The 57,671-nt window shown below is 46.0% G+C and carries 48 protein-coding genes and 2 tRNA genes (2 of these 50 only partly in view); 7 read left to right on the top strand and 43 right to left on the bottom strand.

Features of this window, described 5'->3' with window-relative positions; all coding sequences use genetic code 11:
- From ptsP to MKY99_RS09090, 18 genes are all read right to left on the bottom strand, one after another.
- Positions 1-479 carry the 5' end (the start) of a phosphoenolpyruvate--protein phosphotransferase gene (gene ptsP, locus MKY99_RS09175; protein WP_339270020.1) on the bottom strand. The gene continues 1,258 nt to the left of window position 1, outside the view, so 479 of the gene's 1,737 nt are visible here — the first part of the coding sequence; its start codon is at positions 477-479; its stop codon lies off the left edge, out of view.
- 33 nt (positions 480-512) lie between these two features.
- Complete coding sequence (locus tag MKY99_RS09170) at positions 513-770, bottom strand: HPr family phosphocarrier protein (RefSeq protein WP_060624506.1); 258 nt, start codon at positions 768-770, stop codon at positions 513-515.
- 18 nt (positions 771-788) lie between these two features.
- The gene (locus tag MKY99_RS09165; protein WP_339270017.1) at positions 789-2,006 is read right to left on the bottom strand and encodes a phosphopentomutase; all 1,218 of its coding nucleotides are present in this window, start codon (positions 2,004-2,006) and stop codon (positions 789-791) included.
- Complete coding sequence (locus MKY99_RS09160) at positions 2,006-3,175, bottom strand: YhfX family PLP-dependent enzyme (RefSeq protein ID WP_339270015.1); 1,170 nt, start codon at positions 3,173-3,175, stop codon at positions 2,006-2,008. Before MKY99_RS09160 ends, MKY99_RS09165 begins: the two co-directional genes overlap by 1 nt.
- Before the next feature lie 41 nt (positions 3,176-3,216).
- Entirely contained in the window at positions 3,217-4,122 is a 906-nt protein-coding gene (locus tag MKY99_RS09155) for a phosphotriesterase-related protein (RefSeq protein WP_339270013.1), read from the bottom strand.
- A gap of 18 nt (positions 4,123-4,140) precedes the next feature.
- On the bottom strand, positions 4,141-5,439 hold the full coding sequence (locus MKY99_RS09150) for a YhfT family protein (RefSeq protein ID WP_339271565.1): 1,299 nt from the start codon (positions 5,437-5,439) through the stop codon (positions 4,141-4,143).
- 82 nt (positions 5,440-5,521) lie between these two features.
- Positions 5,522-5,887 (bottom strand): DUF2620 family protein, encoded by a 366-nt coding sequence (locus tag MKY99_RS09145; protein WP_339270011.1) that lies wholly within the window; start codon positions 5,885-5,887, stop codon positions 5,522-5,524.
- A complete protein-coding gene (locus MKY99_RS09140; RefSeq protein WP_339270009.1) occupies positions 5,887-6,246 on the bottom strand; it encodes a PRD domain-containing protein in 360 nt (119 codons plus the stop codon). The genes MKY99_RS09145 and MKY99_RS09140 overlap by 1 nt, the downstream gene beginning before the upstream one ends.
- Positions 6,247-6,276: 30 nt before the next feature.
- Positions 6,277-7,200 (bottom strand): GntR family transcriptional regulator YhfZ, encoded by a 924-nt coding sequence (yhfZ, locus tag MKY99_RS09135; RefSeq protein ID WP_339270007.1) that lies wholly within the window; start codon positions 7,198-7,200, stop codon positions 6,277-6,279.
- A gap of 169 nt (positions 7,201-7,369) precedes the next feature.
- Entirely contained in the window at positions 7,370-8,200 is an 831-nt protein-coding gene (locus MKY99_RS09130; RefSeq protein ID WP_339270005.1) for a carbohydrate ABC transporter permease, read from the bottom strand.
- The gene (locus MKY99_RS09125; RefSeq protein ID WP_339270003.1) at positions 8,200-9,084 is read right to left on the bottom strand and encodes a sugar ABC transporter permease; all 885 of its coding nucleotides are present in this window, start codon (positions 9,082-9,084) and stop codon (positions 8,200-8,202) included. The genes MKY99_RS09130 and MKY99_RS09125 overlap by 1 nt, the downstream gene beginning before the upstream one ends.
- Before the next feature lie 33 nt (positions 9,085-9,117).
- Entirely contained in the window at positions 9,118-10,470 is a 1,353-nt protein-coding gene (locus MKY99_RS09120; protein ID WP_339270001.1) for an extracellular solute-binding protein, read from the bottom strand.
- A gap of 416 nt (positions 10,471-10,886) precedes the next feature.
- A complete protein-coding gene (locus MKY99_RS09115; RefSeq protein ID WP_339269999.1) occupies positions 10,887-12,797 on the bottom strand; it encodes a beta-N-acetylhexosaminidase in 1,911 nt (636 codons plus the stop codon).
- Positions 12,798-12,859: 62 nt separating this feature from the next.
- On the bottom strand, positions 12,860-13,720 hold the full coding sequence (locus tag MKY99_RS09110) for a carbohydrate ABC transporter permease (protein WP_042193549.1): 861 nt from the start codon (positions 13,718-13,720) through the stop codon (positions 12,860-12,862).
- Between the two features lie 56 nt (positions 13,721-13,776).
- The gene (locus MKY99_RS09105) at positions 13,777-14,649 is read right to left on the bottom strand and encodes a sugar ABC transporter permease (RefSeq protein WP_042186574.1); all 873 of its coding nucleotides are present in this window, start codon (positions 14,647-14,649) and stop codon (positions 13,777-13,779) included.
- Positions 14,650-14,681: 32 nt separating this feature from the next.
- Positions 14,682-16,013 (bottom strand): extracellular solute-binding protein, encoded by a 1,332-nt coding sequence (locus MKY99_RS09100; protein ID WP_076283303.1) that lies wholly within the window; start codon positions 16,011-16,013, stop codon positions 14,682-14,684.
- 105 nt (positions 16,014-16,118) lie between these two features.
- A complete protein-coding gene (locus tag MKY99_RS09095) occupies positions 16,119-17,663 on the bottom strand; it encodes a helix-turn-helix domain-containing protein (RefSeq protein ID WP_339269996.1) in 1,545 nt (514 codons plus the stop codon).
- Positions 17,664-17,699: 36 nt separating this feature from the next.
- Complete coding sequence (locus tag MKY99_RS09090; RefSeq protein ID WP_339269994.1) at positions 17,700-19,481, bottom strand: sensor histidine kinase; 1,782 nt, start codon at positions 19,479-19,481, stop codon at positions 17,700-17,702.
- A 314-nt stretch (positions 19,482-19,795) separates the two neighbouring features.
- Between MKY99_RS09090 and MKY99_RS09085 the strand changes: the two genes are divergently transcribed.
- Positions 19,796-20,254 (top strand): hypothetical protein, encoded by a 459-nt coding sequence (locus MKY99_RS09085; protein ID WP_339269992.1) that lies wholly within the window; start codon positions 19,796-19,798, stop codon positions 20,252-20,254.
- Between the two features lie 32 nt (positions 20,255-20,286).
- On the opposite strand, the gene MKY99_RS09080 is transcribed toward MKY99_RS09085, so the two are convergent.
- Together MKY99_RS09080 and MKY99_RS09075 are read right to left on the bottom strand one after the other, a co-directional pair.
- Entirely contained in the window at positions 20,287-24,402 is a 4,116-nt protein-coding gene (locus MKY99_RS09080) for a DUF4855 domain-containing protein (RefSeq protein WP_339269991.1), read from the bottom strand.
- 47 nt (positions 24,403-24,449) lie between these two features.
- On the bottom strand, positions 24,450-28,760 hold the full coding sequence (locus MKY99_RS09075) for a discoidin domain-containing protein (RefSeq protein WP_339269989.1): 4,311 nt from the start codon (positions 28,758-28,760) through the stop codon (positions 24,450-24,452).
- A 535-nt stretch (positions 28,761-29,295) separates the two neighbouring features.
- On the opposite strand from MKY99_RS09075, the gene MKY99_RS09070 reads away from it, so the two are divergent.
- Positions 29,296-30,126 carry a hypothetical protein gene (locus tag MKY99_RS09070; protein ID WP_339269987.1) on the top strand — a complete coding sequence of 277 codons (831 nt, stop codon included), beginning with the start codon at positions 29,296-29,298 and terminating at the stop codon, positions 30,124-30,126.
- Between the two features lie 184 nt (positions 30,127-30,310).
- A complete protein-coding gene (locus MKY99_RS09065; RefSeq protein ID WP_231573411.1) occupies positions 30,311-30,532 on the top strand; it encodes a hypothetical protein in 222 nt (73 codons plus the stop codon).
- A 516-nt stretch (positions 30,533-31,048) separates the two neighbouring features.
- Here the strand turns inward: MKY99_RS09065 and MKY99_RS09060 are convergent.
- The 3 genes from MKY99_RS09060 to nrdR form a co-directional block, all read right to left on the bottom strand.
- Positions 31,049-31,121, bottom strand: a tRNA-Lys gene (locus MKY99_RS09060).
- 10 nt (positions 31,122-31,131) lie between these two features.
- Positions 31,132-31,207: transfer RNA gene (locus MKY99_RS09055), tRNA-Ala, on the bottom strand.
- Between the two features lie 159 nt (positions 31,208-31,366).
- On the bottom strand, positions 31,367-31,843 hold the full coding sequence (gene nrdR / locus MKY99_RS09050; RefSeq protein ID WP_042126015.1) for a transcriptional regulator NrdR: 477 nt from the start codon (positions 31,841-31,843) through the stop codon (positions 31,367-31,369).
- A gap of 164 nt (positions 31,844-32,007) precedes the next feature.
- Between nrdR and MKY99_RS09045 the strand changes: the two genes are divergently transcribed.
- A complete protein-coding gene (locus tag MKY99_RS09045; RefSeq protein ID WP_042126012.1) occupies positions 32,008-32,226 on the top strand; it encodes an alpha/beta-type small acid-soluble spore protein in 219 nt (72 codons plus the stop codon).
- Between the two features lie 79 nt (positions 32,227-32,305).
- Here MKY99_RS09045 and MKY99_RS09040 read toward each other — a convergent pair whose 3' ends face one another.
- From MKY99_RS09040 to MKY99_RS08990, 11 genes are all read right to left on the bottom strand, one after another.
- Entirely contained in the window at positions 32,306-32,869 is a 564-nt protein-coding gene (locus MKY99_RS09040; protein WP_042186562.1) for a lytic transglycosylase domain-containing protein, read from the bottom strand.
- A complete protein-coding gene (coaE, locus tag MKY99_RS09035; protein ID WP_339269985.1) occupies positions 32,866-33,462 on the bottom strand; it encodes a dephospho-CoA kinase in 597 nt (198 codons plus the stop codon). The genes MKY99_RS09040 and coaE overlap by 4 nt, the downstream gene beginning before the upstream one ends.
- 9 nt (positions 33,463-33,471) lie before the next feature.
- Positions 33,472-34,218: an MntP/YtaF family protein gene (locus MKY99_RS09030; RefSeq protein ID WP_076283314.1), complete on the bottom strand. Its 747-nt coding sequence runs from the start codon at positions 34,216-34,218 to the stop codon at positions 33,472-33,474.
- Positions 34,219-34,345: 127 nt separating this feature from the next.
- On the bottom strand, positions 34,346-35,182 hold the full coding sequence (mutM, locus tag MKY99_RS09025) for a DNA-formamidopyrimidine glycosylase (protein WP_339269983.1): 837 nt from the start codon (positions 35,180-35,182) through the stop codon (positions 34,346-34,348).
- 52 nt (positions 35,183-35,234) lie between these two features.
- Positions 35,235-37,904 carry a DNA polymerase I gene (gene polA, locus MKY99_RS09020; RefSeq protein WP_339269981.1) on the bottom strand — a complete coding sequence of 890 codons (2,670 nt, stop codon included), beginning with the start codon at positions 37,902-37,904 and terminating at the stop codon, positions 35,235-35,237.
- Between the two features lie 309 nt (positions 37,905-38,213).
- Positions 38,214-38,873 (bottom strand): phosphate signaling complex protein PhoU, encoded by a 660-nt coding sequence (gene phoU, locus MKY99_RS09015; RefSeq protein ID WP_042186547.1) that lies wholly within the window; start codon positions 38,871-38,873, stop codon positions 38,214-38,216.
- A gap of 73 nt (positions 38,874-38,946) precedes the next feature.
- Positions 38,947-39,702 carry a phosphate ABC transporter ATP-binding protein PstB gene (gene pstB / locus MKY99_RS09010; protein ID WP_042186541.1) on the bottom strand — a complete coding sequence of 252 codons (756 nt, stop codon included), beginning with the start codon at positions 39,700-39,702 and terminating at the stop codon, positions 38,947-38,949.
- Positions 39,703-39,901: 199 nt separating this feature from the next.
- A complete protein-coding gene (locus MKY99_RS09005; RefSeq protein WP_042125998.1) occupies positions 39,902-40,630 on the bottom strand; it encodes a response regulator transcription factor in 729 nt (242 codons plus the stop codon).
- Positions 40,631-40,739: 109 nt separating this feature from the next.
- A complete protein-coding gene (locus tag MKY99_RS09000) occupies positions 40,740-42,536 on the bottom strand; it encodes an ATP-binding protein (RefSeq protein WP_339269979.1) in 1,797 nt (598 codons plus the stop codon).
- A 180-nt stretch (positions 42,537-42,716) separates the two neighbouring features.
- Positions 42,717-43,103, bottom strand: coding sequence for a VOC family protein (locus MKY99_RS08995; RefSeq protein ID WP_339269977.1), 387 nt, complete (start codon positions 43,101-43,103; stop codon positions 42,717-42,719).
- A gap of 195 nt (positions 43,104-43,298) precedes the next feature.
- Positions 43,299-44,861 (bottom strand): fumarate hydratase, encoded by a 1,563-nt coding sequence (locus MKY99_RS08990; RefSeq protein WP_042193545.1) that lies wholly within the window; start codon positions 44,859-44,861, stop codon positions 43,299-43,301.
- Between the two features lie 102 nt (positions 44,862-44,963).
- Between MKY99_RS08990 and yfbR the strand changes: the two genes are divergently transcribed.
- The gene (yfbR, locus tag MKY99_RS08985; RefSeq protein WP_143764010.1) at positions 44,964-45,569 is read left to right on the top strand and encodes a 5'-deoxynucleotidase; all 606 of its coding nucleotides are present in this window, start codon (positions 44,964-44,966) and stop codon (positions 45,567-45,569) included.
- Between the two features lie 88 nt (positions 45,570-45,657).
- Here yfbR and MKY99_RS08980 read toward each other — a convergent pair whose 3' ends face one another.
- The 6 genes from MKY99_RS08980 to MKY99_RS08955 all read right to left on the bottom strand — a co-directional run bounded on the left by MKY99_RS08980 (position 45,658) and on the right by MKY99_RS08955 (position 53,397).
- Entirely contained in the window at positions 45,658-46,527 is an 870-nt protein-coding gene (locus MKY99_RS08980; protein ID WP_339269975.1) for an SDR family oxidoreductase, read from the bottom strand.
- Between the two features lie 230 nt (positions 46,528-46,757).
- Entirely contained in the window at positions 46,758-48,941 is a 2,184-nt protein-coding gene (locus MKY99_RS08975; RefSeq protein WP_339269973.1) for an S-layer homology domain-containing protein, read from the bottom strand.
- Between the two features lie 190 nt (positions 48,942-49,131).
- Positions 49,132-49,560, bottom strand: coding sequence for a hypothetical protein (locus MKY99_RS08970; protein ID WP_042125989.1), 429 nt, complete (start codon positions 49,558-49,560; stop codon positions 49,132-49,134).
- Positions 49,561-49,733: 173 nt separating this feature from the next.
- Positions 49,734-50,675: a malate dehydrogenase gene (gene mdh / locus MKY99_RS08965; protein WP_042186530.1), complete on the bottom strand. Its 942-nt coding sequence runs from the start codon at positions 50,673-50,675 to the stop codon at positions 49,734-49,736.
- A 62-nt stretch (positions 50,676-50,737) separates the two neighbouring features.
- A complete protein-coding gene (icd, locus tag MKY99_RS08960) occupies positions 50,738-52,033 on the bottom strand; it encodes an NADP-dependent isocitrate dehydrogenase (protein ID WP_042125986.1) in 1,296 nt (431 codons plus the stop codon).
- 251 nt (positions 52,034-52,284) lie between these two features.
- Positions 52,285-53,397, bottom strand: coding sequence for a citrate/2-methylcitrate synthase (locus MKY99_RS08955; RefSeq protein WP_339269970.1), 1,113 nt, complete (start codon positions 53,395-53,397; stop codon positions 52,285-52,287).
- Between the two features lie 395 nt (positions 53,398-53,792).
- Between MKY99_RS08955 and ytvI the strand changes: the two genes are divergently transcribed.
- Positions 53,793-54,908, top strand: a complete 1,116-nt coding sequence (ytvI, locus tag MKY99_RS08950; RefSeq protein WP_339269968.1) for a sporulation integral membrane protein YtvI — start codon at positions 53,793-53,795, stop codon at positions 54,906-54,908.
- Positions 54,909-54,998: 90 nt separating this feature from the next.
- Here ytvI and MKY99_RS08945 read toward each other — a convergent pair whose 3' ends face one another.
- Genes MKY99_RS08945 through MKY99_RS08935 form a run of 3 tightly spaced genes read right to left on the bottom strand, consistent with a single transcriptional unit; the run spans position 54,999 to position 57,140 of the window.
- A complete protein-coding gene (locus tag MKY99_RS08945) occupies positions 54,999-55,397 on the bottom strand; it encodes an FxsA family protein (protein ID WP_042186523.1) in 399 nt (132 codons plus the stop codon).
- Positions 55,394-55,921 carry a thioesterase family protein gene (locus MKY99_RS08940; protein ID WP_042186522.1) on the bottom strand — a complete coding sequence of 176 codons (528 nt, stop codon included), beginning with the start codon at positions 55,919-55,921 and terminating at the stop codon, positions 55,394-55,396. The genes MKY99_RS08945 and MKY99_RS08940 overlap by 4 nt, the downstream gene beginning before the upstream one ends.
- 37 nt (positions 55,922-55,958) lie before the next feature.
- Positions 55,959-57,140 (bottom strand): MFS transporter, encoded by a 1,182-nt coding sequence (locus MKY99_RS08935; protein ID WP_339269966.1) that lies wholly within the window; start codon positions 57,138-57,140, stop codon positions 55,959-55,961.
- Positions 57,141-57,273: 133 nt separating this feature from the next.
- Between MKY99_RS08935 and MKY99_RS08930 the strand changes: the two genes are divergently transcribed.
- Positions 57,274-57,671, top strand: partial view of a G1 family glutamic endopeptidase gene (locus tag MKY99_RS08930; protein ID WP_339269964.1) — the 5' portion only. It continues 274 nt past the right edge of the window; only the first 398 of its 672 coding nucleotides appear in the window; its start codon is at positions 57,274-57,276; its stop codon lies beyond the right edge, outside the window.

The following is a 57,671-nucleotide window of genomic DNA, read 5'->3' as shown; positions in this document are numbered from 1 at the left end:
ATAATCACAGGCTCGGGAAATTCAGTTTGAACCCTCTCTTCTTCCCCCCCTAAATAAGAACCGATTCTTGCACTTACATCCCGCAAATCAGAGCAGCGTTCTTTTAAAACTTCATTGTCCATTGCTTCAAACAGTGTAATTAATTCTTCGGTCACTTCATGTAGCATTGCCTCTGCATTGCTTGCTTCATCTTGAATCCGTTGCGTAACCTCTCCCACAAATTCAGGATCACGTAAAAGAGAGAGATGTGTTGCGAAAATGGCGGCTTGTTCTACTTTGTTGTCAGCAACAGCGTCACTTTTTAATAACTCAATATCCTTAATCGACTGCTCTACCTTTGCTTCGAATCTTCCGACTTCAGCAAGAATTTCGTGTGCTTCCAGCCCTCTCCTGCTTGTATCATATAGAGCGCTAGGCAGCACGTACGTCGTTCCCAACGCATAGCCACTCGAAGCTGCAATTCCTACCCACTCGTTCATTGGCTATCCCCTTAATGTGACCCATAATCACTACTAATCAATACTAGATTGTATAATTTCTCCTACGGCAGCCAGAGCTTCAAGCTCATCCTCACCATCCGTAATGACTGTCACCGTATCTCCCATCTTCGCGCCAAGCTTCAATAGACTAACCATGCTTTTAGCATTAGCCGTCTTCGCATCCTTCTGAAGGGTAATACGACAGGTGAAGGTTATTGCCTTATCCATAATTGCGTTTGCAGGTCTCGCATGAATTCCCGCAGGATTAATAATCGTGAACTCTTTTTCCATGATATCTCCCACTCCTTACTAATTAACAACCTTGAATTTTGATAGAAATGACTGCCCGTTCTCAGGTATCTCGACATTAAAATAATCTGCAACCGTAGCACCAATGTCAGACAATGTTTGCATATGTCCGAGATTACACTCCTGCATAGGCTCATGATATACAAGTACAGGAACCTTTTCCCTTGTATGATGGCTATGCCCAATTGTTGGATCATTGCCATGATCAGCCGTTAAGATGAGTACATCATCCGCTTCCAGTTGATCGATGAGCTTACCTATGTAAAGATCGGATACCTGTAAGCGATCGGCATAAAGCAGTGTATTTTGAGCATGTCCGGCTAGATCTGTCTCCTGAATATTCAAGCAAATAAAGCCGTGACGAATTCGCTTTACTTCAAGTAGCAAAAGCTCAAATAATTGCTCCGTTTCAACTCCCGGTAGATTCCTTCCATTTCGATTTTCAACAATATCTCCCACTTTTCCAATTAAAGAGACCTCAATGCCATTTTTTCCGAGAATGCTTGGCACTTGAACCGCTGCATCAACACCGTATCCCAGATGAGTAACACGATAACCGGAATTGTATAACCCTGATTTCGGAGTGTCGATCCCAACATAAACACCGTCCATTTTGGCGCTCTGGGCTTGTAGCAGCTGGTCAAAGCTAACCTGTTCACCACCCAAAGCAATCACCCGTGACACCTTAACAACACTTCGTACAACCTGACCAATGTTAACAATTTCATCGAATGAAATCACATCTAAACAGCCTGACACATTGAAGACTTGACCGAGATCTGTCTCGAGATTGTCCCCTACTATAACAGATTCATTTATTGCCAGTACTCTCGTGTCATCACCTACATAGTTAGCCGAATACCCCGCTTCAATCAATGCCTGAAAGACCTGATCAATCACTTCACGAAATGGCTGAAGAAGAGGCGGCTTTGGTCTTGTTCCCATAATTTCCTGATGACCTGCGAACGAGTCTGCACCAATATGCGTTAAATTAGCTGTTCCATATGTCGATTCTTTACTAAACCTGTTAACGCCAAGCTCTTCACCTAGCGCATTCATTAAGCCAAGCTTGCACATGTTCATTAGCGATAAATCAGATACGGTCTGCAAAATATGCTTACAGGTATTCGAGCCTACATCCTGTGGCCTAACTTCATGGACGTCATCCATTGCCCCGACCCCAAAGCTGTCCAGTACAACAACGACAAATCTGCCCATTAGTCAGCCCCCTTGATCGGCTTTCCTAAACTATCATACAGGCCGACTAGTCTTGGACGATTCTTAGATAAACCCTCAACGATAGCAACTACACTTCGGGTAACAAAAATTTGTGTACGGAAAGCCATAATGACGGAATGTCCCACGGGATATAATCCATCCAGCTCAAAATGATAATCAATAGAATCAAGTGATGGTGAATGTACTTTACTAGTATGCAGGTTGCCTGATGAATCTGCGATAATTGCTTCTTTTAAAAGCGTCCGTTGATAGTAACCGCCACCATAACAATAACTCATTTGATCCAGTGTATGGGAGATTTCACTTACGTACACGATCGCAGGTCGTTCAACCAAATCGGCAACCGCATGCATCGGTGTCGTACCCAGTAAACCATGCCCAGGCTCACCATGCGTTCCTCCAGAAGCTTTTATTAGCTTAATACTGTGTGAACAGGTGGCCGAAGGCATATTCATTTGCTCGATCTTCAAGCCATACCGTTCTTCCAAAAGCTGTTTGGCTGCGTGCATGGTCTGCACATTTGTCGTCGGAGCGAAATCTTCGAGATTGGCGTCATATAGAAAACAGGGAAATGAAGTTAAACCGCTTACCCGGATATGGCTCAATCCCAATAATTGCTCCATACAGATCGGCAAGTCTTCTAAACGAATACCGCCATATTGTCCTTGATATAAGACGTCTTGATGATCGATTACCCGCAGAAGTACATTTTGAGTGTATCCTAATTTTCGGCAAGCTTGGTTAATTTCTTTCGCTTTTTCCACCGTGTAGACGGTCATCCATGACGGCTTCATGCGTACAACCTGATCAATCATTCGGGATGGGGTTTGCACCAAATGCCCAACATGACCTAATTTAATGCCAAAATCATTCAGTGTCTCAGCTTCCCGGAAATCAACAGCAACGGCTCCCTCGAATCCGAGGTTCATTAACTCCTGCGAGACAATTGGATTTCTGCCAAGCTGCTTTGTCATAAAAAATAGCTTAATTTGCTGCTCATCTGCTTCTTTTAGCATAGCACTTGCATTGCTTGATACTGCATCCAAATCTATCACATATGTATCTGGCATAATTTGCCCAGATTGATGCAGTTCAATCGCATAATGAACCAATGCGGCATTTCTCTCTATAGTTTTTTCTAGGAACATAGTGAACTCCTTAATTCTCTGACTTCAACCCTCACGATCTACTAAAAATTCAAAAAATTGCGTGGATTAACCTTAAGCATTTTCTCAAGCACGGTATCCGTTACACCATGCTGTTTTAACTTCGGAATAAAGCTCTCATACAAATGGTTATATCCATGTCCACCATGCTGGCGCAAATGCGATTTGCGCGTAATATCACACGAAAGCATCAAACGATCCTCGAAGCCATACTCTAATAGCTGAACTAAATTCAACGCACGATCTTCATCCGTACGATAATTGTTTTTGCCGATCGTATCGAATTGAATAAAAGCACCACTCCGTAGGAGCTCTCTTTGTTCATTAATATCTAAGTTTAAATCTTGATGACCAAACGATACCTTGCTAAGATCAGCTCCGTACTTCTCAAACAAGGCTAATTGCTGCCTACCCATCGTACCGATCTCACAATGTGTGCTAATCGGTGCGCCTGTGGCCTGATGTGCGATAATCGCTGCATGGAATACAGCTTCTTCCGCTACAGTTATTTCGTTTAAGCTGCTGCCGATTTCAGCAATCAACCCAGCCTTAATTGACGTTTCATCCATCCCCACTTCAAGCTCACGAATGAAGATCTCAGAAAGACTCTCCGCGCTACTCTCAAATACGAAAGAAGGGTAAAAGCACTCTTTATAGAACCCGGTAGAAGCAATAATTGAGATTCCTGTTCGCTCCGAGATTTCAAGCATGCCTAGTGGATTACGGCCCATGCCGATATTAGATACTTCAACAATTAGATCACAGCCTGATGCTTGCAAGCCCTCAATCTCTTCTGTTACATCGCTACTATGCAGCTTAGAGTCCGCATCATTACGAACATGCGTTAAATCAAACACAAGATGCTCATGAATCATCGTGCTGTTAATCCCCATAACATCTATAAGTCCATTAACAGTATGCAGCTTCAATTCTATTTCCCCCTCGATCTATAACAAATGGGTAAAGTAAAGTATATTTAGTGCTAATCCGACTACAATTGCGGCAACAGGCCCAAAAGCAAGTCGCATCACTGGGCGTCCCAGTCCTTCATTAGCAGCATATAGCAGAATATATAACATTAAGCCTAATCCTGCCGTGCTAGACTCCATTTGAAATACAGCCAAAGAACCACCAATCAAGAGTCCAATTTCAATCATCGTATTCATTGCTGAACGGAAATAATCAGACGTTTCACGTATCATCGGATACCGCTGGAGGCACGTCGATATCTTACTTATGGCTGCGATTTCCAGACAAACCACTACAGCCCCTAATAAACCAGCAACCACAGGATTAGGAGATAGGTATCCTATTGGCAAAACAAACATAAGTCCCATGACCCCGTAAACACCCGTTGCTAATGCTGTTGTTACAATTAGTGGCATGAAGCTCAGCAAACGTATGATATCTATAACTGCGGCGCTTTGAAGCCAACCTCCACGGGTTGTTGCTTCGCCAGCGCTCCAAGCATTTTGTAAATAAGGTATAGCTGCATCCGATCCTGTGAATAGGCCAAGATTAGTCGCAATTGCCACACAACCTCCAATAGCCATAAACAAAGGAAGACCTTTAACAATCCGTTTCAAATGAATACGCTGTTCTAACTCTTCTTCTTGCTCATCAACATCCAGATCTCGTCGCTGGGTCCAGGCTTTATGTAATACAAATCCCACTAGAAGAAGTATTGAAACAATCGTTGTCATGGCTACTTGAATGAAGATTCCGCTATCGGTATATAATGCTAGCGATTGGCGAGTGACTAGTACAATAACAGCACTGGATAATGCCCTTTTCCAACCGAATTGATTCATAATCGCAACCAAAGGAAAAACGGCAACGGCAACCAAGAATCCCACATTTAGCTGACTGAGCGGATCAATTATATCGATGGGCAGCATGGTCGCAAGTGACAGAACACCTGCAAGCCCAAACAATGCAGTAGCTCCCCAAGCAGCACCTAACACTAGTGCGATCCACCAACGGGTTGCAAGGATGCCCAAAATATCAGTTGGTAGAAATAACAGCCACGGGTTCAACATCTGAAATGAGAAGGCAAATGAAATTCCGACGGAAACAATGAAACCAAAGCTTAATCCACTAGCAATAGAGGCTAGCTCACGCCGATTCATCCGGGCTTCGATGACTTCAGGCAGAATAGGACGGATACCGTCATGAAATACAGCCTTTCCTAAATGAGCAGCAAGCGCCGTCAGAGCCGTTAAGCACATCACAACAATAAACTGCATGATAGTCAAAGGTTGTATGAGATGTAAGCTGTTCCAGTCGATCTTCCCCATCCCCTTTGTAAAAATTAGTATGCTTGCTAGATTACTGATGTTTCTTAAGCAAGCTTTCGACGATAAAGGTAACAGCCGTTTCAATACTTTCTTCAGCGATTCCAAAGGCAATTGTACCGCTGTTGACAAGTGCTTCGATCTTGAGTGGATCAGGTTTGCCCCCACTCTTAGCAACCGTAGCGCACTTGCTATAACCAAGAAGTCCAATTACGATGGATAGAGCAGCGCCTCCACCTGAATTACATGCTCCGATATAATAATCAGCTTGACCAGTCTTCACTCTTTTGGCAGCATCCATATCCGTGGTTATCAATGCTTCTACGCGTTCTCCACCTGCTTCTAAAACACTTTTCTTAATCCGATCCTTCTGCAATCCTGCTATAACAATGCGTATCATTAAACTTCCTCCTCATCCGTCAGTGAGAGTAGATAAGAGGCAACAAATGCTGCCTCAACATCTAAATTAGAGTTATGAATATTAAAGGGAGCCAAGAGTTCTAATGAAAATTCATAGACCTCAGGTTTAGCTAGGGCTTGCTGTACTAATGCTGTCGAACATGTCTGTACAGCTTCATTCGTCTTTATCCGCTGAATAGCTTTCATGAGGTGAGAGGTAAAAGACCCCGCATTCTCCTCTTCAAGCTTAAGCTCCAGAAACTCTTCTACCTTCTTTAATACATTTGGAGTCTGCTCAAAGGTATCACGATCCACTTGTTCAGATTCAAATAATAGCTCTATTCGATCATTAAGTGACATGTCATCTGTCTCCCCATCCATTAGTTAATATTAGTAGCTAGGATCAATTTCAATGTTCACTACCTTGCGCTGGTAGTCGAGTACAATATCCGATTGGATCAATTCTTTTAAAATATTATTGATCCCTTTGTTATTCTTGGCAGTCAATATAACGGCCTCAGAAGTCTCGATGAATGCTGCATTATTCGATATGCTTTGGTAGGAAATCTGTAATTCCTTTTCCTTAATTTCATCCAGGTTCCATACACCAGCGTCTATTTTATTGGATTGAATACTTTGAACGATTTGGTTATATGGCATCTCTAGCAGCTTCACTTGCTTTCCTTCGCACAATGCCTTCGTAATATAAGATTGGTCAATCGATTTTGGATCGAGCCCAATGGTCATTCCATCCTCGATGATTTGCTTCGTGCTGTCTGCGAACAAGATGACATGCTCAGACAAATACGTTTTTGGCCCAAAATATAGTCCTATTTCTAGCTCCAATCCCTCAGCAATAGCCTGATTGGCAGCAAGCCGGGAAACGACGACAAAATCATATGCGCCTTTAAGCAGCATTTGAATCCGTACACTCGCTCCCCGAACATACGCCATGTTTAAATCCCCACTATGCTTTTCGGCTGATTTATATAGACCTGTTGCAAAGCCTTCGTATAATTTGGAATATGGAAGCGGCATAGCTCCCATCACAAAATCAATTCCCGTGAACATCCAAACAAGCTTATAATCGATCTCTTTTACAAAGGTACCTACATGCCCTCTACTCTCGAGCGTAACTGCACCTTCTGTTTTCAATACAGAAAGTGCATTCTGGATCGTTCCCCGAGCATAGCCAAGCTCCTTCTCATACTCCGATACCGTTTCAATCCGATCGCCCTTTTTCTTAGTCATAAACACCCTAGCTAGATGCATAATGACCACTCCGCTTTTTTGGTACAATTTATCTTTCATCATTTTTACCTCGCTCCAATTCGATCACTAGAAGTTCATATTCAAAAGTACAAAATTTTGTATTTTGGTTGATGGATCAATTATACAAGAGCTCAAGGAATGATGTAAAGACTACGTCCATACGGAGATTCGATAGAGCCAATGCTTATGCTTTTTAATAAATGTTACTAAATTAACCCTTCACGCTTCCTGCAGTTACGCCTTCGATAATACTCTTTTGGAAGAAGGAGTACATCAGAATGACCGGGAAGATGCTTATTGCAATCGATGCTGTCAGTGCGCCGTAGTTCATGTTGAACTTATCTGCAAAGGCAACTACTGCAACAGGCATCGTACGTAGCTCCTGACTGGACAAGAATAAGCTCGCCATAATGTATTCATTCCAGTTGTTAATGAAATTGAGAATAAATACAGTTACTAATGTTGGCATTGTAAGTGGAATAATGACTCGCAGCAAGATACCATAGGTGGTCAGGCCATCCATTACACCCGCTTCCTCTAGCTCCAGAGGGATCGACTTCAAAAATGCACTCACAACAAACACGGTAAGCGGTATACCGAATGCAGCATAAGGGATAATTAGCGCAAAATAAGTATTATAGAGTCCAAGCTCCTGAATCATGGTATACAACGGTATAAGTAATGAAGCAGGTGGGATTAACAAGGATAACAATAGTAATCCATATACAATCCGGTTTAAGCTTTTGAACTTCATTCTAGTTAGCGCATAGGCAATGGCTGTTGACAGGAGGATCGTAGTAACTGTCGCAATTAACCCAATAAACATACTGTTCATAAAATTGTGTATGACTAGCGAGTTGGATAATACACTAGCATAATTAGTAAGGTTCCAGCTCGGCGGTAGTCCCCATGGATCATTAAACATTTCGGTATTATTTTTCATAGATGAGACAACTACAAACCATAAAGGATACAGTACCGAAAGAACATAAGCCATGAGTATTACATGAGGGAGAATGCGGCGTTTAGGCTTATTGTTCATTAGTATGCATCCTCCTTCGACCGATTGTTAAAGAAATGAAGTCCTAGTGTCACTAGCGCTGTAAATAGGGTAATTACGATTGCTATTGCGTTTGCGTAACCAAAATCATTCATACTGTAAGCTTGTTTGTACATATAGGTCGCCATCAATTCGGTACTACCGAACGGACCACCTTTGGTCATAATAAGTACAATATCAAGTGCTTTCATGGCTCCCGTAACAGATAGTAATAGCGTTACACCGATGACTGGTCGAATTAAAGGGATCGTTAGTAATCTTGCTTTGGTCCATCCCGTAGCACCGTCAATTTCCCCAGCTTCCAGAACTTCTTTGGAGATTGCAAATATGGCTGCTAGGATTAGAACGATATAAAACCCAGTCCATTGCCACCCATTCGTTACAAGCACGGCAAATATCGCGTATGCCTCATCTCCAAGCCATATTTTCACCCATGAATCCAGTCCTATTGTGCGAAGTACTTGGTTCAATAAGCCTGCTTCCGGCGCATAAATAAACTTCCAGATGATGGAGACCGAAGCTGTTGATAAAATACTTGGCAAGAACACAGTCAGCTTGTAAAAACCTAGAAACCGCTTGACCCCACTTACTATAATAGAAATGAAAATGATTAGTGGGACTTGAATGAACACTGAGAAGCCCACAAAGTAAGCGTTATTCTTAAAGGCAACCCAGAACTTCTCATCCGCTAACGCTTTTGCAAAATTCCCAAATCCAGTGTACACAGGATCATTGATACCATTCCAGTCCGTAAAGGAATAACGCAAGGAATTAAATAACGGTATCAGATAAAAAGTAATGTACAACAATAGCGCCGGCACTACGAATATAAAGTAAGCTGTATAATTCTTATAGATTTTGCTCATGTCATATCTCCTGTAGTAGGCTTTATACTAAAATCACTTACCTTCTGCATTCGCGCTTTCTTGCGCTTTTTGCATACGCTCTGCTGCTGCTTCAGGTTTGATTTTTCCACCTAACAATTCTTGAACAATCGTTTCTAATTCTACCTTTACACTCGTTTGTACAAATGCGTCAAAAGCTGGGTAAGCGCCTTTGGCTGAACCTTGTTGTTTACCAATCATCGTAATCAATTCACTAGCACCTTTTACCTCCGTAATCCCTTTCATTGCAGGAATTTGGTTGGTTTCCCCGAGGATGCGCGCTTGATTGTCTAACGTATAGAAGTTCTTAATAAATGCTTTTACCGCTTGCAATTCGTTGTCTTTCAGATCCGCAGAGAATCCATAACCATTCGACCAGCCACCATTGATATATCCATCACCTGCACCACCTACATCAGGGAAACGGAAGAATCCTGTGGAGTCTTTAACCACCGATGTGTCTCCAATTATCGCATTTACAGCCCAGCTACCATCAAAGAGCATTGCCGCTTTACCAGTATAGAAAGTAGCTTGACCTTCAGCAAAAGCCAATCCAAGCACGTTCGGATCAATATATTTTTTATCAACTAAATCAGCAACTCGTTTGAACGTTTCAACTACTGCAGGATCCGTCCATTTCGTAGCTCCAGATGCAAAACCTTCTTGAAGACTAGGCCCACCAAGTGCAATCATCAGATTGTTCACAAGCATGTTCGCCACCCAACCATCACCACCACCAGCACCCATTGCAAGCGGAGTAATTCCTTTGGCTTTCAGCTTTTCCATTGCAACAAGTAGATCATCCCAAGTCGTTGGTACTTCTACACCTGCATCTGCAAACAGCTTATTATTATAAAAGAAACCTTCGATGTAGCCGGATTCAGGCAAGCCATAGATTTTCCCATCCACTGTGAATTCACGAAGATCGAAAAAGCTATCCTGAATTCCCACCTCAGCCATGATGTCATTAAGCGCTAATAAACGACCTGCTTTTGAGTAGTTCTGAGTATCAGCACCACCGAACAAACTGAAAATCGGGGGTTGAGTTCCGCTTGCCATCTCTGCCTTCAGCTTTACATTTCGGTTCACCGTATCTTCAACGCCATCAAGTGTGAACTTCAATCCTGGAACTTCTTCTTCTGTCTTTTGTACAACTTCCTCAAGCAGCTTCAAGGTTGGTAGCGCAGTTTCACGAATGTGAATATGACGAAGTACCATCTTGAATGGGTCTGATGAAGCGGGCTTACTTACTTCAGTAGTTGAAGAAGCGGCAGGGCTTGTTTTCTCCGTCGTCTCTGCATTTTTCTCCGAACAACCCGCTAGCGCCACCAGTGCTGTAATAGCCAATAACAATGATTGCTTTTTCATTTTTTCACAACTCCCCATTAATCGAATATGTAGCTATGATTTTAATAATTTCATTGTGCGCTCCACAGATTCGTACTAGGTAGCGCTTACAATATTGCCCCCTTTTCTCTCGACCTCAAAATACATTAATTTGTATATTGGGCCATAAATTTTCCCCCAACTTACTTGTTAATCAACTAACTTACTGCAATCCAATGTGTTGCTTTACAACTTTTTGAATATATTTTTTTTTGTATTTTGACTCAAGGAAATAATACCATTCTTTTTTCTAATTGTAAATCGCAGATTTCAATGAATTTAATAACAATTGATTTCAATCTCCTTGAGAATACTAATGTTAAGATCAAATCTAAAAATAATAGGACAGCCTCAATCAGCTGTCCTCTATCTATCTTCTTATTCTATAATTCTTCAACCTAGAATGGATTGATCACATGGAAAAAGACGTTAGGCGACGCCATGCGGTAATAATAGCTGCACCAGCCTGCACCTTTGTCGGTGAAACGGTTCGTCGTGCTATACAGCAATCGTTCCTGCTCCAGCTCCTCGATCCGTTCGAGCTTTCCGTCCGCATATTCTAACAGCCTCATGCTCGCTGTATCCAGCCGGCTTACAACGCCGCCGTAACGAATATCGAGCACCTCCCAGCCGAACGGTTTGAACATCGATAGCCATTGCTTCCGGTGTGCGGCGCGAAGATTTTGCACACCCAGCGAGATTTCGGGCAAAACATCCTCAGCAATCCGCCTAAGCAATGCCTTGTCGCCACTGTCATAAGCCCTCTTCAGCTCAAGTCCGATTTCGCTCTTCAGCTTCAGTACTGCACAAAGCTTTTGCGGCACCTCGAACAAGTAATCTAGCTCTGCCTCAGCTTTTCTGCGGCTAGCAATTTCGCCTTCCGCCCATGCATAATGAGCCGCCATATCTAACCCATCAATCTGTTTGTCGAACAGCCCCAGCAGTACATCCTGATACAACAGAAACTTAGATGGATTGCTCTGCTTCTGATTATTGGGTGCAGCTCCCGGTGTCTCGTCTAAATACTTCAGCCCCATGTAAGCATCCGCTTCGATGCCGGTGCAGAACCGAACGCGCTCGGCCAGCGTCTCGTCAGTCGGCGTGGACGTTGAATAGGCATGTTCCGCATAAAACTGCAAGCCGAGCAAAGCGATGTATGGATTGCTCTCCATTCCGTCGTCCCCCCACATCGTCGCATAAACTTCGCGGATGCCTTCCTTCTTGCATACCGTCAGCGCTGCATCCGTCGCCGGCAAGGATAGCCCGTAATTGACACCGAACGTATTGAACACCCATACCGCACCCGCAAAAATAAGATTATTACCGAGCGGCCGGTGTTTGGCGATCAATGTTTCGTAGTCCTTCTCCTCGACATGGTTATAGTCCCAGTAAACCATATCTATGTCCTTAGGAATGCGGCTCGACATGTCCTCTGATATTTGCGTCTCATGGCCATAATAATCTTCACCGTTAGCTGAAGCCAGCTTCAGGAACATATCGCTCCACATCATCGGTTTCAACCCTAAGCGTCGAGTTACTGCGAGCACCCGCTCCAGATGGCCTGTCATGATATCAAAACGGTTCATATGTCCATTGCGATCCAAAAATTTACCGCGTCCAAGCTCTTCCGCTTCATCCATGCCGATGTGGATTTTCCGGCTGCGGAACGGCGCGCTAATGCTGACAATCATATTTTCTACCAGACGATCGGTCTTCTCCGCTCCAACTAGCAACGCGCCTTTTGTATCTTTATATTCCTTTACCGGCTCCCATTTCAAAAACTCCTCCAAATGAGCCAGTGTCTGAATGCTCGGGAACGCTTCAATGCCGAATTGATCGGCGTAATCGTCGATTTCCTTCAACTCCGCCGCCGAGTAACGGCCGCGCATATAGCCGAAATAAGGCTCACCTTCTATCTCGTAAGTGTCTTCCAAATAGAGCATGACGCTATTCAAGCCCATCAGCGCCATTTTGCGCAGCATAAACTTGAAGCTTTCAACGGTCAGCACTCCATTGCGCGATAAATCAAACATCGGACCGATTGCATCGAATTGTTGTTGCTCTGTAATTTGAAATTGCTCTCCGCCACTAAGCTTCTGTATCAACAGTCCCAAGCCGCGGAAGAACTGATGTTTAGCACTATAACGAATATAAGCCCTTTTACCATCATAACCCACTTCCAGTTCTCCTGAAGACGGTTCTACCAAAACAGGAATTCCATCCTCCGACCATTCTGACTTAAGTTCGGCAAGCAGCAACTGAAGTCCTGATTGAAGCTCGCTCAATTCTCCTATAAAATGTAACTTCACTATCAATCCCTCCACAAAAATGAAATATATATAAAATTACACCAAAAACTCGATCAAGGGTGTTAACCTTTGACCGAGCCTGCTACCATGCCTTTCATAATTTGCTCTTGGAAGATCAAAAAGATGAGAATGGTTGGTATTGCAGCAATAAACATCGCACCCATCGTTAAGCTGTAGTCCGTTCCGAATCCATCGGAGAAGAGCGACAAGCTGAGGGGCAGCGTCTTCAGCGCTTGAGAATTAATAAAGACGAGCGCGAAGGAGAAATCATTCCAAAACCTCAAAAATGCAAGAATTGTAATCGTAGCGACGATCGGCAGGGACAATGGGAAAATGATGCGTCCGAAGATTCCCCACCAGCCGTTGCCGTCGATCATCGCCGCTTCCTCTACTTCTCTCGGAATGGATACGATGTAGGACATTCCAAGGAAGATCGCAATTGGTAATTCAAATGCCGTATACGGTAGGATGAGCGACCAGTACGTATTCAGCATCCCGAGCTTGTTCATGAAAATAAACAATGGAACGAGTGTGCTATGAATTGGAATGAGCATGCCGAGCAAGAACAATCCTTTTATAACGCCACTCAACTTGAATGGGAACCGGGCAAGCACATAAGCTGCAAGCATGCCGAGCACAATGGTCAGCAGCAGTGCTGAGAGGGTAACAATTGTGGAGTTGAGCACCGCCCGGCCCATATTTCCGAGATCCCATGCCCGGGTTATATTGTCGAACTGCCAATGCTGCGGCCAGGAATAGGGACGATTGAAAAATTCCTGATTCGACTTGAATGCACTTATTCCTAACCAGTATAGCGGATACAATGTAATTATGGCATAAAATAACAGGATGATTTTCGCAATTCCGGAAATCGGCTTACGCCACAGAGAGCCTCTCATCTTCTCCGACCGAGCGTCTATCATTGCTTGCATAGCGATTCACTCCTTCATCGGCCGGGCTAACATTAGCCGACCGCCCATTAGCCGCGTCTCTTCGTGATGATATGATTTAGGCCAATGAGCACGGCGCTAATCAGAATAATCATTGTGGATACCGCAGAGCCGTAGCCGTAACGGTATACCGTAAAGGTGTTATTGTACATATATGTGGCGAGCAATTCTGTCGATTGTGCAGGACCGCCGCGCGTCATGACGATAACATGGTCGAATGCCTTCAAACTTCCAGATATGCACAGTACGATGGTTACAACAACTGTTCCCCAAATTATCGGGAGCGTCACGAAAAATAGCTTTCTCCAGGCTACCGCCCCGTCGATCTTCGCAGCATCTTCAATTTCTGAAGAGATATTTTGGAGTGCAGCGATGAAAATGATAAGATACGGGCCGATATTCGCCCAGTTAATCGGGATCGATACGGCAAACATATTGATTTTAGGGTCGTCTAGCCAAGGCCGGCGCCAAGATTCCAGTCCCAGCGTCTCCAATAATTGATTCAGCAAACCGATTTGCGGGTGATAAATATAGCCCCAGATGAGACCGACGACGACTGTAGACAGCACCATCGGGAGGAATACAGCGGAGCGCATCAACCGATTGAACATCGTGTTCTTGAGCAAGAACAATGACAGCAGCAATGCGACCGATACTTGACCTATTACTGCCGAGACAACAAGGATCAGGTTGTTTTTCAGTGCTCTCCAGAATACTGGATCCTCTAGTATCATTCGATAATTATCCAACCCGATAAGCTTAGCAGCACCGAGACCCTTCCACTCAAAGAAACCGTAGTAAGCTGACCAAAAAATCGGGACGATCGCAAAGATGATAAAGATGAGTAGTGCAGGAAGCAGCGCCATGATGACGAAGCTTCTGCTGCGCAATGATGCAGGCATGGCGACAGCCTCCTTTACGTACTTTTGTCTGATTACTTTTTAGTCGAACGCGCTTGCGCATCCTGCAGTTTTTTAGCTACATCCTCCGGCTTACCGCCCATCATAAGCTCTTGAAGACCGTTGTTGATCACTTCGCCTGCTTCAGCAGATAAATAGGCGTCATATACCGGCGTAATTTCAGAATTCACAGCCAATTCATAAGCTTTGAAGTAAAGCGGGCTTACTTTCGACTTATCCAGTTCTACTTTGTACATAACCATTGAGTTGCTTTCTGCGATCGCCTTTTGGCCATCCGGTCCGCTTACTGCGTAGATCAGATCAAGCGCTGCCTGCTTCTGTGCGCCTTTTGTATTTTTGTTAAGCGCGAAGCCTGCGCCTGCTCCACCGGAAATCGTATTCGGTTTGCCTGCTCCACCTTCTATGCCAGGCATTGTTGTGACTTCGATAGGTGCCAACTGCTCAGGAGTTGCAGATGCTGCAAGATTCGTAAGTGACCATGCGCCGTTAATCATCATAGCTGCCTTGCCTTGAATGAAGTATTGCTCTGCTTGCGTGTTGTCGATGCTGTTTGCGCCATCTTGAAACGCTTTATTGTCAACGAGCTCTTTGTACTTGCCCAAAGCGTCAATGAACACAGGATCTGTAAAAGACGCTCCATCTTGAGCTGCAGCTTTCAAGAACCATTCCGTGCCCGTCACGCGGTCAGCCAACGAACCGATAATCGTCGATTGTGCAACCCATGGTGCTTTATTGCCGAGGGCAATCGGCGTAATGCCGTTGTCGTTGAACGTTTTAATTGCAGTCATCATCTCTTCCCAAGTCGTCGGCACTTTTACACTATGCTTCTCGAAAAGATCTTTGTTATAATACATGAACGAAGTTGCTGACATACCGAGCGGCGCTGTGAAAATTTGTCCTTTTTCAAACTCATAGCGGTCGAATGCACCTGCCAAGAAACTGTTCTTCCATTCTGGGTATTTATCCATCAGCTCTGTAATCGGTTGAAGCTTACCGGCATCATAGAACTCTTGGGATTGGCTGCCCGCATATACGAAAAATACGTCTGGCATTTCATTTGCCGCAGCCACCGTGCTTAGGCGTTGACGATAACCGTCAACCGGGATCGCTTGCGCGTCTACCTCAACGTCTGGATGCTCCTCTTTATACTTGTCGATCAGGTCTCTAACCGCTTTGGCACGAAGGTCGTCACCCGCGAAGTTATGCCATATTGAAATTTTCGTTTTTTCTTCAGAGCTTTTGTTGTCTCCATTGCTCTGCTCTTTTTTTCCGCTATTGTTGCAAGCGGTTGCCAAAAGGGCAATCATCAAGATAATTGTCGTTACAAACGCAAGTCTCTTCTTCATTCAAATATTCCCCCTTTAGTGATAACCCTAGTATAGATAAGACAGACGAGAAGTCGTAGGGGGGAAAGTTAAGCCCATACGGGGGATATTTTCACCTTCGTCTATTCATTTTGAACGATATTGCGAAGGGGTTTCGCCACTGTAACGCTTAAACAGCTGGTTAAAATGCTTCATATCCTCGTAACCTACCCGCTTAGCGATCTCACTTACCTTCGCTGGCGTTTCCTTCAACAAACGGCTAGCCCATTCCATTCTCGCCTCAGTTACGTACTCAATATAGTTCTTACCTGTTTCCTGTTTAAACAGCTTGCTAAAATAGTTCGGATTCATATGTACGCATGCCGCTACCTGCGCCAAAGACAAGCTGTCTGCAAGATGCTCGCGGATATAGGCTACAGTTCGATCAATGGCTTCATTCCGGCTGCCATTTAATCGTTCATACTGCGCATGGATTGCAAGCAGCATCTGCTGCAAAGTTTCTTCTGGATTCGCAGTAAGCAGCTTTATGTCCAGCTGTTCAAGCTGTGGAAGCTTTGGCATCGATTGACCAACGGATGCTGCTGCACGCTCTAGCCAGCGGTACCCCCCAACAATCAAGGAATGCAAATACGCTTGAACGGAACAAGGCGTCGCTTCCGTATCCTGTCTAATGCACTCCAGTTCACCTTTAATCCACTGTTGTACGACCTCTCGGCTCCCGCTTCTCAGAACGGCGGTTAGCTTACTCTCCACTTCTTCCGTACAAACGGTCCGCATTCCTTTCCGGTCTTTAATATCCTCATAGGCCAGCATTCTTGCTTCCTCTGCCAACCAGCGGTACGAGGCAGTATGTTCGGCGGTGCGAAGTGACTCCCTAAGTTCTGCCAAATTGCTGGCCCATACACCGCATGCTGCAAAAAAAGGCTGGCTATAAACGCGCTCCGCCCGCTCCATCGACGCCTTAACCAATCGCTTCGCGCCCGGCTGCCCCCTGCGGAAAATAAGCAGCCATCCATAGTCCCAATCCAGAATGACACAGCCAAGTGAATCCCTAATCATCGCAGCCGCCTCATTCATTTCACTTTCCGTCTCCTTCTTCATTGTCAGTGGATATGCAGATGTCACTAGCCATAGCTCTAGCTTCTCCATATCCGATCCGAGCCTCAGCTCAGGATAATAGATCAACAGCTCCTCACTTTCACGCTCCGTCAGGAGATTGTCCCCGCGAAGAAACCGATCCAGTTGCTTCCAACGGTATGCCGTTTGATGGATGGCGCCTTGATGATCAGCCTCCCGTCTATTGACGATACGCTGCTTCACGCGCATAACCGCAGTCATAATATCGCCAGGACGGCTATTTTTAAGCAAATAATCACTTATTCCTTCCCGCATCGCTTGCTGTGCATATGCGAAATCATCGAATCCAGACAATATAACAATTTCAATGTAAGGAAAATTCCGCTTAACCTCGCGAGACAATTCCAATCCCGTCATTCCCGTCATCCGAATATCGGTTAGAATGATGTCAGGACACTCTATCGGAATGCGCATCAGCGCTTCCTCTGCGGAAGCAGCCGGCGCGAGCAGCTCAATGCCATTCTCTTCCCATTTAATAACCGTGCTAAGGCCGGTCCTAATAATGACTTCGTCATCTACAATTAAAAGCTTCATATGCACATTCTCCTTCCTTCCCACAAAGGTTGTAGCCTATTTGATTTCTGATTGGATCGGTATAATCGTAAAACTAACTTTAGTGCCGCTTCCTTCTACGCTTTCGATCCGCAAACCGGCTTCATGCCCATAATGAAGCTGCAGCCGATTATGCACGTTGCGCAATCCGTAGCTGCTGCCTGCCGAGTCATTATTCTTCAGCGGATCAATGCCCAAGTTTGCGCTTACCTTCTCCCTCAACAGCTCCAATCTTTCCCTGCTCATGCCTACACCGTCATCCTGAACAATAAAGGTTATTTGCTCTCCCGCTGACATTGCTTTAACGATAATGCTTCCTTTACCCTCTCTTTTCAAAATGCCATGAATCATCGCATTTTCAATTAGCGGCTGGAGCAGCAGCTTCAGCATTCTCATATCGAGCAGCTCCGCCGGAATATTCGCCTCGTAATCAAATTTATCCGGATATCGAATGGACTGGATCTTCACATAATGATCTACATGCAAAATTTCTTGGCTGATTGCACAATATTCCTGTCCTTTATTTAAGCTGAACCGAAGAAAATCACTCAATGAGCCGACCATATCCGCGATTTTTTCGTCTCCCTTCATTAGCGCCATCCAGTGGACTGACGATAACGTATTATATAGAAAATGTGGATTGATCTGCGCTTGAAGTGCCGACATATCCGCTTCCTTCTTCAACGCTTCGCTCAGCTTCACCTCATCGGTTAGATTAATAATTCGCGAGCTCATCCGATTATAGCTAATAATCAGCTGTCCAACCTCATCGATCGATGTGACGGGCAACGTCGGCAGCGGCTCGTCTGGGCTGGAATTCCTAAGAAACTTCGTTAATGCAGACAACGGTTTCGTCACCTTTTGAATAAGTACAAGTACAAAAGCGATGACAAAAAGCATGGAAATGCTGACTGCAATTGCAGTTAACGTTAAAAAATACTGGTTCTGCGCTCTGTAAGCTTTTGCCGGAATGATACCTACGAGTCTCCAGTTAACATTCGGCATCTGATAGTATAATACTGTACTCCGCTCCTCCGCTTCTCGGTAATCGAACGAGCCCGACTTACCCTTGAATTCAACTATTCCGGGAAAATAATCGTTCAAGTTCTTGTTAGTCGAATACCCTTCCGGCCCTGCCAATATCCGATTTTGTTCGTCCAACAGCAGGGCGACGCCTTCACCCTCTAGTCCAGCTTGCTTTAAATGGCTAGAGATAACCGATTGCGTCAAGCTAATTTTAAGCATGCCGATATCGTAATATTTTGATGTGCTGCGAATCGGCCGCGACATCGTAATGACATCCTCTTTGCCGTCCGATGTAACGAAGTGATGTACCGGAGACCACCATTTAGGATATTTCTCATAATAACTGGGATATTCGCTCTGAATATCGGCCCATTCTGATTCGAGTACGGATCTGAAGGAAACCGACGGCTTATTATCTTCATTCGATTCGATCATGACATTAGCGATATATGGTTTGGAAATCGATAATGTTGTAAGTAAATTAACGATCGAGGTTTGCTTTAGTAAATCGTGTTCCGGTGTTTTCAAATAGCTTTGGACATCAGGGTGGCCGATGAGGAATAGTGATAGATTCTCAACATCGCTCACCATATTTTCCAAATAGGCCCCAATTTGCCTAAGCGTGTTCATGCCTGAACTTTTCGCTTTCTCTTCCGTTAAGCTTTCAGCAATATAATAGGAGAACAGTCCCAGAGACAACACCGGTACCAATACCGAAATAATAATCAACAAGCTCAGCTTCTGCTTTAACGATTTACCCAACCAGTTTTCCATCTTATCCTCCGTTCAGATTACCTTTATGCTCTGTTGCTAAATTGTAGCTTTCAAGACTTCCAGAAAACATGTTTGCGCTTTCATATTAACCTAAGTCGCTCGTCCCGACTAGAGTCTATTGTTGACTTGATGAAGCATTGCCTGGTCTTGAGGTTGTCGATGTACCGGGAGAGAGCACCGGATCTTACCTCAGCACAAAAAAATAGACCGCCCTCTCGCAAAGGAATACGCTCTATTTCCTGTTTGATCCTTCGAAAAGCGGCTATTGCACCGGCAGTCGTGTTTCCACACGGCTCGCTTGCATTAGAGTCCATATGATGTTTGGTGGAGCCAAGGGGGATCGAATCCCTGACCTCATCGCTGCCAGCGATGCGCTCTCCCGCCGTTGTTGGTTTCACTACCAAAGACACCCCGAGGCAATCAAAAATTTTCCAAAAAAACAACATGCAATCCATTCTATGGATTTCATCGGGACGACGTTATCCGGCTATACGCCGCATGACCCTCGGTCCGAAGGCCCCGACCTGGAACTCGTCCGGTGGATGAGCGAATCGCTGTGCGTTACCGTTCGTCGCGGAAGGCGCATCAGGACACCCGAGGAAGCGGCGTCGGCCATGCGCGCCGGGGCGGCTTACGTGGGGGGGCGGAGGCGCCATCACGCGCCCGCAGTTCATCGCGGAAGTGCAGGACGGCTTACCGGCTTCATCCGTCCATTCAGGAAGTTTTATTCTGTATCGTCGAAAAAGCACATTCCGGTCGCGTTGCCGCACTAATCGGAATGTGCTTTAATCAATTGTTCCCGCGTCTACTCCTGCTGCTGCCCCTCGATTAATTGAAGAACGCGATACAAGAACGTCGCCGCTTCCGCTCTGCTGGTCGTACTCTTCGGCTTCATATAGCCGCCCGAGCCCGTAACCAGCCCATGCTCGAACAGAGTTGCCACGCTGTCCGCAGCATATGGCGCAATCTGGCTCGCATCACGGAAGCCCTCAAGTGTTGAACCGGATGCGGACGGCTTGATTGCCCCCGTCGTTTGAAGCGCTCGGGTTAGCATAACCATAGCGTCCTGGCGGCTGATTGAGTCACGAGGAGCAAAGTTAACTTCGTTCACTCCCGAAACGATTCCCAATTGCTTGACGATGGACACCGCATCGTAGTAATAATCATTCGGTTTCACATCGGTGAACGTCGAGGTAATCTCGGCGCGCAGGTCAAGCATGTTCACCAGCATAAGGATAAAATCAGCTCGCGTTACTTGATTTGCGGGGCTGAAAGTGCCATTTTCGATCGAAGTCCCTTTGACGATGCCTCTTTCGGCCAGCTTCTCTATCGCCTCGCGCGCCCATTCATGCTTGCCAAGGTCAGTGAACGCAACTGGTTTCTTGCCGCCGACAGCATAGACGCCGACTTGGTCGATGGAGAATCGCAGTACGCCCTTGTCTTTGTCATAAGACGTGCCATCAATTGCCGCCGCGCTGTCGCCCGTCAGCTCGAAAGCTTGCAGATCAGCAACTTGCTCGCCCGCTTGAAGCGAATACGGAATCGCAATGGAAATCGGTGCCTTCGCATTGTTCCAAGACAGAGCTTCACCGTCCAGTTGCAATGCAACTTCAACGATTGGCCTGTTGCCGATCCGGCCAGCCGCTTCGTTGCCGCGATACTCGCCTGCATGGTCGCTTACGATAACGAGCAGCTTTCCGGCATTCTCCTTGACTCCAGCCAGCATGTCGCCAGTCAAAGCAAGCTGGGCATACGGCGTGGAGATATGCAGAATCAGATTAGACTGGTTCGTCAGATTAGCTGCGGGAAGCTCCAAAGCATAGCTGACAGCCGCGTTCGACAGCTTCAATTCAAGACGAATATGCTTGTTGCCGTTGCTGTCGGCTGTTGCCTTGAGAATCGCGGCATTCAGATCTGCTACTCCGACCGAAGCCACAGCCTGATTGCCTTTCAATGTCGGGACAAGCACGGCTTTGACTGAATCGTACGTTTGCAACGTATACGGATCTTGCGCCGAACCGCCTCCAATGCTGCCCCCATTGCCTCCGCCAGTGGAAGGCGGCTTGCGATATTCGAAGGCGGCCTGCGCTGGAGTCGTCATGTCATCCGTTTCAAGCTCGACCGTATACAGTCCTTGCTCTTCTCCGGTCAACGTAAAGGCGATGCGGAAGCTTCCGTCATCCTCAGTGCCCGTCTGGCCGGTATATTGAATGTTGCCTTTTGGGTCAAGCACTTTGACATACAAATGTTCTTTCTTGCCGTTCATGACTAACCCATTGATCGTAACTTTCTTCGTGGAGGCGTCCACGGTGGCTTGTATGCCGTCCAATGTCTTCAGCTCTTGCCGCTGGGAAAGATTGTACACGCCGAATTCATAGAAGGAATAACCGTAGAACGTAGCCCGATTCAGTCCCTCAAACTTGATGTATCTCGCCGTCGTTGCCGGGAATACCAGCGTATTCTTGCCGTCGGACGCTTTAACCACGCCATTGTTGCCGACTTTCAAGGGCTCCCACGTCTGCTTATCATCCGAGACGCTCAGACGGTATTGGTCCGCGCGCGCATATTCCCAATCGATGCGGACCGTATCGAAGGTTTGCTTGCTGTCCAGATCGATCTGGAACCAAGCCGTATCGCGCACTTGGCTCGCCCAGCGCGTACCCGGTGCGCCATCCAGCGCCTTAGAAGGCTCTAGACCTGCGGCTTCCGTCGAGGATGCCTCTGCTTCTTTGTCTTGTGCGATGCTGCCAATCTCGTAATACACGCCTTCCTTCAGGGCCGTATAAGCGCCTTCCGTTACAAATTCAAGGCCTTTAGCCCCTTCCAGCTTCGCATTGAATGCCAGCAAATAGCCTATGGCTTCCTCAGGATCGCTCTCTTGCGTACGCTCCATCATAATCAGAGCGTTGCGCATAGCGCGTACCGTATCGGCATTGCTAAGCTGCTTGTTGTCTGCGTATTTATCAACAAGAGCCAATAGACCTTCAGCGCCCAAACGAGCTTCTATTACGAACTTAACCGTCTTGGATTTGGCAGCCGCCACCGTCAGCTCCAGCACATGCTTGCCCGGCTTGCCCGTCAGATCTACTATAGTTCCTTGCGTATAAGGTTTGCCGTCATACTTGGCCGTTACTTTGACGATACCGCTGTCATCATCTCCCGGAATGGCCCAGGTGAAGGCGGCCTGTGTCGTATCAGGCACAATCGTATGCTCCGAGATCGGCTCCCCGTTCATGAGCGCTACAACATCAGGCGCAGCGGCGTCTTGCTTCTGATAAGTGCCCTTCACGAATTGGTACAGCCAATCGTAGAGGACGCGGATAGCAGGATCCTCGCTTTTCGCCGCGCTGAAAATGGCGTTGTTGCCTTGATAATACGCTCTATACCCTTTCTGCATTAGCCCTGTATCCACGCCGCTGTTCAAGTAATCGATGAACCGCTCGCGGAAGACGGCGTCATTGATCATCCGGTCATCGAACTCCAGCTCCAGCGACATGCCGTACCGTTTCGCCATATCCGCTGTATCTTCCAGACGCGAGAACTCCATTTTCTCGAAGAAATAGTTCGGCTGCAGAGATACGGCATCGATGCCGACATCCTTCCACATGAATTTCTTATAAGCCAAAGAATGAGGGATCCAGAACATCTTCAGGTCTGCGTTATGAACGATGTCGCTCGCTTTCTTGACCATCTCCGGGCCAGTCGAATGCGTGCTTATTTGTTCCTCCAGCCAATACATGCCGACGAGCTCCAGATTCGAGTAGCCCGCAGCTGCCCATCTTGCTTGCACTTCATCGGTCCACCACTGAATCGCTTTGGCCCGGTTGTTCAGCGATACGTCATTACCGACCACACTTAGGTTGAAGTCCAGATTTTCATCGTTAATGCTGCCAAAATCGGACTGATATTCGCCCGGATCGGGTATCATCATAACAACCTTCGTCTTACGGTCAGGCTCGCCAAGCTTCGCGCCTACCTCGGCCGTCGCCTCGTTCAGCGCGCTCATATCGCCGCCGGTGTTAAACGTTTTATTCAAATACCATTCCCATTCCACTCTTCTGGCTTTGCCGGCCGCTTCAACCGCGCCGAAGCCTCTGCCGTTTTCCGACGTCAAACCCAGATACAGCACGCCGTCGAACAGCCAATCGACAGGCTCTCCCTGCTTGTTCACATAGCTGATATTAGGGATAACCCGTTCCTTCGTCCAGGTTCCTGTACCATCCGGGTAATGCCCGTTATACAGCAAGCCCAAATTTTCAATTCCGCCAGTAGCCTCCCCAGGTTGCTGGAGACCATAAGGTTCGGGCTGCACTGGCTGGGCTCCGTCGATCAAGCCGTCCGCGCCGGTTATCGTCACCTCGTCGATCATAGTCCACGCCCTCGGATGCACGGAGAACACCACTTTCACATACTGAGCGTAAACCAATCCTTCGGTATAATCGCCACGCTTGACGACTCCGGTCTCTGGGCTGCCGTCCCATTTATACGTCTCGGTGTTGGTCTGATCGCCCCATAACAATTTAGTCGCATTATGAGACAATACGCCCCAGTTCACCCCATCGTCAGACGCGTAGAATGAAACGGTGAGCGGTACAAGCGTTTCGTTGTTCGGCCAATCTTGCAAGAAACGCGCGCTCACGTCCTTGATCGTTTTTTGCTCGCCTAGATCAAACACAACCGAACGGGATTTCTTGTAGCGTTGGCCCACCCAGTTGCCGCTGTCACGGGATGTGTCTACGGCATTGCCGTCCGTCAGCTTCGTCCCGTCATCCGGGAAAGCGTCCTCCGGCTGATCCAACCATGTGTACGTTTTTCCTTGAACCAAATTATAAAAGCTGGCACTCTCTCCGCCCGGCTCCTCCGCATACACGGAGGATATCAACGAGAACAGCATGACCGGGACAAGCAGCAAAGCAGTCAAACTTCGTCTAGTTTTCACTTAAGCTCACGCTCTCTTTCTATACATAATTAGTTCTGCTCCTGCGCTTGCAATTCTGCAAGCGCATCGAGCATGTTCAGAATGACGACCACAGCTTCAGCACGCGTCGACGAGGCGGCCGGGGCAAACCGGTTGTCCCCGCGACCGTTCATTACTCCCGCCTCCTGGGCTGCTGCCACATACGGCTTCGCCCAATCCGGGATTTGATCCGCGTCCGCATAAGAGAGCTCATGCCCTTCCGAAGTCTTCAGGCCCAAGCTGCGAACAATCATCGCTGCCAGTTCTGCTCGGCTAATCGAAGCCTTCGGACGGAAGGTCCCATCCGCATAGCCGCTGATCAGGCCGGATTCCAAGGCTTGCGCAATATAAGGATTCGCCCAAGCTTGAATTGAGACTGCGTCCGCGAAGTCCAGCGAACTGTTCGTACCTTGCAGCTTCAACGCTTTGACCAACATGACGACGAATTCGTCCCTGCTGACCGTCTTATTCGGCTTGAACGTCTCGTCGGTATAGCCCGCTACGAATCCAAGCTCAACGGCCCGTTTGATGGACGCTTTTGCCCAATGGCTCGCAATATCGTTCAGTCGAACCGTTGTCGATCCGCCAGACTCCCCGCCATTGCCATTGCCGTTGCCGTTCTCATTGCCATTGCCTGGATCTCCGCCTCCCGGATTCGAACCGCCGTTTTGGCCTTCTTCCGGATCTGGAGTTATTGGAGTCGGAACCCATCCTCCGCCACCAGAGCTAGGCAACGCTTTGATTTTGATCTTGAACGTTTTTTTCGCGGATGCATCTCCCTTGCTGATCGTCGCGGTCAGCACGACCTCCATGTCGCTGCCTGACGGACGTTGCAACAATTGTCCATTGGCATTCAGATAGTCGGGCTTCGAGCTGCTCCAGACGATACGCGTGCCGAGCTGTCCTTTCTGCGGTAGATAGAGATTCGCGGCAATGCTTTCATTCACATTAAGCTCGATCAGACCCATTACGTCTTCGATCGTTAGACGATCGCGCGCAACGCTCAGCCCGGCATACGCCTGCTCGGCCTCAGGACGAGTCAGCTGGGCGGTTTGAATCGCCGCAGTCGCTTGTACCATCGCCTGTTGAAGCTGTGCCCAGCCCTCAGGAGAATAATTGTCCTCCACGAGCTTGTAGGCCTCGATAGCCGTCAACAGGTCGATAATCGGCCGTATATTGCCGAGCTTATATTCCTCGCCGTACACTTCAAATTCCTCAAAGGAATAGCCGAACATGGTAGCTCTGGATACGCCTTCGAACTTCACGTATCTGGCTGGCGTGCTTTGGAAGGTAGTCACGACGCGTCCCGGCTTGCCGTTAATCTCGCCGTTGTTGTCTTTCACGACATTCGTCCAGTTCTCCTTGTCCTCGGACACGAGAATGCGGTACTTCGAACCGTAAGCCGTTTGCCACAAAATAGATACAGCATCAATGTTCTTCACTTCACCCAGATCCACCATGAACCAGGTATCGTCCACCCAATTGCTGGACCATCTGGTGTCCCCTCTGCCGTCCACCGCTTTGTCCGCCGTGTAGGACGAGGATTCCGGCAGCGAGGATTCGGCTTGCTTATGCAAAGCCAGATTTCCATGCAGGTCCACGTAGGTGTTCCTTACGATGAGTTCGTCCATCAAGCCTTTAAAAGCATTCGTTTCACTGCCTATTTTGGCTACTGGCAATACGAACGTTTCCAACTTGGAGCCGTCTTTTAGAGTAGCCGTATACTCACTGCCGTTAATGAAGATGGAGGTCCCCGTGTCGTCGCCGATCATAATGACATGGGTCCAGCGGTCGGTCGGCAGCTTATAATTGAATTCGCTGACGTAGTTTTCTTTCGTGATGGCCAGTTTGCCACTGGCCCCGATGTTATATCTCAGCTGTCCATCCGGAGATTCCAGCAGCACAGCTCCTTGCGGGTTGTCAGCGTCCGGTTTGATCCACATGGACATCGTCCATCCGAAACCGAGCGTGCGAAGCGGCGTTTCCACGTAGCTGGCTCCGCCTTTGAGCCTTACTGCTTGCCCGAAGATTCCCTTCTCCGTGCCTGCATTCACCGCGTTGCCGTCAAAGCCGTTGCCCGAACGATCCGCGAAGCCCTCGTCGAAAGTATAATCGAGAACGATATTGCGCTCATTGTCGACTTGAAGCTTGTGCGACTGATGAACACCCGGCGGGTCCACGTACTTTGCGGCATCCGCCTGGAAGCTTGCAAAGTTCCGGTCGACACGGTTGCCTCTCCACAGCTTCTCCGCCAACACTTGCATGGAAGGCAAGATACGCTGATGCGAGTCCGCCATGGAGACGCCCTTCTCTACAGACACGTCGTTCCAGAGCGCGAACATGCCGCCTTTTACCTGCGGGTGCCCATAAGGAAGCTTCGTCTCCAGCCAATCGTTAGGCTCCCACTCATTGTAAATAAAATCGTAATTCAAATAGCTGCGGTACAGTTGCGGAACGATATAGAGCAAGTTCGTGTTGGTATTGACAACGTCGTAGCCAAGCTTAATGGCCTGCAAGACACTTCCGTACGGCTCATACCAGATGTCCATCGTCGCATTGTTGCTGACTGGCGTCGTGCCGTCATATGCGGACAGACTGCCCCACAGACGAGCGCGCTTGCCTTTGCTGTTAATGTGGTTAAGGAGCATATCCGCGTACCTGCGGAACGCCTCCTTGTCGTCGCCGAAATATTCATCCGTGCCGACGTGCACGTCCGGGCCGACGAAGGTCGGATTGCTGCCGTCGAGATACTCGTCAAAGAGTTCTTTAATGAAGTCGAGCGTCTCCGGACGATTGATATCCAGCTGATTGTTGCTGCCCAACCTAGGGTCGTAAGCGATGAACGCGCCGGAATGGCCCGGTGTATCGATTTCCGGCACGACGTTTACGCCGTATTCCATCCCAAGCAGCTGCAGGTCTCTGAATTGCTGCTTCGTATAGAAGCCGTCCTTGCTCGTCACTCCCGGGAATTTCTCGCTCTCCAGACGGAAGTAACCGACATCGCCGACATCATCGTTCAGATGAATCTGGAACCGGTTCATCTTATAGTAGGACATCAACTTCACATAATCCCGCAAAAATTCGATCGTATAAAACTTGCGGCCCACATCGAGCATGAAGCCTCGATCCGCGTATTTCGGATAATCGCGCGATTGCCCCTTGGGCATCGTCTTATGATCGGCATCGTGGCCAAGCAGTTGAAGGATCGTTTTTGTGCCGAACATGACGCCCGTCTGATCGGAGGCAGCGACGGAAGTATATTCGCCGATATTCAGCTCATAGCCCTCTGTCCCCAATCCCGTTTGCGCGGCATCCAGCACCAAATAGATGTCCCCCTCTTGAGGTGAACCAACCGTAACCGTCAGCGGAAGCTTCGTTAAATCAAGCAAGTCCTTCCGCAAAATATTGGCCGTCCCCTTCAGAGCCGCTTCATCCTCCGCGCGAATGACGATATTGGATTTATCCGTCAAGCGGAACTCGCCGGTTGTGCCCAGCCACTCACGCAAAGAAGGAATGACTCGCGGCTCCGGGTTCCGATCGCTCGTCTGCTCGTAGAGACCGGGTACGGTGACTAGCGCATTATCCGCTAACAGATATGTCGGATCGCTGTCGCTCTCGATTTGCAGCAGCAGCTGAACCTGAGTATCCACAAGCGGCGCATGAATATTGCCCTGCTCGTCGATCACCGGCAAGCTGTCCGTGTTCACCAGTGTCAGCGTATAACCATCCGGTACAGCGGGCAGGTTCAGCTGAGTGTCTCCCTCGGAGACGACGATGCTGTTTTTGACCGCATCCATCATAGGCGGCAACAGCGGTTTGCCCTTGTATACCTCGAATTCCCAGAAGGAGTATCCGTAATAGATACCCTCAATTGGACGTCGCGTTACTCCTTGGAACTTAACGTATTGCGCCAGTGTCGGCTCAAAATCGATCGTATCCTCGACTGATCCGCGGGCGACGAGCACGCGGTTGTCCGCGAATACGTTCCTCCAGGTTACCGCATCGTCAGACACGAGAACTTGATATTGTTCCGCCGGAGTCTGCCAGTTGATGATTACTCTTCCAATTTCTACAGGCTCGCCCAGATCAACGTAGAACCACTGGTCATCCGTTCTTTCCGAAGACCAGCGGCTTGCATCCCGATTGCCACCGTCGACCGCTTTCTCAGGCCCGAAAAAGTCTACTTCGTTCGACGACGAATAAGCCGTCTTTCCTAAAGCCAGATTACCTGTTGCGGCGTCGGACTTCTCCGATGAAACGGCAACTAAAATGAAAGCGGTAACAAAGAACACTAAAAAAATATTCCTATACCGTAAACGCACTAAGATCCCCCCCGTTGTTTATTAGCTCGAATTTTACTCCAGCTTATCGCATGACCCTCCATGCTCAACTGCTGCAGCAATTTTATTATAAGTAGGGGCATTCGTTTCATCGATATACTTGTCTTTACAATACATATACAAATGTGGACATTCGGCCTTCTAAGGTGAATCAAGCATGCCAACATTTCTGTCATATCTCATGCTAATTAATAGTACAAAATCGTGATCCTTTCGAAGAGTAGTGAAAAAGAAAAAAAGCCATTTCAGTAGAATTGGCTTTTCTTCATGTTATGGAAATAGAGCCTAGGGGGATACGCTACGCCCTGCACATTCTCCGTCTACCCGTCACGGGAGTCTAAAACGACTAGACCCATGAACAAATCTTGGCATTTGATGTGGAATTAAGGGGAATCGTCCTAGGCTTTAAGCCCTATTCTCGAGGGGGAGTATATCCGTTGCCCTATTCAGGACCCGCCGATCTTATAGGATAATATAGAAAATGTATCCACTTGAATAGGAATGGGAGTGATTCCTCTTGTTACAATTAAACAGCGAACTGTGGGGCAAGCTAACCGGTCCTTACGAGTCGGGCGAAATGGTACCTGAACTGTTGGAGCGTCTGATGCTTGATTTCGATAAAGAAGTTTTCGACGAGCTATTCCAGGAGCACTTATATCACCAAAATACGATCTATACCGTCACTTACGCGGCAGTACCTTATCTGGCCAAACTTGCTCTCGCATCAAAAAATATGGAAGTGCGCCATGAAATCTACATCACTTGCGGGATTATCGAGTCGTGTCATGACAAAACAAGATCTGAGCCGTATCCCTCGGATTGGAACGAACTCGCTGCTGAAGCGGGAAACGAGGTTTGCGCGAAGATGTACCAATCTTACTTAAAAGCGATAGCGGAGCTTGCTTCGCTTGTTGCAGAGATGTTGGCCTACGCCAAACAAGAAATAAGCAGCGATACCGAAAAAAGATATGTTCTCATTGCCGACGCGGCTTATCGGGAATCCCAGAGCGTGGCAAACATGTTTCTGAATTTTACGGCTGGCGACGAATATGTGGCCGTTTGCGGAGCATGTAATCAAGAGGCTTACTTGTGGCCGAGCGGAGAAGGCGGTCGTATACAAGCATTCGCGGAAGATCCGGTATTCGAACCCCTTCAGGCCGCACATGAGGTTACTCCCGTTGAGGCATTCGTTGAAGCGGAACATCAAATACTGGCGGAGCGAGCCGATCAGCTGGGCGATTCCTCTTTTTTGAACCAATTGCCGTATTTGGCCGGGGAAATGAATTGTCCTTCATGCGGCGCCAGAATGCAGGTTTGGCCTAGTTTGCTTTCGACTTTTGGAGGGTAATAAACAGGAACTGGATATCGCATCCATTTCTATGTTTGGGGGGGAATGACTTATCAGTGTTTCTATTTATTACACATGCACGAGGGAATACGTCCTAACAGAAAGCGAACAACAAGCTATCACAGCCATTGTCCAACGTTATGATCAGGATTTTGAAGGGAAAGACCGGGCGGAGTCTTTCATAGTGTACAAATTCGATTCGTCCAGATCAACGGAGATCTTCGCTGGCGCTACCAAGCTGTCCATGACGGATCAGATTGAAGATTTGCTGAACGATTTATTTCATTGGTTGAAATGTTTGACCGAGATACGTAGAAAAGTAGACGGTGGTGAATGGCATGTTCACCTGGATGATATCGATGCCGTGTGGGATGATGAATTAGGCTGGAAAATGCCTGAAAACTGATTTCCATAATGAATGCCATGCACTTGCTCGCCAGCCTTCAAATCATAATCATTACCTTTTAGACTACTTACACTTGAAGTCGCTAAAAACGAGCTAATGTTCAATTTTAACGTCAGTTCTACTGAATCTCGGTAAACCCTAACACACTCAATGATCGTACTAAGCATCATTTTCTTTTTAGCAGTAGAAGCTTTCTTAAATACCTTGCGCCAAACAGGAATATAGGTCTGGAGAGCCTGCATTTCAACTTATTCTACCTTTTTAGCATTGAGCTTCTGAATTACCTCAAAAAGAAATAGACCGCCCTAGTCCAAAGGATGCGGTCTATTTCTGCCCGTAAAACCTGAAAGCCGCCGCCCTTAAAAGCGGCTATTGCACTGGGAGCCGTGTTTCCGCACGGCTGTCTTTGCATTGTACGATTTATCTACCCAAACTATACCACGATCAAAACCAAATAAATCGTCACTCCGCTTCCTGAACAACAAAAAAAACGGCATTTCTGCCGTTTCTTTAGGATGGACTCTCAGGGGCTCGAACCCTGGACAAATAGATTAAGAGTCTACTGCTCTACCAACTGAGCTAAGAGTCCATATGATGTTTGGTGGAGCCAAGGGGGATCGAACCCCTGACCTCATCGCTGCCAGCGATGCGCTCTCCCAGCTGAGCTATGGCCCCAAACGTAATTTTCAGATGTATGTAATCACACATTCTAAAATTCAGTTCGGTGTATTTAAGTCATTCTGACAAATCCAAGCGCCGTAGGCGACTCCTATATAATATAAAAAATCGCCTTCGCTGTCAACACTTTTTTTAGTCATTAGACTAGCCACAACTCTACAATCTGTCCAGATCCCCAGTGCTCTTAGATAGCAGACCCTTCAGTTCCTTCATAAACATGTTAATGTCCTTAAACTGGCGGTATACGGAAGCAAAGCGAACGTAGGCGACTTCATCTACTGGATAGAGCTGCTCCATAACCAACTCACCGATCTGTTGGCTCTCCACCTCAGCTACGGCGATACCGCGTAGGGATTTCTCTACCTCAGAGACGATCTTCTCTAGACGTTCTACAGAGACGGGGCGTTTCTCGCAAGCACGGATAAGACCACGCAGTATTTTATCACGGCTGAACTCCTCGCGGCTGCCGTCTTTTTTGATCACGATTAACGGTGTTTCCTCGATCATTTCAAAGGTTGTAAACCGTTTGCTGCAACGCTCACATTCACGCCTGCGGCGGATGGACTTATTCTCATTCGCTGGTCGCGAGTCGAGCACTTTAGTATTTGTGTGATCGCAGTAAGGGCATTTCATAAGCTTCATCACTTCCTATTACATAATGTTTTTAGTCCCGGTATGTTAAACATCCGGCTTTTAAAGGGCTATTTCATTTTTTCCAGAAATCACCGTTTTTTTATTGTAATGATTATGGCAAGTCCGGCACATAATACAGTTACCAACAGAGGAGGTGAACAGCAATGAGCCAAAACAACAGCTCCAATAACCTTGTAGCTCCAAATTCCCGTGGTGCTTTGGAACAACTTAAATATGAAGTTGCCCAAGAACTCGGAATCACGCTTTCCCCAGATGGTTACCAAGGCAATAAAACTTCTTATGAAAATGGTTCGATCGGTGGTTACATCACTAAACGTCTTGTAACCCTGGCAGAACAACAATTGGCAGGTCAATACAAATAACCTGTCCACATAAGCTTACTGAAGAAGTATTAAACGATCGCAAGATCGTTTAATGCTTCTTTTTATACATAACACGGTTTTAGAATTCGTTGTAAATATCCGTGTACTGATCATAGTAATAGTTGACGCGCTGTACATAATGGCGGGTTTCACCAAACGGAATATCCTTAATCGTAGCATCCGTTCCATCCCAGATCCCCTCATCCAGCCATTTTTGAACTTTACCCGGTCCAGCATTATATGCAGCGATAACCGCTGTAGGTTTACCTTCGAATTGACGGGATAATGTTGAAAGATACCAGGTACCTAATTCAATATTTGCTGATGGTTCATGCTTTAGCTCCTCCATAGAAACATCAGGAAGCTTGGCCTTTTCAAGGGCCCATTTGGCGGTATCCGGCATAAGCTGCATTAAACCTATAGCACCTTTTCTGGATTCTCGTCCAGTTTTGAAGTTCGTTTCCACTCGGATAATCGAAGCCACTAGAAATGGGTCAATATCGTACGTAACGCTGTGCTTACGGATCTCATCTTTATAATGGATCGGATAAAACCAGGACATCCAGTTCGTACTCAGAAACAATATCGCAGTAAAACCAATGAATAACAGAAGAAGGACTCTTTTTTTACGTAACCATTTCATGATAAGCCCAGCCTGTCCCAAAGAACAGCAACCTGTTGCTCAGTGTGCGCAAGTTCGCCACTGTTGTCAATGATATAGTCCGCTTTGTTACGCTTCGCTTCAATATCCATCTGTGCATTTAAGCGTGCTTCTGCTTGTTCTATAGAAAGTCCGTTACGTTCCATTAATCGAGCGATTTGCACTTCACGAGGCACGTAAACCACCAGTATTTCATGGAACATGCTCTCGAGTCCTGATTCGAAAAGAAGAGGGATATCCACAATTGTTAACTTCTTTGGATCTTCTTCCTCCATGCTGTTCATACGTTCTTTAATCTCCCGCCGGATTGCGGGATGCGTCAGATTGTTCAGGGCTTGCAGGGCCGCCGGGTTTTGAAATACAATGTCCCCCAGCTTGCCCCTATTCAGTGTGCCATCCGAAGAGAGGATCTCGCTTCCGAATTGTTTCACAGCCGCAGCCAGCACCTCATGACCGGGGAGCATAACTTCTCTGGCGATCACATCCGCGTCAACCAGCCTCGCTCCCTTGCTCACAAGCAGTGCGGACACCGTGCTTTTTCCGGATGCAATGCCTCCGGTTAAGCCAATAATCATGTACTCACCTCATAATAGCTTCAGTATTCCCATTGTAATTAATAATAACGCGGGTAGTGCAGCAGCATGCTTCATCCAGTAGTTCCCGGCGAATCTTAATCCAGTCTTCATGCCCAGCAATAGAAATGTACCACTAAACAGAGCAATTGTAAGTGATGTCCATATCGGATTGAACCCCAGCAATGCTGCGCCAAGTCCAGCTCCAAAAGCATCTAGAGAGAGGGCAATCCCGAGCAGCATAGCCTCCATCGAAGAAATACTCCCGGAATCATCCATATCTGCAGAAGACGGAGTACGTAAGATCTGTACAACAATCCCCAATCGTCGTAACTCAAGGGAAAAGACAGCCGACTTTGCCTGCTCAGGAGCCATGGTAACCTGTTCTACAACATCTTCAGTATCAACAGCTACCTCTGCCCGAGCTTCTGTGGATAGCACATTTTCTTCACTACCTACTTTACGCTCACCTGTCTGTTCCTTCTCTTTCTGCATTAACATCTGGACGAGCGACCAGCACCCCATTAGCACGAGTATAACAGCGCCAACCTCAGAAGCTGCATGTGGAGACACTACCTTAGCAAGCAGAACACCCACTTGCATAGATACACAGATAACTACCCCCGAACAAAGCGAGATAATCAGAATGGAGAGCAATGGTATTTTCATTTTACGCAGTCCATATGTAATACCAACGCCAAAACCATCCAAACTCAAAGCAAAAGCTAGTAATATTAGTGAAAAAAATGGGCTGAGCACCCGCAATCCCTCCTGTGAAGAACCGGAACACTGAAGAATACACTTCATTCAGCTTCCGTTCTCTATTAAGCATTCTTCACACAGTATATGGGCGGGACAAGTAGTGGGTGCCAACCTAATTACTTCTTCAGTTTTCAACCTTACGCTGACAGCTTGGACAATAATGCGTGCCGCGGCCACCTACAACCGTTTTCTCAATCATCGTTCCACAGTGGTTACACGGCTGATCTTTACGACCGTAAATCAACAGCTGTTGCTGATAAGTGCCGCTCTCACCTTGACCATTCACATATGATTTTACAGACGAACCACCAGCGTTTACCGCTTCCGTCAGCGTACTGACAATAGCGTGATGCAGCTGATCAAGTTGCTCATCCGAAAGATCTTTGGCGCTGACTTCAGGATGTATCCCTGCACGATGTAACGACTCATCTACATAAATATTACCTATGCCGACGATATATTCCTGATTCAGCAGCAGCGATTTAATTTTTGTGTTTTTGCCTGATACAATCTGCTTAAACCTCTCCGGCGTAAAGGATGGCTCCAGCGGCTCCTGTCCTAGCTTATTAAGAGGAGGCAGCTGGAGGTCTTCACCAATCTGAAAAAGATGCATTGTACCAAACTGACGAACATCCGTGTAACGCAGCTCAGTGCCATCGGTAAAATGGAATATCACATGCGTATGCTTGTCCAGTGGATCTTCGTTCGAAAAAAGTCCGTAACGGCCCTCCATCCGTAAATGAGATACCAGCACCAAACCGTCTAACACGATGCGCAAAAATTTCCCTCTTCGTTCAACATTAACAATGCTATGACCTGCGAGCAGGTTGGCAAAAGCCTGAATATCATCCGGCCGCTGAATAATCCGGGCCAACCGGACGGTTACACTCTCTATCTGCTTTCCATTAACTAAATCATTCAGTGTTCTCTTGACTGTCTCTACTTCCGGTAATTCCGGCATGATGTCTTCACCTCAACTACATTATAGCTGATATGCACACCTTAAAGGGAGCCTATTTCGCTTCGTACCAGTTGCTACCAAAACTTACCTCTGCTTTAAGCGGCACCGATAACTGCAATGCTCCACCCATTACTTCCGGCAAAAGCGTCTTCATGAGCTCCATTTCATCCTCTGGCACCTCGAATACAAGCTCATCGTGTACCTGAAGCAACATACGGCTCTTTAGCCCACGCTCAAATAGCGCCTTGTCCATATGCACCATCGCCAGCTTAATAATATCAGCGGCAGTTCCTTGTATAGGTGTATTCATTGCTGTACGTTCCGCAAAAGAACGTAAATTAAAGTTCTTCGCATTAATCTCAGGCAAGTAACGACGGCGTTCCAGCAGCGTGGTTACATAACCATGTTTCCTTGCATCAACTACGATATCATCCATATATCGACGTACACCTTGGTATACCTCGAAATACTGCTCAATAAATTGAGCGGCTTCTTTGCGAGGAATATTCAAGTTCTGCGACAGACCATAATCACTGATTCCGTACACGATACCAAAGTTAACGGCTTTAGCAGCACGACGCATATTGCTATCAACCTGATCGGCGGTAACTCCAAATACATCCATCGCTGTCTTCGTGTGAATATCCATATCATGGAGAAAAGCTTCCTTCATCCGCTCATCACCGGAGATGTGCGCAAGTACCCGTAGTTCAATCTGCGAATAGTCCGCCGCCAGAATGGACCAGCCCGGTTCGGATGGAACAAACACTTTACGGATTTTACGTCCTTCTTCTAAGCGGATTGGAATGTTCTGCAGGTTCGGAAATTGGCTGCTAAGACGTCCTGTCGCAGCAATCGTCTGCCGATAGAATGTATGCACCTTCCCTGTTTTCGGGGAAATTTCCTTGAGCAGCCCCTCTACATAGGTGGATTGCAATTTGGCAATCGTGCGATATTGTAGAATCAAACGTACCACATCGTGATACGGTGCTAACTTTTCCAGCACCTCTGCGTCTGTTGAATATCCGGTCTTCGTCTTCTTGACGACAGGAAGACCCAGTTTTACAAATAAGATCTCGCCCAACTGCTTTGGTGAATTCAAATTAAACTCTGTGCCACAAATTTCATAAATTTCGGTGACCAGCTTTGAAATCTGAGCTTCGAATTCTTTTCCTAACTCTTTAAGATCTCCTTCATTGACTGCAATCCCCTGTTTCTCCATATCCGCAAGAATACGTGATAATGGCATTTCGAGATCCTCGAACAGTCCTGTCATCGCCGTTTCGATCAATTCCTGCTGTTGTTTCTGGGCGATGCCAAGTACCGCAGCACTCTTACGTGCGACGTGATTTCCTAAGATTTCAAGCTCAGGAATCTTATATTTTGCGCCTTTACCAAATACATCTTCATCAGGTGACAATCTTGGCAAGCCGTATTTCGTAGCGAGATCGTTTAGGTTCTGATTAGCTTCCGTCGGATCCAGCAAATAAGCCGCCAGCTGCACATCATGGGCTGCACCTGCAAAAGCAATCCCCTGCCAATGCAGTGCCAAATCAGCACGGTGAAGATCATATCCGCTCTTCGGAGCCTTCTCATCTCCTAACCAGTCGCGTAGCTTCGCAGCCGCTGGTTTCTGTAGTAATTCAAACGGCACATAATAATGTCGCTCCAGAGTAGATAGCCCTACCCCGATCACCTCGGCACGATGCGGATTATCCCCATTGGATTCTACATGCAGTGCCGAAATACTAGGGAGCGCTTCATTTAGCGCCTCAAGTTCATCTTCACTCACGATCGAAATATCGAGTGTAGCAGCTTCTACTTCCGCTGCACTCTCTTCTCCATCAGCTACTGGAGCATAGGCACTAAGTGACAACCTTTCCAGAAGTGATTTGAATTCTAATTTTGCGAGTGCGGGTCCTGCTGTATCCGCAGAAATTCCGTTAAAGATCATATCTTCCCACGAATGCTCAAGAGGCACTTCACGATAGATGGTTGCCAGTTTCTTACTCATGACAGCGTCTTCCGCGTGAGCTTCCAGCTTTTCTTTCATTTTACCTTTAAGCTCACCGGTGCCAGCTAATACACCTTCAACCGATCCGAATTGATGCAGCAGCTTGAGCGCTGTTTTCTCACCAACACCCGGAACGCCCGGAATGTTATCACTCGCATCACCCATCAGTCCCTTAAGGTCGATGATCTGCTCGGGTGTTAAATCATATTTCTCACGAATTTGTTCTGGTCCATAAAGCTCAACCTCAGTAACTCCTTTGCGGATCAACGCAACGGTCGTATGTTCGGAAGCCAATTGAAGCATATCCTTGTCTCCCGACACGATCATAACCTTCCGGCCTGCTTCATCTGCTTGGCGAGAAATGGTTCCAATAATATCATCGGCCTCATAATTGCCAATTTCAAACTGCGGTACACCCAGATTTCTGAGCAAATCTTTCAGCAGTGGGAACTGCTCGGAGAGCTCGGGAGGTGTCTTTTGCCGACCGCCTTTATAATCCTCATAACCTTCATGCCGGAATGTGACTTTCCCTGCATCGAAGGCAACAATCATATGTGTCGGCTTGTGTTCTTCAATTAAACGGAGCAGCATCGTTGTGAAACCGTACACCGCGTTCGTCTGTTGCCCTGCTGTATTCGTTAGCGGGGGCATCGCGAAGAATGCGCGGTAAATAATATTATTTCCATCTATAAGTATCAACTTGTCCATAGTGCACCTCGCCTTTTTCATGCTTACTTCTTACATCTTAACATATGGCCTGTCCAAGTAGAAACGGCTATACAACAAGTAGCCGTCCTAATATAAGGACGGCTACTCAATTTACCTAAAAATAAACAAAAGATGTGAAGGTGCAAGTAATGGAGGAGAGGTTTGGAACTGTAGGAGCAGAGCGCCCGCCTTTGTCTCTGGATTTACACCACTAAAGGTGGTTAAAATAAAATAAATCTGGAGACAACAGCGGCCGAAAGTCCAAACACTCTCTGTAATTACCAGCCACTGAACATCTTTTGCAAAACACTACTCATTCAAATCTGGACGACTACCGGTAACCAGGTAAACTACGCTTTCACCAATGTTAGTAGCGTGATCGCCAATCCGTTCGATATATCGGCCTACCAGTGTCAATAACATAGCTTGGGATACTGTCTCCGGCTTTGTTACCATATAAGAATACAACTCATTGATCATCGCACCATACAATTGATCGACCTGATCATCATCCTGTGCCATTTTATAAGCCAGATCAGTGTTCTCATCCAGGTAAGACTGGATCGCCTCATCGATCATAATTGTCACGATTTCAGCCATACGAGGAATGTCTACAAGGGGCTTAATCAGCTGTTGGCCTTGAAGACGCATGGTCGCCTTAGCTACATCAATCGCCAGATCCCCCATGCGTTCCAAATCGCTTGATATTTTGAAGGCAACGATAATGCGGCGCAAATCCTTAGCTACGGGCTGCTGCGTAATAATTAAGCGTGAGCCAATTTCCATGATTTTATCTTCCATGGCATTCAGCTGTAAATCCGCTTCAACGACTTCCTGTGCGAGCGTTGTATCTAGATTTTGTAATGCATTAATTGCACCTTCAAGAGCATCCTTAACATGCTCACCCATCTGCTGCAGCAGACTGCGCAGCTCTTCCAAGTCTTTATCAAATTCTTTTCTGCGAATCATAATAAGAGCGATCCTCCTCATTAACGTATGGTCAGCTTGCCATTTCCAGGGACGAACACCCTTTTAAATCTGATCAGCCGAAACGTCCGGAAATATAATCTTCAGTGCGGGAATCTTTAGGGTTCGAGAAAAGCACCTCTGTGTCCGCCGCCTCTACAATTACACCATTTAAGAAAAACACGGTTCGACCGGATACACGTGCGGCCTGATGCATGTTATGAGTTACCATAACAATGGTATACTCACTTCTTAGTTCCTGAACAAGCTCTTCTATCTTGAGTGTGGATACAGGGTCGAGCGCAGAGGTTGCCTCATCCATTAGCAGAATATCAGGCTGTACCGCTAACGCTCTAGCAATACAAAGCCGCTGCTGCTGTCCACCAGACAAGCTAAGGGCAGATTTCTTCAGAAAATCTTTCACTTCCTCCCATAGGGCGGAGTGACGCAAGCTTTTTTCTACGATCTCATCCAGTTCACTTTTGGAACGGATGCCGTGTAAACGGGGACCGTAAGCTACATTGTCGTAAATCGACTTAGGAAAAGGATTCGGCTGTTGAAACACCATACCGACCTGCTTACGCAGGCTTTCCACCTCTACCTCATCACTATAAATATTTTTGCCACCGATGTTTACAGTTCCTTCTATACGTGTGCCAGGAATCATATCATTCATACGATTCAATGTGCGAAGCAACGTGGATTTCCCGCAACCGGAAGGTCCAATAAAAGCGGTAACCTGTTTCTCCGGGATTTGCAGATTCACATTCTTCAGTGCGTGGAACGACTCATAGTAGAGATCAAGATTCTCTATGTCAATGATGGATTTCATTAGTGTTTACGTCTCCTTCTCATCATCTTCGATCTCCATGATAAGCTTTTAGTGTAAATACAGTTGGAGAGAAATGTTAACGCAATGTAAAATCAGTGAGATGAATGGGTCCACATCACAGTATTTCCCCAGAAGCCAACTAGTACTCCGAGCATTTCTTATTTATGAAAAGTATAGAAAAAATAGAACTCCAGTCACTCTAAATGACCGGAGCTCTTTTTTTATTAACCACTAATTTATAGCCTACGCCTCGAATCGAATCGATATGAACGGATTCTGGATCCAGTTCAAGCTTTTTACGAAGTGAACTTACATGCACGTCCACCGTACGCTGCCCACCAATATAATCAAAGCCCCATACAGCATTCATGAGATCATCTCTCGTCAACACAACCCCTGGCTTACGAGCCAAATATAATAGCACTTCGAACTCTTTAGGCCGTAAATTAATACTATGACCACCGAGGGAGACTTCATATCTCTCAGGGTAAATCTCTAATTGACCTAAAATAATGGTAGATGCAGAGATAGGTGTTTCTGTAGGTGCTTCCTCAGCAAGTCCAGAAATCCTCCGAAGTACAGCACTTACTCTAGCGAGCAGTTCAGAGACGCCGAATGGTTTGGTTATATAATCATCAGCACCTGATTTCAGCCCTCTAACAACATCTTCTTCCGCATTTTTGGCGGTCAACACAATAATAGGTGTACGGATACCTTGTCCACGCAATTTATCAAGGATGTCAATGCCATTCATACCTGGCAACATCAGATCTAATACGATCAAGTCAAAAGGTTCCCTCGTCGCACGATCATATCCTGCCGTACCATGATCCTCTACTGTTACCTCGTAACCTTCCTGCGTTAAGTTATAGGACAGCAGCCGGGCCAGTGTCGGTTCGTCTTCAATGACAAGCAATCGTTGAGCCATAGGTTCCCCCGTCTTCCATATAGTTTGATTTTTACAAAACAACAACAAAACAATCATATCACCACAATGTTAACTTGGTGTAAAATCAATAAGGTGAATTTACAAAAATCTAATCCGCCTTTTCTTCCTGCAAGAGCGGCAACTCAATAATAAATGAACTTCCGATCCCCAGATCACTTTTAACCGAAATCACACCATGGTGCAGATCTACCAAGTGCTTCACAATAGACAGTCCCAGCCCCGTTCCACCGGAGCTTCTGGATCTTGCCTTATCCACTCGATAAAAACGTTCGAAAATGCGCGGCAGATCCTTTTTGGGAATTCCCATCCCTGTATCGGTAACGGTAAATTGGACATTCTCAGAACCATCTGGCTTCAGTATATTCTTAACATAGACTTTTACGCTACCCCCTTCATGCGTGTAATTAATCGCATTGGAGAGCAAATTCATAAAAATTTGACGTAGTTTATCTTCATCGGCCTCAATGAACAGCTCCTCAGGAACCTCTACGTTAAGACTAATACTTTTCTTCTCAGCCACTTTGCTAATGGTTCCCAGCACGGAATCAAAGAATTCAATGATATGAACAGGTGAGCAATCGAGCTGCACACGTTTAGATTCGATTTTAGATAATTCCAGAATATCTCCAATCAATCGATTTAAGCGTTCGTTCTCATCATAAATAATTTGCAAGAAGGAACGGGCTGTCTTCTCATCCTTAACCCCACCACCCAGCAAGGTCTCGGCAAATCCTTTAACAGCGGCAACCGGCGTCTTCAATTCATGGGATACGTTAGCGACAAATTCACTTCGCATCCGCTCCAGGCGACGAATCTCTGTTACTTCCTGCAGCAGGAAGAGCATGCCTCTATACGTCCCGTCCTGGATCATAGGTACTGCGTCCATACGTACAATCCGCTCTCTCGGATTGTAAATACTTCGTTCTTCATGGAGCGGTTCTTTATTCGATACCCCTTCTTCAAGCAGACGTGTTAACTCATAATGACGCTTTAGCTCCTTGTACGAATGACCCGCCATTTCACTGTTGCTAACATCCAGCATCCGCTCTGAGGCTCGGTTCAGCAGGGCAATTTCTTCGTCCGCATTGATCATTATGATGCCGCCAGTCATATTGTCCAGTACGCTTTGCAGCAGATCCTCATTATCACGAATGGTCTTAAGCTGAGCTTGAAGACTGTCAGCCATGGCATTTATCGCTGTCGCCAGCTGCCCGACCTCATCTTTACGCTTCAAATGGACTCTTGCATCATAATCAAGATCTGTAATACGCCGCGCGACTCTCGTGATTTGTTCAAGCGGTGAAGTCATGCTCGATGCCACTTTGTAGCTGACAATAGTTGCTGCCAGGAACAAAACAACTAACCCCCCAGCCATAATCATCCAAGCACGGTTAAGCCCTTCCGTTACTGCATCCAGTCCCATCGAGACCCGAATGTAACCGTCAAAACCATGATCTGAGGTCACCCGCTCAGCTACATATAACATCTCGCGATCTAAAGTTTCGCTGTAACGAATGGCTCGTCCAGTCCCCTCTTTAGCCGCAACAATCTCCTCTTCACGATTGGCGTGATTGTCCATCTCCAGAGGATTTTTCTCTGAATCCCCTAAAACTTCACCTGACTTACTGATAAAAGTAATCCGGGAGTCTAGAAGCTCGGCGACATGCTCTGCCTGCTCCGTGTAATACGGAATGGCATTGGTGGCGTTCATATCTACAAATTCCAATGTGCCTGCGAGTAAATTTATTTCCCGGGACATGTTCTCTTCGAGAGCAGCTATATGGGAGCTCTTAAACAGATGAGCCATCGTAAATCCAGTGCCAATCATGGAAATACCGATTAAGGCCATAAGTATAAACGTAAGACGAGCGCGAAACGGTTTCATCTGAAGTGTGCCTCTCCCTTTTTCATTGTATCTTTTATCCTAACTTCATTTTCATCAAAAAACCAGTGCTACTATTTTCGTGACATAAATCCCTACTATAATAGATTATATAAAAATAACAGCCCAAGTTGATTATCTCTGGACTGTTACTTTGTATTACTTTTGTAAAATATCATGATTTCATTCTATACAGGTTGCAAGAAACCACTGATTGCCCTGAGCATCTCTAATACCCGCTCCTCTTTCTCCATAAGGCTTATCCAATGGTTCTTCAATGATGGATGCCCCGGCATCCAAGCACTTACGAAAGGTCTCATCCACATTTCTTACATATAGATGAATAGCGAGCTGTACTGGTGAATATTTCTCATTAGCCTCGGAAACCTCGATGATCGAATCTCCTATTCTAAGTTCTGCATGTCTAATCTTGCCTTCATCATTCCGCAGCATATCATTAATTCTTGCATCAAAACAGTTCACAACAAAATCAATCAATTGATCTGCACCAGCCACGATAAAATACGGAGTAACGTTAAGAAGACCATTTCTAATATAATGTGGTACCATTCGTAAACCTCCTTTAGACAAGCATAAACACCTTCGGCGTCCCTATCTATATAGACGCTAAGTGATTACACGAGGAATATAAGGATAGATTATAGCGTGGAACATATAAATTCTTATATTTTCGATAAAACCGGAGAAAAAGCCATAGCAGCGGATGTCCCCACTTTATGACTATTTCACCGGACTGTACCCGACTTATTTAAATACAGGTTCTTTAAACTGAGTTAATTTTGCTGCGGAATCTTTCTCTACATCTGCGTGCAGACTGTTGCCATGGGCATCCATCGTTACAATAGCAGCGAAACCATCCACATCCAAATGCCACATTGCTTCAGGAATGCCAAATTCCATAAAATCAACAGCATTTACCTTCTTGATGCATTCCGCATAATACTGTGCAGCGCCACCAATCGCATTGAGATATACGCCCCCGTGCTCCTGAAGAGCTTTTAGCGTTTTTGGACCCATTCCACCTTTTCCGATGACGGCACGAATTCCAAATTTTTTGATAATATCGCCTTGATAGGGCTCTTCTCGGATACTAGTAGTCGGACCCGCTGCTTTAACATGCCAGCCTTCCTCGTCCTTCATCATTACAGGACCACAGTGATAGATAACTGCACCGTTCAAATCCACCGGAGCCTCATGATCCATTAGATATTTATGAAGTGCATCGCGGCCCGTATGCATTTCGCCGGATAAAATCACTACATCCCCAACTCGTAAACTACGGATATCCTCTTCACTAATCGGTGTGGTCAGGTGGACTTCGCGAGATCCAGTAGCTGCATTGTCTTCACCTGCATCCGCCACTTCCGTTTCCGACGCCTGGTCCCGTCCATCATCAACCGAAATCCCTGTACCGCTCTCGTACAACCAGTCCTCTATATTGCCTGTTGACGGATCAACCAGCACACCTTGGCGACGGAAAGCCCAACAGTTGTAGGCAACAGATACGAAAAAGCTGGCTGGCAAACGATTCATAACGCCGACCTTACAACCAAGCAGCGAAACTTCCCCACCAAAGCCCATCGTTCCAATACCCAACTTATTGGCATTCTCCATGATATAGTCTTCCAGCTTGCTGAGATCCTCTATTGGATTAACATCCTCCACTTTGCGGAACAGCTGCTTCTTAGCCAGCTCATAGCCAGTTGTGCGGTCGCCGCCGATACCAACACCAATAAAACCAGCGCTACAGCCTTGCCCTTGTGCCTGATAAACAGCATGTAAAATACATTTACGAATTCCGTCCAGATCACGGCCTGCCTTGCCCAATCCTTCTAATTCTGCTGGAAGGCTGTATTGAATATTCTTATTCTCGCAGCCGCCACCCTTCAGAATCAGTCTGACATCTATTTTTTCCTCTTCCCATTGTTCAAAATGAATGACCGGTGTACCTGCTCCCAAATTATCTCCGCTGTTCTCACCTGTCAATGAATCTACAGAATTTGGACGAAGCTTACCATTCTTGGTCGCCCGTACAATGGCGTTGTGAATATCTTTTTTCATCTCAATCTGATTGATTCCCACAGGTGTGTGAATGATAAATGTAGGCATTCCCGTATCCTGACAGATCGGTGATACTTGCTGCTCAGCCATTCCGATATTTTGAGCAATCGTAGTTAACGCAAGACCTGACCGGGTAGCTCTGTCCTCTAGTGCGCGACCCTTGGCGACCGCCCGGCGTACATCACCCGGCAAGTTCGTGGACGTTTCAACAATTAGATTATAAATGCTGTCTTCAAAATGCTGCATATTCATTCAAGCTCCTCTCAGCAGATCCAGATTATCAAAAGTCTGATACAATTAGTATAATAATATCATACCTAGCAGCTCATGAAAGGGGTTACTTTAAAATTGAACTACCATTTTTCCGCCTATTTATATCGGCTTCAATATATTCAGCGCTGGAGCCTAATGCGCAGCACCGCACCTGAGAACGTTGCCGAGCATTCTTTCCATGTAGCTCTGCTCACACATATGCTCTGTTCCATTGGTAATATTCATTATGGACGTTCATTAAACGCTGAAAGAGCAGCAACTATGGCCCTGTTCCATGATGCCAGCGAAGTGTTCACGGGTGACATCGCCACACCAGTGAAATACAATAATCCTCGGCTACTTACCAGCTTCCGCGAAATGGAAAGAATTGCTGCAGAACGCTTGACCGGTATGATTCCTCCCGAGCTTCAGGGCATTTACACGCAGCTCATGCAGCCAGAAGACAGTTCTCCCGATTCAGAGGACGTTCTCCTGCACAGCTACGTTAAGGCAGCCGATCGACTGGATGCTTACCTAAAGTGTGTCTGGGAGGTTGCTGCGGGCAACCGTGAATTCGCAGCGGCGAAAGAGCAGACAGGTGCGAAGCTACGCGGACTCGGCTTACAGGAAGTAGATTATTTCCTCACTCATATGGCTCCGAGCTTTGAAATGTCGCTCGATGAGCTGTCTGCTGGAAACTAAATCCCAAGATCAATACAAAAAGCTCTAATTCGGCTAACCCTGAATTAGAGCTTTTTAAATAAGTATCTAGGTTTGGTTGGCTGAGCGTCTACCCGTTTACGACCTCGCCACCATTTACATGGATAACTTGTCCGGTCACATAACTCGAATCGTCGGAGGCTAGATATACATAAGCTGGGGCCAGCTCCTCCGGTTGTCCCGGTCGCTTCATAGGCTGCGTACCGCCGAACTCACTAACCTGTTTTGCATCAAAAGTAGATGGAATAAGCGGTGTCCAAATTGGACCCGGAGCAACGCCATTTACCCGAATGCCTTTCTCTGCCAGATTCGTAGATAAGGAACGCGTGAAGCTCAGAATGGCTCCTTTCGTTGACGAATAGTCCAGTAATTGTGGACTACCACGATAAGCGGTAATCGAAGTCGTATTAATGATAGCTGATCCTGCTTTTAGATGAGGCATAGCCGCTTTGGTCAAATAAAACATTGCAAAAATATTCGTACGGAATGTACGCTCTAGCTGCTCGGACGTAATATCCTCGATCTTAGCTTGTGGATGTTGCTCCGCCGCGTTATTGATGAGAATATCCAGTTTCCCGAGGCCCTCTACCGTCTTTTTAATGAGATCTTTACAGAAGGTTTCCACACCAATATCTCCTGGAATCAGAATGCATTTGCGACCTTCCTGCTCCACCTGGCGTTTCGTTTCCTCTGCATCAGAGTGTTCATTCAGATATGAAATAACTACATCGGCGCCTTCTTTTGCAAAAAGAACAGCCACTGCCCGTCCGATCCCGCTGTCTCCTCCAGTAATAAGTGCCGCCTTGCCCTGCAATTTACCTGCCGCCTTATAATTAGCCGGCTCATATTTCGGCAACGGCTTCATTTCGCTCTCAATTCCTGGTTGATGATGCTGTTCTTGCGGGGGTAAGGTTTTCGTAGCTTGCTTGTCGTTTGACATAATCCTAGCTCCTCTCGTTAAGTAATTGATAGTTAACTGATCGTCTTAGGATGGCTCAAGCGTATACGTTTATACGCCGGCTTTATCATTTTTTTAAATTGCTGTATGAAAAGTTACTTACCACAATGCAGGTAGAATCAAACAATCCGAAGTTCATTTGAACGCAAATAAGGACTGTCCCCTAAGCCATGAAATGGCGATGTGGAACAGTCCTTATCGTTTAATGAAATTTAGCTTTGCTTCAGAAGAAGCAATTTTGCCTTAAGCTCTACAATTTTAGTTATAAAATCTCCCGCAATCAGATTCTTTTGATCGTCGGTTAGCTTGATATATCTGTCATACACCCAGTTTACTGCTGCCTCATCATTCAATACTAACAAATCTACAGCAGGAAGCTTGCCAATCTTAAAACCCACATTATTTGCTTTCTGTTGGTCGGTTAAGTTAGTCTTTCCCTGATAGTAACCCAACACCTTTAACTCCGAGTCATATAGAAGAACCATATATTCCTCTTCAAAATTCGGTTGAGTATAAAATGGTGATTCATCGTAATCAAAACTTTCATACGAATACTCAACAGCGCTATAACTTTTAGAAACCTCATTAAGATACGCTACCGTAGATGAAATATGTTCTACATTAAAATCCTTAGTAGGGTCCAACATATAGAATGCTGTATTTGGGGTTGTAGTAAAGTACTTCACTTCAGGATGTTGCTGAACAAATGCACTAGCTATCGAGATGCTATTTTGAATGTATTGCGAATTGCTCGCTCCTGTAATGTTTACACCTTCACTATATTTAGTTACCATTGACATATCAAGAGTAGTATATTTCACATTAAGATCCAATTTTATTGTCTTAAAGCCAATGGGTGCACCATTCTTATCAAATAAAATTATCGTCATGTAATCCTTAACATGCTCTGGATAGATCGGAAAGGTTACAAACATATCAAAAGGAAAATATCCTCGTGCTTTATCCATATCTGGTGATATTTCGAGTGCGGTAGTGAAATAATATTCTGCATGATCAGTTTGAGAACGTATTGCATGCGACACCTTACTTAAATTAACAGTTATAGAAGCAGCATTCGTATATTTATATACTGCTTCCTGCACTAGAGTTATCTCATTCACTACGGGAATATTCACCACTGGTGTTGGTGTTGGTGTTGGTGTTGGCGTTGGTGTGGTTGTTGGTGCTTCCCCGCCACTACCGCCTCCACCACCGCTCGAACCGCCAGCAGCCGCTCCTACAGTAGGTGTAACGGTGGGAGTAGGCATAGTGATGGAATCCTTCTGAGATCCCTCTAACAGATCGGGCTTTTTCTCAAACGAAGATCCTTTAGCCCCATCGTTCACTGTTGCAGATAATAGCTGACCTTGTCCAGTTACCTTTGTAAGTGCATCCAGAATAACCTTACTCACAGTAGTACCTTGACCTAGATTAAGAATTGCTCCAGTCTGTACAAATATACTCTTGATTTGGGTTGCTCCTTCAGTTACAAGACGAACAACTCCGCCTTTTCTCTGAACGACTACTTGCTCTATGATAGAATTCTTGAAGTGTATAGAATCAACACCTCCACCCTTAACAAAGACTTTTCCTTTTACAGTAACATTATCTAGTGATACTTCACCTTCTCCAATGCCTTCATCCAAAAGCAAATCCCCGTATATAACAGCGTTCTGAAGGTTAACCCCATAAGTACTCACTGTTACACTCTCATAACCCGTTAGGTGAGCAGGGTCTTTGCTGCCAAAAACTCCTGACTGCGTGATATGAAATCCACCACCCATTGGTGTATTCAAGGATTCCAATATAGCTACTGCTTCAGCCCGGGTCATAGCTTGCAATGGAGCAAAATTCCCGTTAGGATATCCTTTCATTGCTCCTAGATTCACCATTCCCGCTACCTTGCTCTCACTCCATGACGCTATTTGGTCCCGATCTTTGAATTGATCCAATACGACAGGGTCTGGATCTTCCAATTTCAGCAGTATACTGATTATTACCGCAACCTCCTGGCGGGTAACAGGATCATTTGGGCGAACCTTATCGCCATAGCCCTTTAAGTAACCTTGCGTAACTGCCTTGGAGAATTCCTCATACACCCAGCCGCTTGCAGGCAAATCAGTAAATTTCACTGGTTGACTCTTTGTGATCTCGAAAAAACGATTCACAAGGGTAACAAATTCAGCTCTCGAAATGCTTTGATTAGGCTTTACCGATCCATCTTCAAATCCTTTTAACCAGCCCTTCTCTAACCAGCTTTCGATCTGCTGCTGCGCCCAGTGACCCTCATAGTCTTTAACCGAGCTATCTGCTGCTGCGGATACGGAACCCAACGAACTAAATACTAAACTGAGACCCAAGCTTACACTCACAATCCTTCTTAACTTCACACCCATCCAAACTCCCCCGTAATCCCTCAGATAATAAAATAATTGTAATTTTAAACCAATCGCATAAACATTTTTATATTACTCTATTACTACGTAATTGAAAACGTTTTTTTCTCTAAGAAATAACTACTGTGATATTCTCAACACACAAAAAAACCCACTCTCCTTTACGGAAGCGGGCTCATAGTCGTACAGATTAAATAATATCGTTAAATACCATGAAGAATACCATCAGCAGCAATGACACGGACAACAGCGCACTAAGCGTACGCAATTTGCCTGTTTCTGCTTTGACATCACGGTTCTCACGAATTCCAGCAGCAGCAAGACGCAAAGGCTTGCTCATAATACCACCAAGCGCAAACATTGCTAGCAACAATACAACGATAATGATCATCCATGCTACAGAATAATCACCCTTGGTCATCATGTAACCACCTGTAAGTAGTTGAATCACTAAACCGTACTGTGCAAAGCGGTTAAATCCAGTAACTGCACTTAACGTACCTTCTTTTGCTGCAGGCGACAATTTTTCAGCACGACCGATGATGAAAGGCAGTACAAGGTAAAATCCTAGTGCCAACGTCCCGATCATATGTAAGAAAAACAAAACGTTCCAATCCATATCATATCTCCTCCAATTTAACTGTGATAATAGTTACATATAATTATACCCATAATATTAGAATAAGAAAAGCAACTTAGGTGTCCATTCTTTGAAGTTGTTGATATAAAAAAAGAGAGCGCCCTTAAGCCATTTCACGGCCTTCGGGACCCTCCCCTTTCATCTGACACAATCTACACAGATAATATTGCTGTTACACTACGTACGGACTCTGCGGACTTATCTAAAGCCGCTTTCTCCTCAGCCGTAAGCTCCAATTCAAAGATCTTCTCAATCCCATTCGCACCAAGAAGAGCTGGAACGCCCAGAAACAGATTGTCATAACCATATTCGCCTTCAAGCAAGGCAATAACCGGAATGATCCGTTTCTTATCCTTCAAGATCGCTTCCGTCATCTGAACTAAAGAGGCTGCAGGAGCATAATACGCACTACCATTTCCTAAAAGGTCAACGATTTCCCCGCCACCCACACGTGTACGCTTCACAATCTCCTCAATACGATCCGTAGGAATCAATGTATCGATTGGAATGCCTCCGACACTAGAATAACGAACGAGCGGTACCATATCATTCCCGTGTCCGCCTATTACGAAACCACGTACATCTTCAACGGATACGTTCAGCTCTTGTGCAATAAAAGTGCAGTAACGCGCTGTATCCAGCACACCGGATTGTCCAATTACGCGGTTTTTCGGAAAGCCTAACGCTTCAAATGCAGCATAAGTCATCGCATCTACTGGATTACTCAAAATAATTACGATGGATTCCGGTGCCACATCTCTTACGTTCTCGCATACCGACTTTACAATCCCTGCATTGATATTCACAAGATCGTCGCGGCTCATCCCAGGTTTACGGGCAATCCCTGCAGTGATAATTACAATATCAGAATCTACAGCATCTTCATAACTTGAGGTTCCTATAATATGACTGTCGAATCTCTGCACAGGACCTGCTTCTTGCATGTCAAGCGCCTTACCCTTGGTTGGGTTCTCCATTTGTGGAATATCGAGCAGCACAACGTCTCCAAGTTCCTTTTGAGCTAACATAAGAGCTGTAGTAGCGCCGGTAAAACCGGCACCTACCACTGTAATTTTATAACGCTTGATCGCCACAGATTCGCCTCCTAGAAATGATAAAGGTAAGGCTAATGTTATCTGGCTAAGGCTAATCTAACCTATAGGTGGTTAATAATTTCGTCTGCAAATGCGGAGCATTTCAGCTCAGTTGCACCTTCCATCAGACGGGCAAAGTCATAAGTCACGGTCTTATTGTTGATAGCAGTTTCCATACCTTTATAAATCAGGTCCGCTGCTTCCTGCCAGCCCAAGTGCTCCAAGAGCATTACGCCGGACAGAATAACAGAACCAGGATTCACAACGTCTTTGTCTGCATATTTAGGAGCTGTACCATGGGTAGCTTCAAAGATGGCGTGGCCAGTAATGTAGTTAATGTTCGCTCCAGGAGCGATGCCGATGCCGCCGATTTGTGCAGCCAGTGCGTCGGACAGGTAATCCCCGTTCAGGTTCAACGTAGCAATAACATCGAAATCAGTTGGACGAGTCAGAACTTGTTGCAGCGCGATATCCGCAATTGCATCCTTGATAATGATTTTGCCAGCAGCTTCAGCATCCTTCTGAGCAGCATTAGCGGCAGCCTCACCGTCACGTTCCTTAATCACATCATATTGACTCCAAGTGAAGACCTTATCTCCGAACTCTTGCTCAGCTACTTCATAACCCCAGTTTTTGAAGGCACCTTCAGTGAACTTCATGATGTTTCCTTTGTGAACAAGCGTTACGCTCTTACGTCCGTGCTTGATCGCATATTCAATTGCAGCGCGCACCAAGCGCTTCGAACCTTCGGAGGATACCGGTTTGATACCAATACCAGAAGTTTCAGGGAAACGGATTTTGTTAACTCCCATTTCTTTTTGCAGGAATTCGATGACTTTCTTCACTTCAGCAGAGCCTTCTTGATATTCAATCCCTGCATAGATATCCTCTGTATTCTCACGGAAAATAACCATATCCACCAGCTCAGGACGTTTAACAGGAGAAGGAACACCTTGGAAATAACGAACTGGACGCAGACATACATACAAATCCAATTCTTGACGCAAAGCTACATTCAATGAACGAATACCGCCTCCGATTGGAGTAGTAAGTGGTCCCTTGATCGCCACAAAATATTCGCGGATTGCTTCCAACGTATCATTTGGCAACCATTCACCATATGTATTGAAAGCTTTTTCGCCAGCAAATACTTCGTACCAAGCGATTTGCTTAGTGCCACCATAAGCTTTAGTTACTGCTGCATCAAGTACGCGCTTGGAAGCTTTCCAAATATCACGGCCTGTGCCGTCACCCTCGATAAAAGGAATGATTGGATTATTCGGAACTTGTAGTTTTCCTTCTTTAATCGTGATTTGTTCGCCTTCTGTAGGTAGATCGAATTTTTCTAGTTTCAACATTTGAGTGTATTCCTCCTAAAGTTTTGTGGGATTTAAATAGCATTGACAAGCATCCAAGCATAAACGCCTTCGGCGTCCTTATAAGGACGGTAAGTGTTTAAGCGAGAAATATAAGACATAAAGTATCGTGTGAAACTTATACTTTCTTATATTTGAACAAAACTCTCATCATCATTAAAATCAAAAATTTAAAACACTATTGCTAGGGTTCATTCTACTAAACTTTAGGAGCAGCCCGCAAGGCTGCTCTTCTATCTTTCGTCTACTGGAACGTATTTCTGTTCAACCATACCCGTATATTCTGCACGTGGACGAATAATGCGGTTATCTGTATATTGCTCCAGAATATGCGCAGTCCAACCTGAAGTCCGGCTAATTGCAAAAATAGGAGTGAACAGTTCACGATCTATGCCTAGCTGTGTATAAACAGAAGCCGAATAGAAATCAACATTCGGTCTTAATCCCTTTTGCCCGGTAATCAATTGTTCAATATTTACGGACATGTCGTAAAGGGTGGTGTCATTTTTCATCGTGCCAAGCTCCAGCGACATTTTCATCAAATGTTTGGCACGTGGATCACCATTCTTATATACTCGATGACCGAAGCCCATGATTTTCTCACGGTTATCCAGTTTCTTACGGATAAACGGTTCAACCGCTTCCAAACTTCCGATCTCCTCTAGCATCTTCATAACAGCTTCATTCGCCCCACCGTGAAGCGGGCCTTTGAGCGCACCAATAGCGGAGGTGACCCCAGAATAAATATCGGATAATGTCGCAACTGTAACCCGGCCAGCAAAAGTTGAAGCATTCAGCTCATGGTCCGCATGAAGAACAAGTGCGGTATCAAGTGCTTTGACAGATACGCTGTCCGGCTCTTTTCCCCACAGCATATACAGGAAGTTCTCAGCAATAGAAACGCCTTCTTTCGGAGCCACTGGTTCAAGCCCCTTACGAATACGCGACAGTGCCGCCACAATTGTTGGGAGTTGTGCCTGCAGTTTTACCGCCTTAATTTCGTTCGCTTCTCTGCTCATATCGTCAGCCGCTTCATCATAGAGAGCAAGGCTTGATACAGCCGACCGCAATGCTGCCATGGTGTTGGCGTCTTTTGGATAGAGCTTCATTTGCTCGATTACCTGTTCAGGAATCTGTGCGAAGGCACTAAGATCCCGCTTGAGCGCTTCCAGCTCTGGCACCGTCGGCAGACTGCCGAACCATAACAAATAAGCTGTTTCTTCGAAGGTAGCATGTTCTGCAAGTTCATCAATATTATAACCGCGGTAAGTGAGTACACCATCCACAATAGAACTAATGGATGAAGTTGTTGCAACGATACCTTCCAAGCCTTTGGTAGCTGTCATAGCATATCTCTCCTTTGCCAACAAGGTATAAAAACAATCTTAGTTCCATGAAAACATTTCCAATTCAAAGCATTAAAAAATCTAATAAGTGCGTGTAAGAACATTTCCGTCAGGAATGCTGTATGACCAACATGCTTCGTATCTTTATTCATCATACTGGATTTTGTCGGTTATGTGAACAATGTGGAAGCTTTGGAGCGCATCAAATGATTTTATCAGAGAGATAGAAAAAAACTTCTAATCCTCTGATTCAATTTTTTCATTTCAGTTTACAGATTCCGGCCCATTCTAATATTTATCCCGCATTCTAGTCTTTAAATCAATCCTATGAATATATATGAAGACGAGCTCTTATTCCCCTGTCTATGCAGGAATGAAGAAGGTGTGGTCTCGGTATGGATCGTTTGGTATTAAAAAGACTGCTGCGCGGCCTGTGGGTCGTTCTGGCAACTTCCATCCTCCTGCTCGCAATCTATTTATTACTTCCGCTGTTATACCCCCTGTTGCTCGCTTGGCTGCTCGCATATATCATGCATCCATTAGTACTTATTCTTAAAGGCTTTAAATTACCAAGCTGGCTTGCGGTATCACTCGCGCTGCTATTTTACATAGGCGGAATCACACTAGTCTTAACCGCGATGATTACAAGGCTCGTAAAAGAATTAATCGTCTTGCTGCAAACCTTTAATCTCCACACCGACCAATGGAAGGATCTTCTGATGTCCTTAAGCCAGAATGCAAGCATTCAGAACATCATCAACCAGATTAATCAATTCTACCGTGACAATCCTGACTATCATGCTACGATTGACAGCAATATCAGCAGAACAACGGAAACTGTAGGTTACGCAGTCACGCAAGTGGTCACGGGATTTTTTAATGTAATATTGAAACTGATCTCCGCACTTCCTAGTATGGGTACGATTCTTATCGTGGTTGTCCTTGCTGCCTTCTTCATTAGTACGAGTTGGGAGCGTCATAATGATAAACTTACAGGCTGGCTGCCGACAGTATTCCTAAAGCCTGTGTCAGATATCTGGAGAGATTTACGCAGAGCGCTCTTCGGTTATCTACGCGCCCAGGCCATCCTCATCTCCATCACAGCGATCATTGTAATAATCGGGCTGCTGCTGCTGGGTGTGAAGTCTGCATTTGCTATCGGCTTAATGATTGGCTTTGTGGATCTACTGCCTTATCTCGGTGTGGGAATTGTGATGCTGCCTTGGGCGTTATATTCTTATATGACGGACAATCTGGCACTAGGGATAGGACTATCCATACTTTACGCTGTTATTCTTATTACCCGGCAGGTGCTTGAGCCGAAAGTGCTCGCGAGCAGCATAGGACTCGATCCCCTTGCCATGTTAATTGGCATGTTCGCCGGTCTGCAGTTGTTCGGTATGCTAGGGCTGATCATCGGCCCCGTTGTCCTAGTAGTCCTTGTTGCCTTTAACCGAGCGGGCGTATTCCGAGCTTTGCACAGCTACATTGTTAGCGGCAGATTAAGATAGGAACCGATAATCATCCATTCGTAAAATAGCAAACAGAGCGGTCCCTTCAGCAATGACAGGGTCCGCTCTGTTATTGTTGTAAAAAGTATACTACCGACGGTAAAAGGTGAAGGTGCCATTCTTCATCTTCTTCTCAATCCACTTCAGCAAAAATATACGGTACAAAGGCCGAGTCAATGGAAATACTAGCGTGAAACCGACAATATCGGTTACGAAACCCGGCAATATCAGTAGCAATCCTCCGAAAAAAATACATAAACCATCCAGCATCGTCCGACCAGGGACGCGGCCCTCCTGCATATGTGTTCTGCTGTCCTGCAGCACCTTCTTACCTTCAAATCGCATCATTAGTAGACCGATTACTGAAGTGGTCAGCATAAGCAGCAACGTTTTAAATGCTCCAAGTTGATCTGCTACGTAGATAAAACCGAATAATTCCACAGCAGGAATAATAAATAGTCCAGCCCATAACCATTTGCTTCTAATCATACTGAACCCCCTTCTTCCCGCAGCGCCTCTTTTATTGCGTGAAAGAGCTCTGGAAGGGCTCTATCCAGCCTAGCAGGCCTCCATTCCTGGTTCACCCAAACATGACTTGTCGTGCCGGTAACCAGCAGCTCCCCAGGTGGATCCATCGACCGCAACTCCCCTAGAGTAGCCAATAAATCTTCTGAATTTCCACCTTCTTCTTCCGAAAGCCTCCGCACTTGATACTCAAATACGACTCGTAACGCTGAGAAGGTAGTCATTCGCGCATACACGGAGATAAGATCATCATATCGCGCCGGACTTTTAAATTGCAAATCTGCTGAGGTGACAGGAAGTAGGACGCCTTGTTTCTCAAGTTCGCGATAAGTAAAACCAACCTGACGAAACATCTCCGTACGACCAGACTCAAACCAGTTCAAATAATTCGCATGATACACGACACCCATCTGATCACTTTCCTGATAGCGAACACGCAGGGTCGACTTATACCATCGGCTGGGCAAGCCAGCTCGTTCTAATTCCATCTATAAATACTCCTTTCAGCATAGCAGCAGGGAAGCGTTAAGCCTGGGCCCCGCCTGAAGATAGCGTCATCGATAATTTGCGCCGAGAGTTTCTGGCAACATAGAACAGCAGCATTGCTCCTGCGATAGAGCTCAACATACAAGACAGATTCATTACTTCTACCCCGCCTTGATTGAGCAAGAATCCATTCAGTAAATTACCGACAATGCCAGAAAAACCTGCAAACACCATATTAAATACACTTTGGCCAGTGGCCTGCATCTCGTTAGACGTGATCTGAGATACATATTCGACTGCAGCAATATAAAAGAACCCAAATGAAAGACCATGCAGCACTTGCACTCCGATCATTACCGATGGATAAGGAAAAGCAACCTGAATACCCCACCGCAAAACATAAATAAGAGCCCCAAGGAGCAAGGTCCGCTCACGACCCAACCTCTTAATCACCTTAGAAGCAAACAGCATGGAAGGCACATTCGTCACCGATGCGAGAAAGAGCGCAATCCCTGCATAGCGCGTAGACCCTCCAACCGATTGAAAAGCAATTACAAAGTATGTACCAAAAGCAGCCATCGTCTGGTTCACAAGAAAGCTGCCACCCAAAAACGCAAGGAAGACCCGATTCCCCAGCAGTTGTCTTACCCCCTGAGTAAATGATTGCCTCATCATATGATTCTCTTCCGCCTGCTTCGGCAATGTAAACGCAATAAGGACTGCAATCAGATTAAAAAAGAGAAAAGGTAGCCATATCGTGGATACAGAGAAGGTAGATACGTACACCCCTCCTGCATAAGCTCCCAGAGCCGCTCCAATGCTCATCATAAGCCGGATGCTACCGTAAGTGGCTCCGGCTCTATTCGCCGCCGAGATCGCGTAAGAATCGGCTATAGGAGCCTGTGTAGAGGAGAAGATCGTTGAGCACGTATACACCAGAAGAAGTACAATGAAATATTCCGAACGATAAAAGACGGCTAGTAAGGCCGGAACCGCCACACTTAGGATTAGTACTAAACGCGTCTGATTATACCGATCAGAGATAATCCCCCACATCGGCTGAATGGTGATTGCAACTAGCGTGCCTGTTGCCATTAGTATACCTATCTGTCCACTATTAAGTCCATTATGGACCAGCAGCAGCGAAAGATAAGAGCCAAATGAACCGCCGGCCAATCCTAAAAATAGATAAAAGCCGCGCAGCTTCGATAATTTTTCCATTTGTACTATGAGTCCTCCAGCTTTATATTTTTATATTTTAACAGAACACCCGTACTTCATATGTAATCATCGCATTTAATATAGCAGTACTATAAAGGCGGTGGACAAGTTGAGCATAAAATATAACTCTCTCATGGTAAATCATCCTTGTCTAACAGACAAATCTAATGCGAGCAATAGACAAAGCTCTGCCTTTGGCTGGTCATCTAAGAACTGGAGTGGCTACACTGTTACTGGTAGAAAAGGTGCCTTCAATCGCATTTCCGGTGAATGGACCGTCCCATACGTAAAACCAACCCACAAATCCACCTATTCCTCCGCATGGATTGGCATCGACGGCTTCAAGAACAGCAACCTTATTCAGACGGGAACAGGTCATGAATTCGTAAATGGGACTACCCGTTATTACGCCTGGTGGGAAATACTACCTGACGTCGAGACCGTAATCCCTTTTCCAGTATACCCCGGAGATCATATGAAGGGTACTATCACAAAAATAAGCCACACGAAGTGGTCTATCACACTCCGGAA

This window comes from Paenibacillus sp. FSL R5-0470 (assembly GCF_037975205.1).
GTDB lineage: Bacteria > Bacillota > Bacilli > Paenibacillales > Paenibacillaceae > Paenibacillus_AQ.
The sequence above is the reverse complement of the archived record's forward strand: the minus strand, read 5'-3'. Positions and strand labels throughout refer to the sequence as shown.

Bases quoted from the DNA above. Each gene is read 5' to 3' on its own strand.
- MKY99_RS09085 (WP_339269992.1), top strand. From the start codon at position 19,796: ATGATGTTTGGTGGAGCCAAGGGGGATCGAATCCCTGACCTCATCGCT.
- MKY99_RS08995 (WP_339269977.1), bottom strand. From the start codon at position 43,103: ATGGTACCACATTATATTAGAAATGGTCTTCTTAACGTTACTCCGTAT.
- phoU (WP_042186547.1), bottom strand. From the start codon at position 38,873: ATGATTCGCAGAAAAGAATTTGATAAAGACTTGGAAGAGCTGCGCAGT.
- MKY99_RS09090 (WP_339269994.1), bottom strand. From the start codon at position 19,481: ATGGAAAACTGGTTGGGTAAATCGTTAAAGCAGAAGCTGAGCTTGTTG.
- ytvI (WP_339269968.1), top strand. From the start codon at position 53,793: ATGGATCGTTTGGTATTAAAAAGACTGCTGCGCGGCCTGTGGGTCGTT.
- nrdR (WP_042126015.1), bottom strand. From the start codon at position 31,843: ATGAAATGCCCTTACTGCGATCACACAAATACTAAAGTGCTCGACTCG.
- MKY99_RS09145 (WP_339270011.1), bottom strand. From the start codon at position 5,887: ATGATACGCATTGTTATAGCAGGATTGCAGAAGGATCGGATTAAGAAA.
- MKY99_RS08990 (WP_042193545.1), bottom strand. From the start codon at position 44,861: ATGCAGCATTTTGAAGACAGCATTTATAATCTAATTGTTGAAACGTCC.
- MKY99_RS09005 (WP_042125998.1), bottom strand. From the start codon at position 40,630: ATGGCTCAACGATTGCTTGTCATTGAAGACGAACCGACACTGGCCCGG.
- mutM (WP_339269983.1), bottom strand. From the start codon at position 35,182: ATGCCGGAATTACCGGAAGTAGAGACAGTCAAGAGAACACTGAATGAT.
- MKY99_RS08935 (WP_339269966.1), bottom strand. From the start codon at position 57,140: ATGGAAAAATTATCGAAGCTGCGCGGCTTTTATCTATTTTTAGGATTG.
- MKY99_RS09045 (WP_042126012.1), top strand. From the start codon at position 32,008: ATGAGCCAAAACAACAGCTCCAATAACCTTGTAGCTCCAAATTCCCGT.
- MKY99_RS09040 (WP_042186562.1), bottom strand. From the start codon at position 32,869: ATGAAATGGTTACGTAAAAAAAGAGTCCTTCTTCTGTTATTCATTGGT.
- MKY99_RS09105 (WP_042186574.1), bottom strand. From the start codon at position 14,649: ATGCCTGCATCATTGCGCAGCAGAAGCTTCGTCATCATGGCGCTGCTT.
- pstB (WP_042186541.1), bottom strand. From the start codon at position 39,702: ATGAAATCCATCATTGACATAGAGAATCTTGATCTCTACTATGAGTCG.
- MKY99_RS09140 (WP_339270009.1), bottom strand. From the start codon at position 6,246: ATGTCACTTAATGATCGAATAGAGCTATTATTTGAATCTGAACAAGTG.
- MKY99_RS08940 (WP_042186522.1), bottom strand. From the start codon at position 55,921: ATGGAATTAGAACGAGCTGGCTTGCCCAGCCGATGGTATAAGTCGACC.
- MKY99_RS09095 (WP_339269996.1), bottom strand. From the start codon at position 17,663: ATGAAGCTTTTAATTGTAGATGACGAAGTCATTATTAGGACCGGCCTT.
- MKY99_RS08975 (WP_339269973.1), bottom strand. From the start codon at position 48,941: ATGGGTGTGAAGTTAAGAAGGATTGTGAGTGTAAGCTTGGGTCTCAGT.
- MKY99_RS09000 (WP_339269979.1), bottom strand. From the start codon at position 42,536: ATGAAACCGTTTCGCGCTCGTCTTACGTTTATACTTATGGCCTTAATC.
- MKY99_RS09165 (WP_339270017.1), bottom strand. From the start codon at position 2,006: ATGGGCAGATTTGTCGTTGTTGTACTGGACAGCTTTGGGGTCGGGGCA.
- MKY99_RS09160 (WP_339270015.1), bottom strand. From the start codon at position 3,175: ATGTTCCTAGAAAAAACTATAGAGAGAAATGCCGCATTGGTTCATTAT.
- MKY99_RS09110 (WP_042193549.1), bottom strand. From the start codon at position 13,720: ATGATAGACGCTCGGTCGGAGAAGATGAGAGGCTCTCTGTGGCGTAAG.
- MKY99_RS09130 (WP_339270005.1), bottom strand. From the start codon at position 8,200: ATGAACAATAAGCCTAAACGCCGCATTCTCCCTCATGTAATACTCATG.
- yhfZ (WP_339270007.1), bottom strand. From the start codon at position 7,200: ATGATGAAAGATAAATTGTACCAAAAAAGCGGAGTGGTCATTATGCAT.
- MKY99_RS09100 (WP_076283303.1), bottom strand. From the start codon at position 16,013: ATGAAGAAGAGACTTGCGTTTGTAACGACAATTATCTTGATGATTGCC.
- MKY99_RS08980 (WP_339269975.1), bottom strand. From the start codon at position 46,527: ATGTCAAACGACAAGCAAGCTACGAAAACCTTACCCCCGCAAGAACAG.
- icd (WP_042125986.1), bottom strand. From the start codon at position 52,033: ATGTTGAAACTAGAAAAATTCGATCTACCTACAGAAGGCGAACAAATC.
- MKY99_RS09150 (WP_339271565.1), bottom strand. From the start codon at position 5,439: ATGCAGTTTATTGTTGTGATGTGCTTAACGGCTCTGACGGCGCTTGCT.
- MKY99_RS09125 (WP_339270003.1), bottom strand. From the start codon at position 9,084: ATGAGCAAAATCTATAAGAATTATACAGCTTACTTTATATTCGTAGTG.
- MKY99_RS08955 (WP_339269970.1), bottom strand. From the start codon at position 53,397: ATGACAGCTACCAAAGGCTTGGAAGGTATCGTTGCAACAACTTCATCC.
- MKY99_RS08945 (WP_042186523.1), bottom strand. From the start codon at position 55,397: ATGATTAGAAGCAAATGGTTATGGGCTGGACTATTTATTATTCCTGCT.
- MKY99_RS08970 (WP_042125989.1), bottom strand. From the start codon at position 49,560: ATGGATTGGAACGTTTTGTTTTTCTTACATATGATCGGGACGTTGGCA.
- polA (WP_339269981.1), bottom strand. From the start codon at position 37,904: ATGGACAAGTTGATACTTATAGATGGAAATAATATTATTTACCGCGCA.
- MKY99_RS09120 (WP_339270001.1), bottom strand. From the start codon at position 10,470: ATGAAAAAGCAATCATTGTTATTGGCTATTACAGCACTGGTGGCGCTA.
- MKY99_RS09170 (WP_060624506.1), bottom strand. From the start codon at position 770: ATGGAAAAAGAGTTCACGATTATTAATCCTGCGGGAATTCATGCGAGA.
- coaE (WP_339269985.1), bottom strand. From the start codon at position 33,462: ATGATTATTGGCTTAACCGGAGGCATTGCATCCGGAAAAAGCACGGTG.